Source organism: Veillonella sp. R32 (assembly GCF_010093125.1).
GTDB lineage: Bacteria > Bacillota > Negativicutes > Veillonellales > Veillonellaceae > Veillonella_A.
In genome coordinates this window covers 1-56547 of record NZ_NMZQ01000041.1, presented here as the reverse complement: position 1 = coordinate 56547, position 56547 = coordinate 1, and the positions used below count along the sequence as shown (strand labels likewise).

Below are 56547 nucleotides of genomic sequence, written 5' to 3'. Positions count from 1 at the left end.
ATAGTTAATTTTTGGCTTAATGCACGATGTACTTCTGTACCATCATCACCAGCAAAATCTAATCCTGCTTGAGCTAAGGCTTGAAGATCTTTAATTGTTGCAATGTTATTTAAAGTAGGTCCCGTTTTATCTAATAAACCATCCTTGCCACGGGTTCCATCTTCACCTTTTGTACCACCAATTAAATCTTTTGCTTTATCAGGTGTAATTGCTTCATTATTATCATTATTATCTTGACCCAACCCGCTCTTACCTGTATCAGATGCTAATGTTGTATCTTCAGGGTTTACTGGAGTTGCACCATCTATTGGTTTACCATTTTCATCTATATCAGACTCTTTATATAAATTTCCTTTATCGTCTTTAACTAATGGATTGCCATCTTTATCGACTAATGTTAAATCACCAGCAGCACCTACTTGTTTTTCAAGAGCTTTTAGTTGCGATACATTTACAGCATCGGTATCATCTTCGCCAGCCGCAACATGGCTAATCTGTAAATCACCGGCAGAAATACCTGCAGTAGTGAATTTTAACTGATCAGAAATAGTCAAACCAGTGGCATCTACTTTTGGTGCTGTAGCAGCCGTACCAAAGGCCACACTACCATCAGCAGTCAAGTTAATATCCTTAGCTAATTTAAGTTCTAAACCATCAGTAGTATCATTAGCCACCACACCAATATTGCCAGTAGTTAACTTAGCTTTTGCTTCTGCAGTGGATACATCCGCCCCACCAGTAATAGTTAACTCATCACCTAAATCACGGTGAATAGCTGTCGTATCATCGCCAGAGTAATTGGTGCCGGTTGCGCGTAAACGTTTTAATTGAGCTACGTTAACTGCATCAGTATCTTCTAAACCAGCTGCTACATTAGTAATTTGACGAGTATAGCCTTCTTTACCAACAGAAACTGCACCTGCTCGAGCTACATATGGAGTAACAAGTTTTTCAATTTCAGCTTTTGCCTCACTATAAGCTGCTGTATTTTCTGGACTATTATTCAAGATCTGTACAAGTTCTTTATATCGATCAGCAAATCCATATTCTGCAGCAATTTTATCATTATAATATTCGCCTTTTATATTTAATAAAGGATCATATCCTTGAGCAGCAACACGTTTAGCAACCGAATCTGAGCCTAAAGCTACACCTGCGTTAGCGCCTACATTCGCATTTTGTCCTAATGCCACAGCACTATTAGCATTAACTGTAGCGCCATTACCGATACCTACGGAATATTTAGAGTTTGTTACGGCTGTACTTGTCCCAATAGCTATAGAATCTGGTGACTTATAAATTTGTGACGTATTGCCAATAATAACGGCATTATTAGACTCATCAACAGTAACACCACTACCTAAGGCAATCCCTTTTTCAGAAGAATAAATTTTAGCTGCATTGCCTAGTGCAACACCTTCTATAGATTTATCAATCGTAGCCTCTTGACCTAGTGCCGTTCCTTTTGCTGAATTAGTAATAACCGCATTAGGACCTACAACAGTTCCATACTCAGATTTTTCATCCACATAGGATGCATCACCAATAGCAATACCAAAATTACTTGCGACTTTTGGTAAATATTCTTCTGTAGTACTACCTTTTGCCTTACTATTGCCAATACCTATAGCACCTTGACCAGTTACATTGGTATTATAACCAAGAGCAACCGAATTAGAACCTGAAGCATCTGCCTTAGAACCAGCTGCTAATGCATATTGTCCAGCATGAGTACTAAAGCCTACAGCTGTCCCCTGATGACCATCTACTACACTATTTTGCCCAACTGCTAAAGAGGCATGACCACTTGCTTTTGCATCTACTATCTGATCAGGCGCAATATCAGTTGACGGATCCATATCAATATACTTTAATCCAATATCAATATTACTGCCAACTTGATTTAATTTAACACCACGATCTGCACGAAGAATTACTTCATTACCATTTTTAATACTAGTCGCTGTTCCTGTAGCCGTAGCATCGCCAGAATTAGGAGCTGTACTAGCAACTCCAACTCCCAATTTCCATGCAGAATCACCAATAGCAGATGTTACATCATCTTTTGTAGCAATATTGGTAACAGTAAATGGAGTATCTGTATCATTACGAGTAATGCTCAATGTACCATCTTGTAGAGTCACACCAGTAATATATTTATCTTGAAGACCAGTTACAGAAACTGTCCCTTTAGTGCCATTTTGATCTGTATTTAGCGTAATGCTTCCTGTTCCATCGTTATTATATAATGCTGTGCCATTTACTAACTTCGTATCTGTATCAACGGAGTTTACAGTATATTTAGTATAACCAGCTGTAGTATCTGTATCTACAGTTACATTAGTCCCGGCAGCTACTTCTACTTTAGCTGCTTTTAATTGAGCTACATTAACTGCATCATAATCATCAGCACCGCCCGCTACATTAGTAATACGACGACGATTTTCAGCTACTTTTGCATCACCAACTGTGTATTCTGCATTACCAACAGAAATAACACCATTTTCAGCAGCAAATTCTTCTTCAGACAAATATGCTTTGGTTTTTAAATCTGTAGGAACAAATGCTAATGAATTTTGACCTAAAGCAATTGAGTTATTTGAAGCAACTCGAGCTTGCTGGCCAATAGCAATGCCATTCTTAACCTCACCAGTTCCATCAAGAGTACTAGTAATAGAATTAGAACCAATAGCAATAGCATTGTCACCATAAGCACGTGCCCAATGACCAATAGCTGTGGCTTCTAACCCATTAGCATTGGCTTGTTTACCCATGGCCGATGCATAATTCCCTCTTGCTTTAGCAGCAACCCCTACTGCTACTGTGTTTGTATCATGTGCTTCCGCTCCAGCACCAAGAGCCGTATTTTGGTATCCAAACGCTTTGGCTGTATTACCAATAGCAATAGAATTCATATATTCTTGATTTGGTTTGCCAGAACTAGTATCATCATCTGCTACAGATAGCGAATGGTCAGGAATACCTTCTGATGGAGTTCCACCTTGTTCAGTTTTTTGACCAATATATGCTTTTTGACCAATGGCAATACTATTAACACCTTGGGAAGCAACAGAAGAGTTGCGACCAATTGCCACCGAGTCATCAGCATCAGCCTTCGTTCCTACACCAAGAGCAACGGCTACTAAACCTGATGCATTTGCTTCTCGCCCAATAGCAGTTGCTTGCTCACCAGCGGCATTTGCCATAAAGCCCACTGCAATAGTTTGTTCATTTGTGGAGTGAGCACCATAACCAATAGCCGTAGCAACATTACCAGAAGCAATAGTAGAAGCACCTAAGGCAACTGTCGCACTTCCACCAGTTGCTTTAGCATTATATCCAATGCCAACCGATTGACTTGTTGTTTCACTTTGAGAACCAATAGCAACACCCCAACCACCAGAAGTCTTTACTGTATTACCAATTGCAATATCACTAGTTCCAGTAGCTTGAGCTGCAGGGCCAATTGCAATTGCATTGCTTCCTGTAGCTCCTTTATTATCTTTATTAGCAGTTTGAGTGGATTTCACAGATAAATATTGAACCGCTCCTAATTTATCTGTTACCGTTTTAGATAATGCTAAATTGACTGTTTGACCATCTTTAGCAACAGTAGTTGTAATATTGCTATCACCATTAATAGCCAATTGTTGTGTTGCAAGATTTACATTACCAATAGCGGTACTATCTGTTTTTAAATTATCACCAGTCACATTCAATGTAACATTTTTTAATTGAGCTACATTGACTGCATCAGTATCTAATGTACCAGCTGCTACATTATTAATCTGGCGGGTTAAGCCAGTTTCGCTATCGCCTACGGAAACACCAGCAGCAGTTGCCTGCCATGTAGATATCATTTGATTAGATTCTTTAACTTTAGCGGCTAAAGCTGATTTCTTTTCATCTAATGTTGTTTCAGCAGTTGCCAAGTTTTTATCTATTTCAGCAATTTCTTCAGTAGTTTTACCATTTTTAGAATTTTGTAAGTCAATAACAGCTTGTCTTGCTGTATCCACTTCAGTCTGAGCGGCTGCTATATCAGTTTGAAGCGTATCATAAGCAGCTTTATTCGCTCCCAAGAAAGTTGTTAAGTCAGGATTTTTACCAGATGGGTCAAAGCCAAATACCCCTTTATCAACATTGGTTATAGAGTCTGCACCAAGGGCTACGCCAGATGCTTTATTAGCTTCGGCACGACTCCCCAGCGCCAATGTAGATTCACCAGTTGCATCTGCGCTAAAACCAACCGCGGTTGCATAAGTACCATCGGTATTTGTATTTCTACCAATAGCAGCAGAGAAATCACCTTTAGCTACAGCAATAAAGCCTAATGCTAAGGAATTCGTATTATGAGCTTCAGCACCTGCACCAAAAGCAGTATTTTGATAACCAAACGCCTTAGCATCTGTACCTACAGCGGTGGAGAAATAATATTTACTCTTGTCTAGAGGATTCGTCATTATCTCTTCGCTAGTACCTTTATTGCGATAGCCAGGATTAGCTGTATCACTTGGTTTTGTACCTGGATCTACAGCCTTTATTTCGCCAATATAAGCAGAGTTACCAATTGCTAAAGCAGAAGCGGCCTTATCAGTAATAATCGTGCCTTTACCAATCGCCACTGTTTCTACTGAATTAGAAGTTGCACTAGTGCCAATAACCACAGAGTTTCCTGAATTTATTGCTTTTGCTTGTGAGCCCAATAAAACAACTTGTTGTGAATTATCAGCCTGCGCTTTAACACCTGCAACAACTGCTTGCTTAGTCTTAGTTACTGCAACACCATCGCCTATCCCTATAGCATATGAACTTGCATTATCTATATTGGCAGCATCACCTAGAGCAATCGCTGATTGTGACAAGGCTTTGGCCTGCCCAATAGCAATACCATAACTAGTTGCTTGAGAACTCATACCTAGAGCAACACCATTAGTGCCTGTAGCCTTTGCCTCATAACCCATAGCAATACCAGTGACACCAGTTACATTAGCACTGGAGCCAATAGCTACAGCACCAGTGTTATTTGCTTTAGCATCAGAACCTAAGGCCGTAGCAAAGCCTTGACCTCCAGCAGCACTATTTTCACCAATTGCTACATTAGACACGGCTGTAGCTGTAGCATTTGGACCAATAGCAATAGAATTGCCACCAGTAGCACCTTTATTATCTTTATTACCTTCTTCATCAGAGTTAATAGATACATATTTGTATGCACTAGCATCTAATTTTGTCGCCAACTGCGTCCCCACAGCGATGTTTAAATCTTTCAATTGACGTAAGTTAACAGCATCAGTATCTTGACCACCAGCAGCTACATTTGTAATTTGACGAGTTACAGCAGCAGTAGTAATATTACCAGCTGCATCTTTTACGGCATCTTTACCTACACTGATGGCACCAGCCGTAGCCTTATATATAGAAGTATCTAACTTTTGATCACGTTGTGCATTAAATACAGCCTCTCTATTAGGTGTAATACCACCTAGGCGCCCAATAAATCCTGACTTATCACCACTTTGCGGAATATAACCATAGCCACCTGCTGCACGTTTAGCTTCTGAGCCACTACCTAAAGCCACCCCATCTGCTACAGTAGTTTTTGCCCCATTACCTAAGGAAAGACCATTTGCACCAGATACATTGGCACTATTACCTATAGCAATACTATTATCGCTTGTCACTTCTGCACTAGTACCTAATGCTAGACCATATTCACCATTAGCTTTAGCAAGTCTACCAACTGCAATGCCTTCCTTTTTTGTAACTGCAGCGGAACTTCCTAAAGCAACACTATCACTTCCGCTGTTTTCCGTATTCTGACCAATAGCAATAGAAGCAGACTCACTACTAATAGCACCTTCCCCAATAGCTATACCACCATCTTTAGCAGTATTTGTACCGTGTCCTAAAGCAACACTATTGGCTCCATTAGCTGTAGCGGAATAGCCTACCGCTGTAGCTTGACTACCAGCAGTAGTCATTGCACCAATAGCTGTGCCAGCTAGGTCGACAGTTTTAACCCCCAAACCAACAACAGTGGCATTATTAAATTTAACCTCTTTATTGCCAATAACAATAGTTTGAGTTCCTTCAGACTTTGCATCTTGACCAATAGCTATACCGCCTTGCGTTGCTTTACTATCTCTACCAATAGCAATACTACCATTGTAATTATTCACACTCTCAGCCTTAGCCTTATAACCAATAGCAATCCCACCTCCTAAAGCATTTGCGGATGTACCTATGGCATTACTATAAGAATCAGCATTTGCGGATGTACCTAAGGCATTACTAAAATTATCAGCTTTAGCAGCTGCACCAATTGCATTGCTACTTCCAGTTGCCTGAGCATTTTCGCCTGCATAATACTCTGTAGCTGCATCGGCAGAATACACAGACAAGCCTACCGTACCAACGAGTGCGGCAGCCACTAATTTAGATAATGCTTTTTTATCTTGGTTTGATTTCATTACCTTTACCTCGCTTTAATAACTTTAATAAAACAACATGTTTCACCAAAATCGCATCTATAAACTTTTAATAACTACGATTTCATTAACACACACTAAAAGATAAACTACTACTCTTTACCTTCCGACGACTTATATTATCCCCTCCAACTAAAATTAATTCATCATAATTTTCTTTAAGGTTCAAAATATTCTAAATTATTAGCATATGATTATATTAACTAAAAATTCATATACCTTTACTCCTCTATCATAGACTAATTATTTCAATGTAGTCAATTACCAATAGACGTTTACCCCCCTGATGTTTTTCTACAGTGTACACTTAATGTTCTAATTCATCAAATTACTAGGCACTAATCTAGATTACTCTTGTATTCATTAGACTTTTCCACTCATTTATATTTCATGTACACCTTCACATTTTTAAACGAATCGTGTAATTATATTATTCAAAAAAGCAGTCCTAAGGCCATTGCTTAAGACTGCTTTTATCAATAATATATGTATGCTATTTTGCTGTATTATTCACTTTATTCCATCCACACCTTAACAAATTCTAGGTACTTGGTCTTCACCCAGTTGATCAAGCAAGCGCACGCCACCAAGGGCAGTTTTCAAGCCCACTTTACCTGCATTAGCACTCAATGTTTCACCAATACAAGCCGCTTCATGGCCATATTTAGTCTGATGCAAAATGTCCAATACCTCATCAGCTACATCCGCTTCAACTACGAATACAGCTTTGCCTTCGTTGGCTAAGTACAAAGGATCATAGCCTAAAATGCTACATACAGATAACACTTCTTCGTGAATTGGCAAGGTGTCTTCATCTACCCGAATTCCCACTTGTGCCTGGCTAGCAATTTCATACAAAGTCGTAGCTAAACCACCACGCGTAGGGTCACGCATAACGGCCACTTTATCACCTACCGCTTCGAGTACAGCCATTACCATATGATTGAGCGGAGCACAATCCGTTTTAATCGTTTCAGGCAAAGCCAATTCATAGCGACTCCCCATAACGGCAATGGCATGGTCACCTAAAGAGCCCGATACAATAATTTTCATACCAGGCTTAACGCGCGCTGGGTCAATATGAATGGCCTCAGGAATTAAACCAACGCCAGCCGTATTAATATATAGGCCATCAACAGCCCCTTTTTCCACAACCTTTGTGTCGCCCGTTACAATCGATACGCCCGCTTCCTTTGCCATTTGAGCCATCGTAGCCAGTACAGTATCCAACGTTTTCATTGGCAAACCTTCTTCTAAAATAAGGCCACAACTTAGGTATAAAGGCTTAGCCCCATTCATAGCTAAATCGTTGACCGTACCGCACACAGCGAGTTTACCAATATTGCCACCAGGAAAAAATTGTGGTGTCACCACATAGGAGTCTGTTGTAAAGGCCATACGACCAGCGGGTACAGCAAATTGAGCCCCATCGTGCAATTTAGCTAAGGTATCGTTTTTAAAATGAGGCATAATATAGCGCTCCATCAATTCATGACTAAAACGACCACCATTGCCATGAACTAAGCGTATTGTTTCTTCCATAGTTAGCTCCTTTATTCTTCCCAAGTCATGCCACCACTAGCTCGACCATATTTATACCAAGCGGCACAACTGCCTTCTACAGATACCATGCAAGCCCCTACGGGATGATCCGCTGTACAAAGTTTACCAAATAGGCCACATTCATCAGGTCGAATTAGACCTTGTAAAACACGGCCACATTGACAACCTTTCGGGGCCCCACCACTTTCAATGGGACCTAAAGGAATCGCTCGTTCCGCATCAAAAGCGGCATATTCCCCTTTCAAGCGAAGGCCAGATTGGGGAATCGTACCAATCCCACGCCAAGTGTCATTAATCACTTCATATAATTCAGCCATTAATTGAATAGCTACTGGATTCCCTTTTTTCGCCACTACAGATTTATACTGATTGCCTACATAGTACTGCCCACTTTGACGTTGCTGTAATAAATCACGGACAGCCGCCAAAATTTCAAGGCCATCAAATCCAGCAATACACGATGGCATATGACATTCAGTCGGAATAAATCCATACGGTTCTTCACCAATAATAACGCTGACGTGCCCCGGTAAAATAAAGCCATCCAAATGGCCTTCTTTTTGATTCGCTAAAGCACGCAAAGCAGGGGGTACTAATTTATGAGACACCAAGAAAAATACATTTTTTACCCCTGACATAGCCACGGCTTTAACAGCGGCTGCAATCACGGCAATCGTCGTTTCAAAACCAATGGCTAAAAAGACGATTTTCTTATGAGGATTTGCTTTGCCAAGCTCAATAATTTCAAGGGGGCTATAAATAATATGAATGTGTGCGCCCTTACTCTTTGCTTCCCACAAATTGCTATGAGTCCCTGGCACTTTAAGCATATCGCCAAAGGTAGCCACTATGACATCATCCATAGCCGCATAGGCTAAGGCCTTATCCATATATACTTGATCGGTTACGCACACAGGGCAACCAGGACCACTGACTAATTCAATACCTTTTGGCAATAATTGTCGAATCCCTTCGCGAAAAATAGCCACTGTATGAGTACCACACACTTCCATGAAACGAACTGTTTCACCTGGTGTATGAAGGGCTTCTATATCTTTAAGCAGTTCCTTAGCGACCTGCGTTTTTTCCTGCAAAGTAATTTTCTTCAAGTTCTTCCAACTCCCTAAATGCATCCATCGTAGCTCTTGCTTCTTCTTCATCAACTACTTGTACAGCGCAGCCAGCGTGTACTAATACGTAGTCACCTACTTTGGCTTCCGGCACTAACATAAGGTTCACATCGCGCGTAACGCCAGTGAGTTCAATGGTGCCAATAAATTCATTTACTTTTATGAGTTGAGCTGGTACTGCTAAACACATACGCTTACCTCCTAACTATCTGGTGGTGATTATAATCGCTGTTGACCAAGCCACAATTGACCTAAGGCCAAACCACCATCATTAGGTGGCACTTGCCGTGGCAATAGCATAACTTGATCATGATTAATGCTCATCATTTCTTCTATGAGGCGACGATTCTGAAACACGCCACCACATAAAACAACTTGTTTTATTTTATATAAGGAACATAAATATTCCATAGTTTCCGTAATGCCATAGGCTAAAGTTCGGTGAAACGAGGCGGCTAGCACTCGCTTAGAAATACCATCTCCTAAATGGCCTATAATATCTTGCACTAAAGGTTTAAAATCAAGGACTTCCCCATCAAAGGTAAATTCCTTAATTTTGCCACGCTCACCATAGGCTAACTGTTCTAAGCTCATGGCAATTTGCCCATCAAAGGTATGCACATTACCAAGGCCCAATAAGGATCCTACGGCATCAAATAAGCGACCAGCGCTACTAGCTTGCACCATGGGCATGCCATGCGTCATCATTTGATCCAGTAATTGCCAATTTTCTGGTAACCCATTTAGCCAAGATTCTAACCAACTGGGAAGCGTATCACCATAAGTATCTCGAATATACCATAACGCTTGGCGCCACGGTTCTTTGACGGCTGCTTCACCACCGGGCAAAGGAGCTCCATGAATATGAGCCAAACGTTGCATGGTCGCACCTTGGCAGAGTAAAAATTCACCGCCCCAAATTGTGCCATCTAAACCATAACCCGTACCGTCAAAGCAAATCCCTAGCACGGGCTCTTCCTGCAAACCATATTCTGCCATAACGGCTGCCACATGGGCATGATGATGTTGTACAGACAAGAAGGGGATTCCATGAGTTTCACTATACGTTTTGCCATATTGACTAGCAAAGTATTGTGGATGGTAATCACCTACCACCGCTTCAGGCCGTAAACCAAATAAATCCTTATAGCGCTCTATAGTATGAATTAAACTTTCATTCATCGCTTCATTGGCTAAATCACCAATATGTGGCCCCATGAGGACTGCTTCACCACGATTCATAGCAAAGGCGTTTTTTAAGTCCCCTCCCATAGCTAGGACTGTAGTGGCTCCCTGCTTAGGCAAGCGCACATTAAAGGACGTAGGCACATAGCCACGACTACGCCGTATAGGTAATGTTTCACCCTTCACCACTTCAACTACAGAATCATCGACGGAAGCCACAATCCGTCGATTATGAACTAAAAAATAATCGGCTACGCTTTTTAGCTTCGCCTTCGCCTCAACATCTTCATAAATGACAGGTTCGCCACTACGATTACCACTAGTCATGACCCATACCGCACCGGGTGGTAGCCACACTTCATGAACTGGCGCATAGGGCAACATAATACCAATGTAATGATTATAAGGGGCTACAGCTGACCAAGCAACCTTCGCTTCCGATCGCTGTGGTAATAACACAATAGGCCGAGCCGGCGTTTGTAATAACGCTGCTTCTTCTGGTGTAATGTGGGCAATCTGACGAGCCGTTGCTAATGAATCTACCATGACGGCTAAAGGCTTATGAGGTCGTTGCTTACGATCTCGCAAACGCCACACCGCTGCTTCATTCGTGGCATCGCAGACTAAATGATAGCCACCTACCCCTTTAAACGCTACAATATGCCCAGACATAACATAGTCACGCCCTAACGTAAGTGGGTCTATTGGTATGTCTGAACCAGTCAAGGCCTGAAGCTCACCATTTACTACTTCATACAAAGAATATTGAGGGCCACATACAGGACAAGCATTAGGCTCCGCATGATAACGGCGATTAGTCTCTGTTTTATATTCCGTTTCACAAGCTTTGCAAAAAGGAAATTCCTTCATAGAAGTAAACTGACGATCATATGGCACCGTTTCAACAATTGTATAACGAGGCCCACAATGCGTGCAATTAATAAAACTATAATGGTAACGGCGATTCATAGGATCATGTAGTTCCTGACGACAGGCTTCACAAGGGGCCGTATCAGCACCAATAAAGGTAGCTGGCTGTTTTCCCGCAGGCGATGGTGCAATCACAAATAAAGCCTCTTCACCGAGGGATAAATCGGTAACAGTCACACTATCTATGCGAGCCAATGGGCCCTTGCGAATCTGCACTTGCTCTACAAAAAAGTCCACTGCTTCCTCTTTGCCCTGCACTTCAGTATACACCCCAGCATCGTCATTATATACAAAGCCTACTAAGTGTAATTCACGCGCTATAACGGCAATAAGGGGGCGAAAGCCAACCCCCTGTACTATGCCTGTAAATCGTATACCTTGTCGTTTCATAAATAGTTCCTTTACTATACTATGTATAACATCTGTGTATACTTTTCCCTTACATCCAATTATGCTGTTTTCGTTCTTGGAAGGCTGGATCCTCTTTTGGTACAATGCCTTGTTCTCGTAATTCATCAAGCTCTGCTTGAATCATAATTGCACATTCAATGCGTTTTTTCTGTAGCTCACAACCTAATGCATACGGCTCGTGAATGGTCCCTGTAAAGGTTTCATTATTAGCATGGCACCCACCAGAGCAGAAGAATTTAGCCCAACATTTTGCACATGTTGGTTTCGTAAATACGTGAGTATTGCGGAATTCACGAGGAATATCAAAGTTCTTAAGGCCTTCAAACACATTGCCTAACACATAGCCATCACGGCCTACAAATTGATGACAAGGATAAATATCCCCATTTGGCACAATCGCCATATATTCATGGCCAGCACCACAGCCACGCAACCGTTTCGCCATGCATGGACCACGATATAAGTCCATACGGAAGTGGAAGAAGTTAAACTTCTCACCCCAGCCTGCTTTTTGACGTTCTAAATATAAATCAGCTAGTTTTTCATATTCTTTCATCAATGCTGGTAAATCTTCGTCACGAAGTACGTATTCCCCTTCTTGACCTACCACTGGCTCCATGGATAAATGCTCAAACCCTAAATCGGACATGGCAATAACATCTTTGGTAAAGTCAAGATTATTATGAGTGTAAGTACCACGAGCATAATACTCTAGGCCATGACGTTGTTTAACGGCATTAATTAAATTTTTCGCTACCGTCTTATACGTATCCGTACCGCCCACGCTTGGACGCATGTGGTTATGTACTTCTTCACGGCCATCAATGGATAAGACCATGCTTAATTTATGTTCATTTAAATAGTCGATTTTCTCCTGCGTTAAGAGCACACCATTGGTGGTCATAGTCATTTTGAAAATCTTATTATGTTCAGCCCCTACTTTTTCCGCATATTCAATAGTTTGTTTCACTACATCCCAGTTCATAAGCGGTTCGCCACCAAAGAAGTCAATTTCCAAATGTTGACGAGGGCCACTCATAGAAATTAAAAAGTCAACGGCACGCTTAGCTACATCAAAACTCATGAGTTCACGTTTCACACCGCCATAATCCCCTTGGCTAGCGAAGCAATATTTACAAGCCAAATTACAATCATGGGCAATGTTCAAGCAAAGAGCCTTAACAATGGGCTTTTCAGCGGCTACTAATTTAAAATCTTCAGACATTGGTGCATAGAGCATTTCGTCTTTGATTAATCCATCGATTTCATCTAGCAATTCATCTAGCTCAGCTGGCGTTTCTACCCCATCTAGCGCTTTATGAACCTCCGCCCGATTTGTGCCGTCGTAAATATCTAGCACACGATCAGTTAATTCATCGATGACATGAATAATGCCACTATTTACATCAAGACAGAAATACTTATCCTTCATCTTGAATTTGTGAATCATTGGTTTTAATTCTAACATGGTACCTCCATATATTTTAATAGTTATTACTACGTTTATATTATACTACATCTCTCTGCTTTTTAGTCTTAAAAAAAGGTTCTACCATATATGAAAGAATTACATAGGCACGAAAATCGCTCGCCCCACTCTCTCCCATATGGTAAAACCTCGTTTTATAGTGCATCAGCTATTAGTTTATTATTAAAAACTTCTACTAACCCCAAAATTGTTAGCTACGCCTTTGAAACTTGTATGCTATTGGTGTTATATGAGAATAAGACCTAATCATTACCTCGTAACAATTAGGTCAATTCTCATCACTATTGTGCTTTAAATCTTATTTTTGTTTGCAAACTTGGTTGCCTACGGTACAGCTTGTTTTGCAAGCGGATTGGCAAGAAGTTTGGCATTCGCCACAACCACCAGTTTTAGCAGTTTTCTGTAAAGATTCAGTGTTGATAGTACGAATACGTTTAGCCATTTGCTTCAACCTCCTAAAATTACTATTACCTGTTACTCATATTTTATCATAGTCAATTAGTAATGAGCAATAGGTTTGTAATGATAAATATCAATACCCGTCATGACATTGAGAAATGGCTACCTTTATTTTACGCCTAAGGCTTCACGAAGAACAGTTAGATTCTGTGTCATAATGGATAGATAAGTTTCCCCATTTTGCATTTGTGCTTCTGTCAAACCTTCCACAGGATTTAGCTTGTAAACCTTAGCGCCTGTTTCCGTCGCAATCGCATTCGCTAATTTAGGATTCACCAATTCTTCGCTAAAAATAGCTTTCACTTGATGGGCTTTTACGAAACTAATAATGGCTGCCATCCGTTCTGGCGTTGGCTCGGCATCAGGGGCAATGCCCATAATGCCGATTTGCGTAAATCCATATTGGTTAGCTAAATAGCCAAAGGCTTCATGAGTGACTACTAATTCTTTATTGCTTACTTGATCAGCAAAGGCTTTATACGCTGTATCTAACGCAGCTAACTTTTCTTTATACGCTTTACCATTAGCTTCATAATAGGCTTGGTTTGCTGGATCAGCTTCGCTAAACGCTTTAACTACTACATCCACTTCCTTAGCTACATTCATAGGATTTAACCAAATATGTGGATCTACACTGCCATGATGATGATCATGCTCCGCCTCTTCCTGTGCTTCGGTAGCAGGCTGAGGACTGTCCTTATGTTGATGATTATGGTGCGCTTCCCCTTCATGGTCATGATGAGCGGCTTCCCCTTCACTTGTTAATTCAGTGGTTGTAATGGGTAATACATCAACAGCACTGGCCAACTCAACCGTTTTAGCGTCTTTAATAATATCTGGTGTCAATAACTTCTCAGTAGGTTCCAAACCGGCGCCATTATAAATAAAAACCTTCGCTTTACCCACCGCTTTTAAATCTTTCACCGTAGGTTCCCAGTCATGTGGCTCTGTGCCTGGTGGTACTAGCATAGTGACCTGCACTTTGTCGCCCCCCACTTGCTTAGCTATATCATAGGCGGGGTACACAGTCGTAACTACCGCAAGCCCTTCACCAGTTGCCTCATTGGTATTAGAACCACAACCACCTAATAACAAAGTACTTACCAAAGCTCCTACCGCTAGTACACCGGTAAGACCTATTGAACGCCATTTTTTCATAGTATCATCCTTTCACAATCATCACAACTCAACTCACAGTAATAACATAACAACTTAACTCACTGTAATCACAATTCACAGTAATTACATTACAACACTTATACAAAACAACAATTGTTCATGTATCAATATATCCATTTAAAAAGCCCTGACAAATACGTCAGGGCTAGTCTTAGTATAGATTCTATTAAGATTTCTTAAGTTTAGCCCGCAACGCCATTACTACGGGAGTGCCTACTACAACAGCCGCCAATGCTTCTAGCGGTCCGTGGAAAATAGCTACACCAATAACAATGTTCGCTACATTTTGCACAGGAATTCCTTGTGCCATTGCATAAGGCTCAGCATAAATAATATAAATTAAACCCATTACTAAAATCGTATGTACCATGGTCCCTACAAAAAAGGCTGCCATAACACGCCAAAGAGCCTTTTTAAAAGGTAAATAGCGATACACTAAATAGCTAATAGGCCCTATTAACATGCGTGGTAACACAGATACAAGGGGATTTAAAAACGCAAAGGACATAATATTAGGCTGAATCATATTTTGTACCAAACTATAACAGCCAAATATAAAACCAATTACCATACCAATCTTCGGTCCTTCTAAGAGGGCACCAATTAAAGTGGGTATGTGCAGAATTGTAGCATTAATAGGTGGGATTGGGATGAACCCTAGCCCAGTCACGCCCAATACTACGGTCAAGGCTGATAACAAACCGATAATTGTTAATTGACGCAAACTAAAACGCTGTTTAGCATACGGATTCTTTATTGGCTTACTCCCTTTAGTTGCCTTGGCCGAAGCCTCTTTAGGCATTTCACCAGCAGTTACCTCTTTAGGCATTTCACTAGCAGCTACCTCTTTAGATGTTTCATCAGCAGTTACCTTTGACTCAGCTGTTTTATCTATATAATTTTCTTTATCTGTAATTGCCATGTACTTCCTCCGTTCTTATTTAGTAGCTCTTTTACTTTGCCACTTAACAATGCTATCTTCTAACCGCAAGCCTAATCCCACTGATAAAGCTAACACGATAAATTCAAGCACCCCTGGTGTAATATACACCAAAATATTGCCTTGGAATACAGGCATCAAGAAATATAGCAATTCCATAGCAAAATCAGGTTTCCAGCCATACATCAAATGGCCATTAATGGCCAACCAAGCAAGTGCCGTCAACATAATACGCCCTAAGCGCAATCCTTGCTTTTGCCCAAATTTTGGATGCAAATAAATAGCAATAACGGCCATAGTCCATATGACAAAACCATACAGCCAAAGCTGTAAAAAGGCAAACACTTGTGGACTAATTTGCGCTGCTAAAGCTGGATCTGGCACGTTTAAAAAGAGTACGTCCCCTAATAATAACATCGGCACCGGCAAGGAATAAATCGCCATATCTAAGGAATCATCTAACCAGCGATTAAACCGTGGGCGACTGAAAAACATGGTTAAAATAACATTAACAATCATCATAGCAAAGAGAGCCACTACAAATAAGACCACCCAAGTTAAAATAACTAAACTTGTATTATCCGCCGATACAGCAAAGGGCACAACGCTATCCCCTAAAAAGAAGAATGTTAAGCACCAAAGCCAACTATACGCATACAAACCACTGCGCCAAGGATAGGTTACTAAGCCTTCCAAACGATTGTGGCGACGCAGTACGGACGGTACTAACAAGGCTAACACTAAAAAGGCTACCATACCTAACGTGGCCCCTTGTGTAGCCAAGATAATCATAGAAATAGGCACTACGATGACGGCACACAAGATAAACATACGCAATAAATTTTTTATCATTTTGTTGAACTCCTACGAACTAAGTTATTGATAATATACCCTACCGTCAAAGACAAGGCCACTTGTATATACATGACAATAACAAAGGCCACATCACGTCCTACACTGGGCAACGCCCACAAGAAGGAAAAATCACCAACAAAGAAACTTTGATACGTCCCTAATTGTACTAACACCCAACCAAGGATATAACACAGCCGACCAATTCGTTTCTCACTAGGTCCAAAACCGCTTCGACTCGATGACAAATAAGCCAATGGTATTAATAAGGACAATACTAAATAACTAATTAAAGCTACCATAGCACTCGACCCATTATGAATTGTATAAGCACCTAACGGAACTAATATAATAAAAAAGCTCATATAAAAGGTACGCCCCAAAATATCAACGAGGACTTTCATGCCAAAACCTCCCAAATCATTAATTCAATAGTTTTATTCTACTATAGGCGCCCTGAAAACTCAACAAAAATAGCGGGCTTTCCTAAGAAAACCCGCCAATTTATTAACCCTTACGCTACTACTTGAGCATCTGCCTCAATAATAGCCTCATCGCTAGCCTCTTTGTTAGCTGGCAATAACGGCGTCATACTGCGCAAACCAATCCCCAACGTAAACATATTATGCATCCAAGCTGTTGTACTAGGTGTTAATACTTGGAATAAGCCTAAACCAACTAATGCACCATTAACGCCAACAATGGAATTGTAATTAAATTGAATGCGATCCATCAAACGCATCGCAATGCGACGTAAATCTACAATACTACTTAAATTGTCAGAAGAAACTGTCACATTAGCAATTTTTTGAGCAATCGGAGCCCCTTCATTCATAGCAATCCCTACATGAGCCTCTGATAAAGCTGGCGAATCATTAATGCCATCACCAATCATCATGACTGTATAGCCTTCTTCTTTCGCCTGTTTCACATAGGCTGCTTTATCGCCTGGCAATACTTCCGCATGCACTTCATCAATGCCAATTTCACGAGCTACTCGTTCTGCATTGCGTTGACTATCCCCTGTCATCATAACAACTTTTTTAATACCCAAGTCGTGTAAGTCTTGAATCACTTGTTTTGCTTCTTCACGAATTGGATCTTTGATTAAAAGTACAGCTGCTAAGCGACCACTAATAGCTAAATACAAATGAGAGAAACCGCTTGGTAAATTATCAAATTTATCCTGTTCACCGTCTGGAATGACTGTTTTTTCATCGTCAAAGATGAAATGAGCACTGCCAATACGGCATTTGCGATTTCCTACTTTAGAAGCAATCCCATGAGCTACAATATATTCTACTTTGGAAGAATGTTTTTCCTTATGTGGTAAATTATGTTGTTCCGCTGCATTAACGACTGCTTTCGCCATAGAATGTGGGAAATGTTCTTCCAAACAAGCAGCCAACATTAGCATATCATCGGGATCATTGCCATCAAAAGTAATAATGTCTTCAAATACAGGTTCTGCTTTAGTCAAAGTGCCAGTTTTATCAAATACGATAACATCAGCAGCTGCAATTTGTTCTAAATATTTACCACCTTTTACCGTAATACCACGTTTGGAGGCTTCTTCCATAGCAGACAAGACAGCTAATGGAATACTTAATTTTAAAGCACAGGAGAAATCTACCATTAAGAACGATAAGGCTTTCATCGTATTGCGCGTTAATAAGTATGTCAAAATAGTGCCAGCAAAGCTAATAGGTACTAACTTATCAGCCATGTGGAACGCTTTTTGTTCCATACCAGATTTCATCTGTTCCGACTCTTCAATAAGCGCTACGATTTGTTCATAACGCGAGGATTTAGAATTGCCTCGTACTTCAATGATGCAAGACCCTTCTTCGACAACGGTACCTGCATATACAGAGCATCCTTCATCACGACGTACTGGTTCTGGTTCGCCAGTCATAGAACTTTCGTTAACAAGTACAACCCCTTCAAGTACTACGCCATCCAATGGCACTACCTCACCTTGGCGAAGCACTACTTGGTCGCCTTCTACTACGTCTGCTACAGGACGACTTACTTCCACGCCATCAACTTTTACCCATACCTTATCTACGTTTAAGGACATGCTTTCAGCCAAATTGAGCACCGATTTACGCAACGTCCATTCTTCTAACGTTTCACCAATGCCGAGTAGATATATAATCGCCCCAGCTGTTGAAACGTCACCACGTAATAAAGATACAGTAATCGCTACACCATCTAATACTTCTACGGTCAATTTACGATGCCATAGCATAGTCACTGCTGTTTTAGCAAACTTCAAAGCATTAAACCAAGACCAAACCATATTGATTGGTGCTGGTAAGAGCAATTTCTTACCTAAGTAAACGAGTGTCTGACTAATCATAGACTCTTTATACTTTTTATTAACCAATCGCGGGGAGTATTCAGTCAATGCGGGTGCCTTCGTAAAATCTAATTCATTAAGAGCTACCAAGGCATCACGCACTGCGATTTCATCGCCCGTATGTTGAATGATTAAGTCCCGTGAACGAGTAAAGAATTGCGCTTTTTTAATAGCAGGATTCTGCATTAAGGTACTTTCTACATAAGCAGCTTCTGCCTCATCAAACAAGCGTCCGGTGCATCTAACATGAAGACGTTTCGATAATCGTTGAATAACCGAAAACTTCAACATATTAATTATTCACCCTTTTCTTCTTCAAATAAAGCTTCTTCTTTGCGACGATTTTCGTTAATTTCTTGAGCGTCTGCTAAGATGCTACCGCTAGAAGCTTGAACTTTTTCAGCTGTTTGCATAACGCTTTCTTTAGCGCGAAGACCAGCCGCTACTACATTAGCATATACTTTTTTAGCATCTTTGCTAGTTAACATTTTAAGGCCTACTGTACCAAGAGCTAAACCAGCTGCGAATAAATTAGCATTTTTTACTTTGTTTTTGTCTACGTTAAACATATCAATCTCACCTTTCATCTACATTACAATACGAGTGACCCATTAAACCATGAAATCATGAATAAAAAATGTATTAACACCTACTACTTTATAAAAATAGCCAAGGCCCACCTCACTGAACCTTGGCTACTTTTGCCGTAAATCTATCGAATACCCTGTATTCGCCAGTACTTACTGTTATATCCTATTTATTTGCTGCCCCCACAGCCACAACCGCAACCGGTAGAAGATACATGATTCTTTTTACCTTTGCCGCTGCCACCGCAACCACAACTACATCCGCCTTTACCAGACATAGTTTTATAGGCTTTACGAACAACAAATAATACAGCGATTAATCCGATAAGATAAACTATTAGGTTCTCCATTATCATACACCATCTTTCTCATTTTATCAATACCTTTTTGAAAATATTTCAAGAAAACACTGATTAGCGCTATATTCTCAATGAGTATCAGTAGTCAATTCTCATTTAGCAACGAATGGAAACAAGCTAATAACTTAACGAAAAAACGCTATGCACTTTCAAATTCATTAAATTTATAAGTGCTTTTTAAATCAATGGAATCCTAGTAAATGGCCACCATTATATACAATGAAAGCCGCTACCCATGCAAGTGCTGTGGAGTAAACCATGAAGAAGCCTAACCAGCCCCAGCCACCTGCTTCACGTTTAAATACAGCCATAGCTGCAAAACATGGTGGATAAATAAGAACAAACATCATTAAACCAACTGCTACCAGTGGTGTGAAGGAAGGATCCGTACGCAAGTATTCTTGCAATGGTTTTTCATTATCTTCATCAGCACCTACAGCATAAATAGTACCCAAGGTACTTACCATAACTTCCTTAGCTGCTAAGGCTGTTACTAAGGATACGCTCATCTTCCAGTCGAAGCCTAATGGACGCATTACTGGTTCAATAAATTTACCAATGGTAGCTACATAAGAGCCTTCTAATTTTTCAGACGCTTCTTTTTGATCAAGTTCACCAAGTGCTTCCTCTTTATCTTGGTTATTTAAGTAAATAGCCCAAGCTACTGGGAATTCCTTAGCATTAGCTACTTGAAGGTCATTGAAGTAATCAGGTACTTCTGGAGCTGCTTCTTCTGCTGGCGCTGTTGTTTCAGCGGCTTGACCATTAAGCCCTTCATCGCCAATTTCCTCTTCTTCTTCACCAGCTTCTTCAGCAGCTGCATCTTGTTCTTCTTGAATGGTTGCCATTTGATCAACTAACGCCATAATAGGTTCTTTCTGATCGTCAGTGGTGATACCAAATTGTAATAAAGTCGCATCATCTTTAGCTTGATACTCTTGTGTTACTTGTTCACGCGCTGCATCGAAATCTTCGGAATATTGTACCTCTTGTGGATAAGAAGCTAAGAACCAAATCAATACAGATGCTGCTAAAATGAAGGTACCAGCCTTTTTAACATACAACCAAGCACGTTCCCACATATGCATTAATACACTTTTTACAGTTGGCATATGATATGGTGGTAATTCCATTACAAATGGTTCAGACTCACCAGGGAATAAGAATTTGCGGAATACTTTAGCCATAATAACCGCTAAAATAATACCGGCAAAATAAATAGCAAATAAAGCCGTACCACGCTGCGCTACTGGGAAGAACGCACCGATAAACAAGGTATATACCGGTAAACGGGCACTACAAGTCATAAACTGAGAAACTAGAATCGTAATCATGCGGTCACGATTATTATCTAGAATACGAGCCCCCATAATAGCTGGAATACTACAACCATAACCAATCAATAAAGGAATAAAGGATTTACCATGTAAACCACACGCTCTCATGATACGGTCCATTACGAAAGCTGCACGAGCCATATAACCAGTATCTTCTAAGAACGCAATACCTAAGAATAATAACACGATAAGTGGTACGAAGCTTAATACCGCACCAACACCGGCAATAATACCATCTACAACTAAGGATTGTAATTGGCCATCAGGAATCACTGTTGTGGCCCAATCACCAAGCGCCGTAAAGGCATCTTCAATCCAGCCTTGTGGATATGCGCCTACTTCATTTACGAAGTTAAATAATACCCACATAACAATCATAAAGATTGGCAAACCTAACACACGATGTGTCAAAATCTTGTCTAAACGATACGATTTTGTTTCGATTTCTTTAGGTGCCCCTTGTAAGCAATTATTGTAAGTAGCTACAGCAAAGCTATGACGGAATTCTTGGAAAATAATTTCAAGGTCAACTTTATCTTTTAATGTTTCACGCCATTGTTCTGCTTTAGCTAACGCCGCTTCCGTGTGATCAAAGGCTTTTACTTTTTTCACCACATCCGCATCAGCTTCTAACAATTTGATGGCCACCCAACGCAATGGATACGAAATAGTACCTGCTTTTTCTAGTTCAGCCATTACTTCATCAATAGCTGGTTCTAAGGTAGGACCGTAATCGATCGTTGCACTTGGCTTTTTAGCTTCTTTAGCTACATCAATAACTGCCTGCAATAATTCTTTAGTCCCCACATTATCGCGACCTACAGTCTCAACAATAGTGGCCCCTGTTAATTCGCTAAGTTTTTTAATATCAATATTAACGCCCATATCTTTAGCCACATCAGACATATTAAGAGCCATAACTAATGGTCGTTCTAACTCTAATAATTGAGCTGCTAAATATAAGTTACGTTCCAAGTTAGAAGCATCGATAACGTTTACCAATACATCTGGTTCATCGTTGATAATAACATTACGTGCTACTAATTCATCTAAGGAGCGCGCTGTTAAACTATATGTACCAGGCAAGTCAATAAAGAGCAAATCTTTACCACTATAAGTACATTCCCCTTCTTTCTTTTCCACGGTTACACCGGGATAGTTACCTACGTGCTGCTTAGCACCGGTAATATTGTTAAAAATTGTCGTTTTACCACAATTCGGATTCCCCGCTAATGCAATGCGGATGGACGTGGTATTTTGGTCACTCATCCTAGGCCTCCTGACTTACTTCAATGTCAATAGTTTCTGCTTCGCTAACACGTAAGGCTAAATCAAAGTTTTTCACTTTAATTTCAATTGGGTCACCTAAAGGTGCGAATTTCATAACTCGCACAAAAGTCCCTGGTACTAACCCCATGTCAACAAGACGATGTTTGATGTTACCAGAACCTCGCAATTGTTTAATTGTACCGGACTCACCTGGTTTCATCGACGCCAACGATTTGATCACAGTCCTACACCTCCTTGTGGCAGAACAAAACAATCTTATTCTATAAATAATGTTTGTTTAAAAAATCCGCCAATACTGATAAAAAATTACAATTAAATTATAACACAGTGGAGGATAATTTCAATAATGATTTGCAATATCGAAACATGTCAAAGCGTATAGATTTTTTTCAATTTTCATTATCACAAGCTATTTAACTCTATACATTGTAGTTACTAGCATTCCCCTCTTATCATTCTCATTTGATATATCTTCTCTTTTAATACCAAATATATTAAATTTACTACTCTTATCAAAGGATTATCAATTAAATAATAATTCTCAATGTATTATTAGTATATATTTTTAGCAAACAGACTATGTATATGAGTAAAAATTCATAAATTACTTCGTAGTAAAAATTGATAAATTACTTCGTAGTAAAAGGCACTCATATAACAAGCGATAGAACTTATGTTATAATAAATATATAATTTCGCTAGCTAATACTTTAAAAGATTCTCTATTACATATAAAAGGAGTTAATTCATGAAATCATTTCAGACCTTAGGTGTCGTACCTGAGCTAATAGATGCCTTAGCCAAACAAGGTATTAAAGAACCTACCCCGATTCAAGAGCAAGCCATTCCCCCTGCCTTCAAAGGCCATGATTTAATCGCCATGGCACAAACCGGTACAGGCAAAACCTTAGCCTTTCTATTACCGGTACTACAACGAATTCACGTTGATGTATTTCAAGAACAGGCTCTTATTATTGCTCCGACTCGGGAATTAGTAAAACAAATCGCCGAAGAAGCTAAACACATTGGCGATGTTCTCGGTGTAGATGTATTGCCTCTTATTGGAGGCCGTACCATTGAAGGCCAGTTGCAACAATTAGGCCGTCGTCCTCATGTTATTATTGGAACGCCTGGTCGTCTACTTGATCATGCTACACGGGGTTCGCTTGTGTTAGACACCGTACGACGTATCGTATTAGATGAAGCCGATCAAATGCTTCATATGGGCTTTTTACCAGATGTGGAGTCACTCATTGAACGCACCAATGCGAATCGTCAGTTATTGCTCTTCTCCGCCACAGTGCCTGATCGTATCCGCAGTCTTGCCAAAGCGTACATGAAAAAACCTATGTCCGTAACCGTAAAAGGCAATAATGTCACCTTAGATACTATCGAACAACGAGTTATTATGGTGAAACCAGAAGAAAAATTAGAACGACTTATGGATCAAATTAAAGAGGACAATCCCTATTTAGCCATTGTATTCTGTAACAAAAAAGAAGGAGCCATTCGTCTTTCTTATGAATTAACTGCTGCTGGCTTTAATATCGGCGAACTGCATGGTGATTTGACTCAAGGACGTCGTACTCAAATTTTACGTGACTTTGCTCGTGCCCGTACACAAATCTTAGTGGCTACTGATATTGCCGCTCGCGGTATTGATATTGAAGGCATCAGTCACGTGTATAATTTTGATGTACCTCATGATGTAGATTATTATATTCACCGCATTGGCCGTACTGGCCGTGCTGGCACTAGTGGCATTGCTATTACCTATGCTACCCAAGCTGATGAACCTTGGCTTCGTCGTATTGAACGAGCTATTGAAGCAACCTTAACTAAATATACAACGGATGGTCAGGTTAAAACTAAAGGCCGTGCGCAAGCCCCTAAAAAAGAAACAAACAGTAAGAAACCTGCTATAAAATCGAATTACCAAGCAACTAAAGCGAAACGCCATAAAGCAACGGGACACAAAGGGGCGAATACAAGACGTCGCCGCTCACGTTAACTGACGATTCGACTATTGTAAAAGGTAAATTCTCGTATTACCTTAATATCTAATATTAATAATCACTTTTATATTTATAGTTATTTAAACCAACAAAGGGTATTCCATCTCTTACAAACCCCTAGAGTTCTAACGAACAATGGGGTTCTTAAAGAGATGGAATACCCTTTTATACATTTTCTAACTTATTCAATTATAAAAGTGATTATAATTAGCCAATGCTTAAACGAGAATTTACCTTTTACTATAATTAGCCAATAAATCCTTTTAGCGTGAGCGGACGACGTCTTTTCAAAAAGAGGGAAAAAGCTAGTAAATCTTTCTACTGAATCGGATAAAAAGCCTATGTAGCCCTGTAAGAAGCCATTGTTCAAATTCCCCTCTGGAAAAATCTATTAAATTTATCTGCGATATAGGAAAACAGCCAATCATATCTGCAAGAAAACCATTGTTCGTAAGAACTCGGGTTTTCGGTAGATATGATTGGCTGTTTATACATCACGTAGAAAATTTAATAGGTTTTCCCTCTACGTCCGCCACGATTGTTCTACACTGTGGCTGGTTTGAGCAGGTCCAATTAATCCGTCCATTACGTGTAATTGGCACTAAATAACCTGCGCCACATCGAGGACATTTATATTGCAAAGTCCCCTTGGCCTCGCCTTCTTTTAAGGCTGCTGCCACTTGCGGGTCAATTGCATTATCCCCTCCATAGGCACCGGTAGCTTCCCCCATTTGAGGTCCCCGACTGGCTCCGCTTACAGGTTGTGTATGTCGACATTTTGGAAAGGCCGTGCAACCATAAAATTCGCCAAATTTACCATTTCTAAGTTGTAATTTCCCTTGGCCACAAGCTGGGCAATCTGCCAATTGACTAAGCTCTGCTTCACTCAAAGGTTGACGATTGCTACTATTGAGGCTACTATGTGAAGCCCCTTCACCGTTTAATGGGGCTTGTCGTTTCACCGTACGTACCGTACTGGCAATATTAAAACCATCTGTATCTAAACCATCCATGGTCAAGCCACTATTAGCTTTTTCAATCAATCGCTTCAAGAAAGCCACTTGATCGATTAAAAACGAATCTAACGAATCTTCCCCTTCGCTCATAGCTGCCAACCGTTCTTCCCATAAGGCTGTTTCATCAGGATAGAGCATTTCTTCTGGCAACGCATCCACCAGTAAATAACCTAAATCCGTAGGTTGAATGACTTTCTTTTTCCCTTTAACAGACATAAACTTACGGTTAATCAGTTCGTCAATTATTGTAGCCCGTGTAGCTTCCGTGCCAATGCCCGATACGGCTTTTAACTGCTTCTTCAAATCCTCATTTTTCACATATTTATGAATCTCTTTCATAGCCTGCAATAAAGTGGCGGCGGTGAAACGACTTGGTGGTTTTGTCTGCTTAGGATCAATGGCGTAATTATCCATCACTACGGAATCACCTTTTTTTACATTAGGAAGCTCGCCACTTTCTTCAATGGCCGGTCGCTTCTTGCCATCTTTTGACGTTTCATTACTATCATCGCTAGTTTCATCATCACTGTCGTCAGTTTCATTAGTAACGCCCGTTTTTTTAGGTTTCTGAAATAAAGCTTTCCAACCTAATACCGTAATAACTCGGCCATGAGCTACAAATTGCTCCCCTTCTTGTGCTACTGTAAGTCGAGTTTGCTCGTATTCATGTTCAGGGTAAAACTGTGCCATATAAGCCTGCGCAATGAGGAAATAAATATTCCGCTCCATTTCTGGCAATGTCGCCATATTACAAGCTACGGTAGTCGGAATAATGGCATGGTGGGCCGTAATCTTCTTATCATTCCAGGCCCGCGATTTTATAGATGAATCAGCCCCCTTAGCCCATTCACCAATAATGCCACTATTTTTACTTAAATTCGCCAAAATAGTGGTTCGATCACCATACTGATTATTTGGCAAATAGTCACAATCCGAACGGGGATATGTCGTTAACTTCTTCTCATAAAGTTTTTGCGCCGTATCCAATACTTGCTGTGGATCATAACCGTATGCTTTACCAGCCGCTACTTGCAAAGCGGATAAGGATACAGGTAGTTTCTGCGGTTCCTTCTTTTTACTCTTTTCACGCTTCTCAATACGGCCTGTTTTGCTATCCACTAAACGTTTAGCTAATTCCTCCGCAATGGCTTTATTCAATAAACGGCCTTCTGGGTCTAACCCTTCTTGTTCATCCTTTGGTTGCCAAGTAGCCCAAAAACTACCATTGGCATGCTCATAAAGTACCTTTAACGTGAAATAATCCACCGGCACAAAGTTTTCTAATTCTCGTTCACGACGAACTACTAAGGCCAAGGTTGGCGTTTTAACACGGCCAATAGGAAAGGTCACTTTATTGCCTTGACGGCGTTGTTGCAATGTATAGGCACGTGACAAATTCATCCCCACTAACCAATCGGCACGCGCTCTAGCTAACGCTGATTGTTGTAAATTATAAAAATCTTTATTATCTCGTAAATCCGCTAACGCTGAACGAATTGATTTCTCATCAAGAGCGTTAAGCAAAATGCGTTTTACAGGTTTTTGATTATTAACGAACAATAAAATTTCATCAATTAGTAATTGCCCTTCTCGGTCCGGGTCACCAGCATTAACAATTTCATCGGCTTCTTCAATTAACTTCTTAATAGTATAAAACTGTTTTTCACTACTCTTCGTAATTAATAAACGCCATTCCTCAGGTACAATTGGTAAATCAGCTGCATTCCAGCGCTTATAGCGTTCATTATAATCGCCTGGTTCAGCTTGCTCCAATACATGACCGAAGGCCCACGTCACCACATCATCGCCTTGTACAATAAAGCCATCACGTTTCTGTACGCGACTTTGTTCTGGCAAATATTTACTTATTTCTCGCCCCATGCTAGGCTTTTCAGCAATAAATAATCTCATAGGCCCTCCTTTATCTGTTCTATTATACACTATCTTGTCATTTCATAAAAGGAAGTGACTCACCCTACTAGAACTAATCCCTACCAATGGTGTGAATGCACCTTACTGGTATGACTTACTGATATGCTTTACTGGTATGAATCTATTCATTATATTTTAACAGGATTTACCACTTCCTTAATGACAACCAAGCGCATTGTAGTATATAATTTTAAGGATAGATAATTTGTATGAGGTGACAACATGACATTCTTAGAAGAAGTTAAACGTCGGCGTACGTTTGCGATTATTTCGCATCCTGATGCTGGTAAAACTACATTAACTGAAAAATTACTCCTTTACGGTGGTGCTATTCACTTAGCAGGCTCCGTAAAGTCTCGTAAAACACAAAAATATGCTGTATCTGACTGGATGGAAATTGAAAAACAACGTGGTATCTCCGTTACGAGCTCCGTGCTTCAATTTGACTACGACGGTTGCCGTGTAAATATTCTAGATACCCCTGGTCACCAAGATTTCTCCGAAGATACCTATCGTACCCTAATGGCCGCTGACAGTGCTGTCATGCTGATTGACGTAGCTAAAGGTGTGGAAGCGCAGACTAAAAAACTCTTTGCTGTATGTAAAGAACGCGGTATTCCTATTTTCACCTTCGTCAACAAAATTGACCATTTTGGTCGCAATCCCTTTGACTTAATGGAAGAAATTGAAAACTCCCTAGGCATTCGTGCAGTGCCTATGAATTGGCCTGTAGGGATTAATGGTGAATATCAAGGGATTTACGACCGTGAAACGCACACAGTTGACTTATTCGCCAAAGATGAAACCCACGGCCAACAAAAATTAGCATCCACAAAAGAGTCTGTAGACGATCCAGCTTTCCGTGAACTCTTAGGCGAAGAAGTCCATCAATCTCTTATTGATGATATTGAACTACTCGATGTAGCTGGTGATGAATTTGACTTTGACCGTGTACGTGCTGGTGAATTAACGCCTATGTTCTTTGGTTCTGCTATGACTAACTTCGGGGTAAAACCATTCTTAGAAAAATTCCTCGATTTAGCACCATCCCCTGCACCACGACAAGCTTTAGAAGAAACTGTAGAAGCCTCTTCGGAAGACTTCTCTGCTTTCGTTTTCAAAATTCAAGCAAACATGAACCCTAATCATCATGACCGCATTGTATTTATGCGTATTTGCTCTGGTAAGTTTGAAAAGGGCATGTCTGTACTTCATCGTCAATCAGGTAAAACGATCCGTTTAGCTCAGCCACAGCAATTCTTAGCTACTGAGCGTACTATTATTGACGAAGCCTATCCAGGCGATATTATTGGCGTTTTTGATGCAGGTACTATGGGCGTTGGCGACACGCTCTGCGCCGCTAATCACAAAGTAACCTTTGGTGACTTCCCTGTATTCCCGCCAGAGTTTTTTGCTCGTGTGAGTCCAAAAGACACTATGAAACGCAAACAATTCCAAAAAGGTATGACCCAACTAGCCCAAGAAGGGGCTGTCCAAATTTTTGAACAACCTCATTCCCTAGATTCTTTCATCGTTGGCGCTGTTGGTATGCTTCAATTTGAAGTACTGCAATACCGTTTACGTAATGAATACGGCGTAGAACCTATTACTGACTCCTTGCCTTATAGCGTAGCACGCTGGGTAAAAGGTAATGTTGATATTAAACAGCTCAAAGGGCTAGATAATGCTATGGCCGTTAAAGATAACCGTGGTCGCACCGTTATTTTAATTAGTAACGAATGGCAAATGGGGTGGGTAGTAGAACGCAATCCTGAAGTAACATTCCTTGAAACGCCACCGCTCAATGAGCATCTATAATTCGTATTATTATACTAAATCACAATATAAAATATGGATATTTTGATTTAATAAAAAACTATAATAAAGAACCTATCTGATTCGCCAACCTGCTGCATGTAGCCAAAGGTATTGTTCCAACAGATAGGTTCTTTTATTATTTTCTTCCCCTATTTTAAAATTCTCCTAGTAAAGCATAATGTATATACAAAGAGGCTCTCCCCATGACAGCAGGCATCGCTCGTAAGAGCACCGTTTTTGGTCATGAGTAGAGCCTTTTTGTATACTTCATAATTATTAAGTCTTAAAATAACGGAACAAGCGTCGCCAACGTAGGTTGATTGTGGTCACGCAAAAAATCTCGGAGCGCCCAAAGCCCCCCTATTATTTCCACATAATGCAATCTTAATTTCATACTCATCAGCGGATTATCCCCTTCAAACACAGGAACTCGATCTAAATTAAAATCATTTTCCCCTTTATTAACATTGCCTGTATCTACAGTAAACGCTAAGCGATAGCCAGTCTCTTTCGCTAAATTATCCACTTCAGCATTAGTAAATCCACAAGGATAGGCAATATATTCAACAGGATGTCCTAATACAGCTTCTAAAATCTGTTTAGACTTGTTAAACTCCGTTGCTACTGCGGGAGCACCTAATGTACGCAAATCTTTATGCGTATAGGTATGTGATTCCACATTAAACGTATGACTCGCTTCCATAGCACGCAATTGCTGTGCATTTAAAAAGCCAGGCGCACCAATAGAATCACCAATCATAAATAAAGTAGCATTCATCCCATATTTCTGCAAAATAGGCATAGCCTCTTCATAATTATCTACATAACCATCATCAAAGGTAATAACTACCGGCTTATCCGGTAAAGGTCCATTATACTGTAAATAATTATAAAGTTGATTTAAGGTAATTGTATGATACCCTTGCTCATGCAAATACGACATTTGTGCTTCAAAATCAGCCGTTTTCATCGTTAGCGGTGAAAATTTTACATCATTCACTTGATGATAATTTAAAACGGGAACACCTCGCAAAGAGTACACTGGTGCCGTAACATAAAAAACACCTATAATAAAAGCGATGCTAACAACAAATATAGCGATTCCCTTTAGAACTTTCTGTAGCATTTTACCCTTCCTTATGCTTCAAATAGTGCATGCCAAGCATTAGCTAAACGGGCAAAATCTTCAAGTGTAAATGTTTCACCACGCAAATTCCCATCAATCTGAGCTTTTTCTAAAATAGCACTAATCTGTTCTTTCGTAAGGCCTGTCGTTTTCATAGTATTGCTAAAAGTCTTACGACGCTGTGCAAAGGCAGCTTTAATAACACGGAATAATAATCGTTCATCAGCCACTTGGACAGGTGGTTCTTTACGCAAACGACAACGAATCACCGCACTCGTCACTTCTGGTGGCGGTAAAAATGACTTAGGTGATACCTCAAACACTATGTCGGGCTCCGTATAATATTGCACGGCTACCGACAAAGCACCATACGCTTTAGAGCCAGGCGTTGCCACCATCCGTTCGGCCACTTCTTTTTGTACCATTACCACAAGACGTTCAATAGGCAATTTCATTTCCAATAAGGACATAATAATGGGTGTAGTAATATAATATGGCAAATTAGCTACTACTTTAAATGGTTTATGATTCATTAGTTCAGGAATATTAACTTTTAAAATATCCCCATGAATAATACGCACATTATCATAACCAGCCAACGTTGTATCCAACACTTCTAACAAACGACGATCTAGCTCAACGGCCGTAACATCTGCCTTACTCTGCGCTAGTCCTTGTGTTAAGGTACCAATTCCAGGACCGATTTCAAGTACGGGCTCTCCAGGAATTAATTGTGCTGCCTTTACAATATCATCGACAACATGACGGGAGATCAAAAAGTTTTGTCCTAACTTTTTACTCATATGAATGCCAAAGCGCTTACATATATAATGTACAACCTCAGGACTTGCAATAATCGATTCTAACATATAGTTCCTTTCAAAACATAAGTAGGCCCTTAGCCAATCATAATATCACGCATAGCTTCATTAAAATCCTCACGAGTTACCCCATAGTGATTGAGCCGATATAGAAATTGTTTACTATTTCCATAACCAATGCCTAATTTAGCCCCAGCAATAGCTCGGTTATCAGCACTTCTTGGGAACCCCGTCAAATTATGAGCGACCATATCTTGCATGGTGAATTCATCAGAAGATTCTAATGAATGAGTATGTAAATGACCCAGTGCTTCACGAATTGCCTCCGGTGAAGCTTGTTCAATACCAATATCATCATTAGCTGTTGCTAAATCACGGGAAACAAAAGCATGTTGTGCCTGTGGGAACTTCTTACCTAAAAATCGGCGAATCCGTTCCCCTGCTGTATCAGGATCTGTAAAAATAATAATACCTCGTTTGTCGTAGGCTACTTGAATCTGGTCTAATACGCCTTTACGTAAGGTAAACCCTTCCGTCGCAATACAATCAGCTTCGATAGCTTTGGCAATTTGTTGAATGTCTGACTTACCTTCTACTACAATGACTTCTTTTAACATAAGTATGTCCTTTCCACAATAGCCTAATACTACACTTTAATTTTAATAGCGTTTCATACTACCTGAACCTACTATTTTAGCTACTTAATTTTACCAAATTCTGAGAAAATAATAAAGAAGCGGTCACAAAACTGTGAACCGCTTCTTACGATGCGTTTACGACTATACGTTTCTTTTACTTAGTTACTTATTGTAACACATAGACTTCTACAGATTGACGGCCAAATTCCATGGCTTCACCATACGAATCCATCAGTAAATCAATACGATGACCTCGAATAGCGCCCCCTGTATCTGCGGCTATGGCCATGCCATAACCAGGAATGTATAAGCGTGTTCCCAATGGAATTACATTAGAATCTACCGCTACTACGCCTCGTCTTGCTACCATACCGGTAGCTGTGATGCCTCGACCATCACCATCACCAGGTAAATACGCACTCGCTTCCATTGTAAGCACCTCGCGATAACGTAATACACCACGTGATGTTTCAACTACATCACGGGACCCTTCTTTGATGATTGTCGGTACCATCTGTTTAATATCATTCTGACTAATAATTTGCTTTTTAATTTCCTTACCATCCTGGTACAAGATTTCTTCTTGAACGGAGACTAGACCAGCAGTCCCTTCTTGGACTACTTCCTGCTCGCCTACGTGCATAGTGTCATCTCGCTGACGAATCACCTGTACTTCTACAGGTTGTTCATACGTTTTAACAGAACGACTGGTTACGCGGGCAATAGCAACTTCACTACCAGCTTGTAAATGAGCTTTGCTATCTCCCAATGGTACGTAATTAGGTGCCTTATATCCCAACTCATCAGCTAAGCCTTGGGCTGTTGTTTGCACAGTCATCACTTCAGATGCTACGCCATCAACTGTTACTTTTACAGGAAACGCTCGTAATACTGTAAGTTCCGTACCGTTTTGTACAGTAGCTGTACTTAATAATACGGCATCTTTACTTCCTAGCGTAATCCCGGCATCATGTAAAATCCCATCCGCTGAGTTGAGGTGTGTCTTAACAATGCGCGTCTCTCCGTCAGCTGTAATAGTGACAGATTTCTCATTCCAAGCAAAGCCTGAAATAGTAATAAACACCATTGCTAAGAGTAACAGAACAAGACCTGTATGACGCTTCGCAAGAATCGTCATATTCTTCTTCTGCATTACTAGATATTTTGTCATCTAATCCCTCCTGCTCGCCTATTCTACCACAAAGAGATATTCAACGTCAATCATTTTGGAAGGGATAAGCAACAACCCTTGTATTCACGAGGTTCTCACATTTTATCAAATCTGCGACATGTTTTAGTTATGTCTTTTTACAGTGTACATAAAGAGTTATCACCACATATATTTATTTTTTTGCTAAATCAATCATTCATTTTTTATTCAGTTTAGTAATAATAAATGATTCATACTAAAAAAATGGGCTTAAAATCCCTATACCATAAGGGGTATGAAGAACCTCTTAGTTTGAAATAAAAAAGGCACAGTTTTGATAAATTACACACTTTATCAAAATCATGCCTTTCTTGGGGTTAGAAAAATTATTTGTTTTTACTAAAATTTTACAAATTTATAAACAAATATACATTAAAGCAATTTAATGTATTTCGCTCTCATTCGTTAAACGATTCGTGTAAATATTTTCTTCTAATTACTCTTTATACATAGGTTGCATCCGCTCAATAACTGTTAATTTGGGACGTTCGCAAGCCTTTTTTGCTTCTTTCATCAACACTTCTTGTACTGAAATGCGGTCATCTTTACTTACTAACTTGCGATAAGAACCATCAGCACGCATAACATGGGCTTTTTGATTATCTCGTAGATATAAATCTAGAATACTACGAATCCGTTCTTTATGATCTTTATCTTCAATAGGAATCATCAACTCTACTCGTTCGTTCAAGTTACGAGGCATCCAATCTGCACTGGATAAGAAAACACGATCACTACCACCATGACGGAAATAGAATAGACGATGATGTTCTAAGAAACGACCAATAATAGAACGCACTTGAATGTTTTCACTTACCTTAGGGATTCCTGGGCGCAACGTACAAATACCACGCACAATTAAGTCGATTTTTACGCCTTTAGAGGAGGCTTCATAGAGCTTAGCTACCACTTCTTTATCTAGCAAGGAGTTCATCTTAGCAATCATATATGCCTCTTCCCCTTGCTCAGCATATTTAATTTCCTCATCAATTTGCTCCATAATCTTTTCTCGCAAATTAAGTGGTGCTACGATAAATTTATTCCAAATAGGTGGATCAGAATAACCAGAAATTAAATTAAAGAAGGACGATGCATCTTCACTATACTCATCATTGCAGGTGAAAATCCCACAGTCCGTATATAATCGCGCGGTCTTACCATTATAGTTACCCGTAGCCAGATGAACATAGCGACGAATAGCATCATCTTCCCGACGCACAACCATGGTAATCTTTGAATGTGTTTTCAACCCTTTTAAGCCATAAATAACATGACAGCCCGATTTTTCAAGACGCCGAGCCATTAAAATATTATTCGCTTCATCAAAGCGCGCTTTTACTTCCATAAGTACCGTTACTTGCTTGCCATTATCGGCTGCTTTAATTAAGGACGATATAATCGGCGAATTGCTACTTACACGATATAACGTTTGCTTAATGGCCAATACATTGGCATCATTAGCGGCTTGTGCCACAAAGTCTTCTACTGTTTGGAACGTTTCAAAAGGGTGATGTACAAAAATATCATGACGACGAATTAAATCGAAGATATTTTCTTCTTCATGCCCCACTAAATCGGCTGGTTCACACGATTCAAACGGTGCATAACGCAAATATTCATAACCTGGTAAATCACAAAAACTAAAGTACATACACAAATCTAAAGGCCCATGCACCATAAAGGCATCTTTAGGTTTTAATTGCAAACTCGATAGAATAAAATGCAATAACTCATCATCAGGCTCCCCGGCTACTTCCAAGCGAACCGTAGCACCACGACGACGGCGGCGCAAGGATTCTTCCATTTCAAGTAATAAGTCCTGCGCTTCTTCTTCATCAATTTCTAAATCCGCATCACGCGTAACACGGAAGGTCATAGCTTTCAAAATATCATAGCCTACAAAAAACGCATTTGCATAATACGTAATAATATCTTCTAAGTAGATAAAATAACGCTGACCTTCACTACTTGGCACTTCTATAATGCGATCTAATACCGAAGGAATTGGTAAAATGGCAATTTTAGCTTCCGCATCTTCTTCCGTTTCCACAATGGAACGCTTAATTTGTACTACCGTGTTAATTGTTTTATTCGCTAAGAATGGAAATGGATGCCCTGAATCTACTGCAAGGGGGGTAACTACGGGATATACAACCCGTTCAAAATGCATACGTAACCATTCTAATTGTTCACTGTTCAACTGCTCTGGTTTAACAAAGTGTAACCCTTCTTTACTGAGCATTTCGATGACATGATTCAAATAGGTATACTGAACGCGCACCAACCGCTTTGCCGATTCATCAATAGCTTTCAATTGCGCTTTCGCATCCATATGAGCCGCATCATATTTTACAATCCCATTTTCCTCTTGATGACGTAAACCAGCCACACGAATCATAAAGAATTCGTCCAAATTAGAGCTAGTAATAGCAATAAAGCGTAATTTTTCCATTAAAGGATTCGAATTATCAATCGCCTCTTGCAATACGCGCTGATTAAACTTTAGCCAAGATAATTCACGGTTAAAGTAATATTTATAGTTATCAAACATACCTTATTTGCCTCCTATACGCAAGACCATTTCTAAACCAAAGACTTCACTGAAATATTCAGCTTCTCGCTCAAAGGTCCACTTTTCTAATGATATATCTTGGTCTGTATGTACTTTCACAAGGATTTTTTTATCGTCCCGCTTAATAGCTAACTTTGAAATCTTCCGTTTATGACTCACATCTAGAGCCCGCATGCAACGCAAAATAGCGACAAACTTCATAACCCACACCTTTTGCGATTCTTTTAAATAGCGGAAGTTTTCATCATCATCGTCAGGCTTACCTTTATAATGGTAATACACTACATTAGCCACTACTTCTTTTTCGCTATCTGACAAGCCAAATAAGTCTGTGCCCATAATAATATGATAGGCATGTTCACTATGATTGCGAAGGCTTACAAATTTCCCCACTTCTTCTAAAATGGCTGCTAACTGCAGTACAAAAATCATGCGATCTGTAATTCCATAATCAGCTAACACTCTACATAACTGTAAGGAAAAACGCTCCACTTCACGAGCATGATGCCGATCTACCTGATAGCTATCAGCAATAGCCCTAGCAAGTTGTAAATTTTGTTCGCGCATCATATATAAAAATTTATTATTTTCAATTTCAGCGCCATAATACAGTACTACCCCATCTACAAAGCCATACGAACTAATGAGTAAACTTTGAGGATGTACCATTTTTAACAATTCGGAATACAACACAATGGTAGGCATCAAAATATTGGCTCGATATTCTGGTAAGCCATAGCGATTGACTAATTTAGTCGCCGTCACACCATGAAAGGAGTCGACAAATTCTTCAAACTGCTTAGGCAATAACGCCATTGTTTCTTTACCATGCGTTTCAAAGCCCATTAAATTAGCAATTTCACGGGCTTCATCACCAGATAAGACAAAATATTTAACGTTGAAACGCCGTACTTCTTCTTCTACAGGCTTTAGCATACTGTGCAAGTATTCTCCTACCGCATCAGGAAAGGACAAAGACGAACGTTGATTACGATTAAAGGACTCCATAACGCGCAAGGTTCCCAAATGGACATTTTCTTGGAATAACAGGGCGCCCCCTTTCCAAACGGTAATCCCTACACCACCAGAGGTAATATCCAAAAACAAAGCTGCATCATCCGTATTCGTCAGCCCTTGTTGCATCATATGATAATAAAGGCCAAAATATTTATAATAAATTTCCTTCGGCATATCGACTACTTCTACTTTGAAGCCTGTTTGCATGAAAATCTGGTCCATAATACTCCGCCGGTTGTCTGCTTCACGAACAATAGCCGTTGCGTATACGGTATACTCCGTGACGCCATTTTCTTTCATGAGCCGTTTATAGCCTTTTAAAAGGCGACAAATTTCTTCAATCGTTTGGAAGGACAGGCGTTTATTATGAAACAATTCTTCCCCAAAGGTTACATCACGGGAGGCATACTCAATTATCTTTACATCGTCAATCGCTTTATACTCTACGATGGTCATGCTCATGCTACTAGCCCCTAAATGGATAATTCCATACAAGAGCGGCTTATCTAAGGCCATAATACCTCCTTACAAGGCTTCACGCCATTCTACAATTAGGTTCTTCTTGAAATCCTTTTTACATTGTTTGATTAATTTACTAATCACCACCTCAACCATAGAGGTATTGCCTCCAGGCTTTTTCCAAACTGTAACGGTAATATCTTTATCTGTAAAATCAGTATCCACTAATACAGCGGATTGCTCATGACTTTCATCAATGGCTTCTGCTAAGGCTAGAATGAGTGAAACGTGGGCAATCATTGTTTTATCCTCAGTACTTAATAAATGCCCATAAGGAGAACTCTTAATAAACTTATTATTAGCGCCATGGGAATTGGCCGCCACAAAAGCACAAATAGCCTGTTCTCGATGAGATAAGCCGTATAAATTACTATTTACAATCAAATAAGCACTATGACGAGCATGGCCATAATAGTTAATACTCTTACCTAAATCATGTAATAAAGACGCCACTTGAATGAGTTCGCGCATGCGCTCACCCCAGTTATATACTTTATTCCATTGATCATAAAGCATAGTCGCCAAATTTGTAATATACTTCGCATGAATTAAATCACATTGCACCATACCAAGTAGTACATTCTGTGCGGAATGCATTAAGATGTTGTCAATAATTCCATTGGGATTTAAATAATGTTCACCATAATATCGATAGAACATACCATCACGCAAGCCACAACCACTAACGCGAATCGTATTGGCATCTACAAATTGCATAAGCTCTCGAATTAAAGCGGTCCCTGCTATAATAATGTCCGCCCGTTCCACCGAAAGGCCGGCAATCTTGCGACGTTGTTCTAAAGTCTTAGTGCAAACCATGTCATAAATTTCATCCAAACGTTCATAAGTAAGCTCATAGTTATGTAATTTAGCGATTGGATAATTATGGCCTCGTTGATCGATTTTAGCCAAGTTACGAACAGTACCGCCAATGCCAACTAATGGCAATTGTTTATTTTTAAGCCATTTTTCCTTTCCCAGCATATCTTGAATATAAGTAATTAGGTTTTTTCGCTCCTTATCACTCATTTCATCCCCTTTTTGGAACTTCCCAGTTAGGGTTAAGGCGCCCATAGGTAGGCTTACACTTTCTTTTACCTTGCGGTTCTTAACTAAGGTAATTTCAATGCTAGCGCCCCCTAAATCAAAGAGGATAAAGTCTTCCAAGCCAATTGTATTCACTACCCCAAGGAACCCTAAAAAAGCTTCTTCAGAGCCATCAATACATACTAAATCAATGCCTGTACGTTCTTTTACAATGCTAATAAAGTCTTCACCATTTTTAGCTAAGCGTACCGCCGCAGTAGCGACAGCATAAATCTCATGGCTATCCATAGCCGATGCCATATGAGCAAAGCCTTTTAAGGTCAAAATAGCCCGTTCAATCGCTTCTTCAGTGAGACGATTCTTCTCCCACATGTTTTCACTTAAACGAATGCTTTCCTTTTGTTGATATATAAGCTGATAGCTCCCATTTGTATTAATCTCGATAATAACAAAACGAACGGAGTTAGATCCTAAATCAATAAACGAAACACGTTTCATATTTTTACCTCTCACTCTAAAACAATATGTTACCTTAATCTTACCTAAACTGAAAGGGTATTTCAAGAATATTACATAATCTTTACGCGTTTTATACAAAAAAAGACATGCCACCCACCGGTAGCATGTCTTTTTTACACCCTTAACATATATCCTATTTAATATTAAATATACGTTTCCCATTCGCTAAAGCAATGTCCGCTAATTCTTCAGGATCCATCCCCTTTAAGCTAGCAATTTCTTGCGCCACAAATTGTGTCTTACTAGGGTCATTACGACGACCTCTAAATGGTGGTGGTGTTAAATATGGCGAATCGGTTTCAATTAATAAACGATCTAACGGCACTTCTTTCGCCACTTCTTTTAGTTTAGTCGATTTAGGAAATACTACAGGCCCTGCAAAGGAAATATAGTATCCCATTTTAATGCATTCCTTCGCCATTTCCCAACTGCCAGAATAACAATGGAAAATACCATAATTGCCCTTGCCATAGGTGCGTAACGTATCCATAATATCCCCATGGGCATCACGGTCATGAATTATAATTGGCAAATCCACTTCACGAGCCAAGTCTAGTTGACGCTTAAACTCGCGCATCTGCGTTTCACGGTCTGAGAAATCATAATAATAATCTAAACCAATTTCACCAATGGCTTTCACCTTGTCATTATGCAAGGCTTGGTCTTTAAAATATTCATAGTCCTCTTCCGTCACATCTTTTGATTCATGAGGATGCACCCCTACGGCAGCGTATACATAATCGTATTTAGCTGCTAAGGCAATAGCAGATTCCGCTGTTTCACGGTCCACTGCAGGGCACATAATATATTCCACGCCTTGTGCTAAACAATCATCAAGCATAGCCTCTCTATCATTGTCAAAACGATTGTCATTAATATGCGCATGCGTATCAAATAACCGCATCTTATTTCACCAAGCTTCCTGGAATTAAGGATTCAATATTTGTTACTTCTAAATGGTCTGCAAAATCAGAGGCTGATAAAATCATGCCACTAGACTCAATGCCCATTAACTTCTTAGGAGCCAAGTTAGCTAAGTAAATAACCTTTTTACCAATCATGCTTTCTGGTTCATAATATTGAGAAATACCGCTAACTACAGTGCGTTCTGCCACCCCAACATCAAGTACGAATTTTAATAATTTTTTAGATTTTTTTACTTTTTCACAAGAAATAACTTTCGCTACCCGCAAATCTAATTTAGCAAAATCATCGTATTCAATATTTTCTTTAATTGGTGGGATTTCCTGTGCTGTTTCTTCAGTGGCAGCGCTAGTTGCTGTAGCTTCACTAAGTGCACTATCAGCTGCTGGTGCATCAATCATTTCAGGCACTTCAAAGCGAGGATAAATAGGATCACCTTTCACTACTTTAGTACCACTTGGTAAGCCACCCCATTGACGTACATCATCTAATTTAGCGTCTGCAAAGCCAGCTAAGCCCAATTGTTCCCAAATCTTAGGTGCTCCTGTTGGAATGACAGGATCCACTAATACAGCAATAATGCGAAGAGCTTCTGCTAGATGATACATTACGGTCTGTAATTTCTCAGCATCCCCCTCATTAGCGCCTTTAGCTAATACCCAAGGCATAGTTTCATCAATGTATTTGTTCGTGCGACTAATAAAGGCCCATACCGTTTTTAACGCACGGTTCAAATCAAAAGCTTCCATATAGGTTTCATACTCTTTAACAGTCTGCATCGCTAAGGAAGCCAAATCTTTATCAAATTCGCTAACAGATGGCATAGCTGTAATCACACCACCATGATATTTCTCCACCATAGCTACGGTACGATTTAACAAGTTACCTAAATCATTAGCTAAATCAGAGTTAACGCGCTGTACAAAGTTAGGCAAAGTAAAGTTACCATCATTACCTAAATGAATTTCACTGAGTAAATAATAGCGCAACGCATCAGAGCCATACATATCAATCAATGGAATAGGATCCACTACATTACCAAGGGATTTACTCATTTTAGTGCCGTCAACTACGAGCCAGCCATGACCAAAAACTTTCTTAGGAATTGGCAAGTCTAAGCTCATAAGCATAATTGGCCAAATAATAGAGTGGAAACGAACGATTTCTTTCCCTACCAAATGAATATCAGCAGGCCAGAATTTTTCAAATAAACTCTTATCTTCTTCCAAAGGATTCAAAGCACTAATATAGTTAACTAAAGCATCAAACCACACATACACTACATGTTTAGGATCAAAAGGAACTTTAATCCCCCAGTCAAAACTTGTACGGGATACGCATAGATCTTCAAGGCCTTGTTTTACGAATTGAATCATTTCATTACGGCGAGCTTCTGGCTGAATAAAGTCAGGATTTTCATCAATAAATTTCAACCATTGGTCAGCGTATTTATTCATTTTGAAGAAATAGCTTTCTTCTTCTACTTCTTCTACAGGACGACCACAATCAGGGCAAGTATGGTTAGGCCCTAATTTTTGTTCCGTCCAAAAGGTTTCATCAGGTGTACAATACCAACCTTTGTATTTAGATTTGTAAATGTCTCCTTTATCATAGGCTTTTTGGAATAAATATTGAACTACTTTTTCATGACGTTTTTCCGTAGTGCGAATAAAATCATCATTAGAAATATTTAAGGCTTTCCATAAATCTTTAAAGCCATTTACAATTTTTGTCGTATATTCTAACGGTGTAATCCCCATCGCTTCGGCAGCGCGTTGAATCTTCTGACCATGTTCATCAGACCCGGTCAAAAAGCGTACTTCATAACCAGCACGACGTTTGAAACGAGCCACTGTATCCGCAATAGTCGTACAATAGGTATGGCCAATGTGCAATTTAGCACTTGGATAATAAATTGGGGTAGTAATATAAAAACGTTTATTAGCTGTATCAGTCATACAATAACCTCCTCTTAATCGCGCAGTGCCATTTCCACTGCATTATAGACATCTCGTCGGGAAACGCCTGTTCGTTTGGCTATTTCACGAATAGCCTCTTTCTTAGATATGCCTTCTTCCATAAGCATCGTTACAGCACTTACATAATCAGTAGCCGATAAAGTTGTCGCTGTGTCCGGCCTAGTTTCATCAGGCACGGCACCGCCCACAACTAAGACAAATTCTCCTTTAATGGTTAACCAATCCTCCGCCTGTTGTAAGCTAGCTAAATCAGTACGCACAAAGGTTTCAAACTTCTTAGTTAATTCGCGACCTACTACAATGGAACGATTACCTAAATATTTATATAACTCCTGTAACGAAGCTTGTAAACGATGGGGTGCTTCATAAAATAACAAGGTACCCGTATAAGAGGCTACCCGTTCTAATAAGGCTTGTCGGTGACTACTTTTCTTTGGCAAAAAGCCTAGAAATGTAAATTCACGCGTATCAAGACCTGACGCAATGAGGGCTGTCAAAGCCGCATTAGGTCCCGGCAACGGCACTACAATAAGGCCCGCTTCAATAGCCGCCTGCACGAGCTCGGCTCCAGGATCTGAAATAGCAGGCATACCAGCATCACTGATTAATGCCACATCATGTCCGGCTAACAGCAACGCTAGTAGCGGTTCTTCCTTGGCTTCCTTATTATGTTCATGATAAGAAATTAAAGGCTTTTTAATATCAAAGTGTTTCAATAACAACCCACTATGGCGCGTATCTTCAGCCGCAATGGTGTGAACTTCTTGCAATACACGGACCGCCCGATAGGTCATATCTTCTAAATTACCAATAGGCGTAGGCACCAAATATAAGGTTCCTTTAGTTTCGCTCATACCAACTACGCACCTCCTCACTGTATACATTAGGTTGCTCATAAATATATAACGGGGCTTCTGTAAGCATGCCCACTTGGCCCCCTTTAGTACTTTCAACTAACACTAATTTGGCCTTAGTATTGGGAAAACTATGGACAAAGCGGATTCGTTTGGGTTCCAATTTAACGGCTCTTAAAGCAACTAGTAAATCAACCAAACGCTCAGCCCCATAAATCCACCAAACCTGCCCACGATATTTAACTAAGCGAGCTGCACTTTGCGCTATATCGCCCAAAGTATAATTTGTTTCATGCCGAGCTAAACTCACATCAACGGTATCAGGTGGCTTTCCTTGAAGCGCATTGAAATACGGTGGATTAATGACTAAACCATCAAACCGGCCTACCCAGGGAGAACCAACTAACTGACAATAATCCGCTTCTACCACTTCAATGTACGCTTCCTTTTTATTTAGAATCACATTGCGAGCCGCTAATTCAGCCATCAAGGGGTTTACCTCAATGGCTGTAATCTGCTTAGCGCCGCGCGTAGTCATCAATAAAGGAATAACGCCGGTCCCCGTGCCTAAATCTGCATAGGATCGCTTCTCATGAAATTTTGGAAAATGAGCTAATATAACCGCATCAATAGCAAAACAAAACTGATCTGTTCGCTGCCACAGTTTCATATTATCAATCAATAAGTCGTCTAACCGCTCCTGTGGCTTGTCCTTACTCTTCATCAGGTAACACAATCTCCGTCCAAGGTAAGTCAATAGTGCGACCTTCCTCTAATTGAACTTTAACAGTTTTCTTATTGCGATTAATCTTTAGTACCTTGCCCATTCCTTCATCGGTTACCACATCTTTACCAATGCCTGGTGGCTCCACAATAACAGGTACAACTTTGGCTTTTTGTGTATACAAATCGCCACCTTTGGCATAGAGATCATTTTCATAGTTTAAACAACACATAAGTCGGCCACAAACACCGGAAATCTTAGTCGGATTTAAACTTAAATTCTGATCTTTAGCCATGCGAATAGATACGGGCGTAAAATCTCCTAAGAAGGTAGCACAGCAAAGTGGTCGCCCACAAGCACCAATACTGTTCAATATTTTAGCTTCATCACGAACCCCTACTTGCCGTAATTCAATACGCGTACGGAATACAGTGGCTAAATCTTTTACTAAATCACGGAAGTCAATACGACCATCAGCGGTAAAGAAAAAGATAATTTTATTCATATCAAAAGTATATTCTACATTGATTAACTTCATAGGTAGTTTGCGATTAGCAATCTTCTCTAAGCAAATTTCAAAGGCTTTCTCTTCCCGCTGCTTATTTTTTTCTACCTGTTTGTAATCCTTCGGGGTAGCCTTACGAATTACACTTTTTAACGGTTGTACTACTGACTCAGCCTCTACTTGGCGTGGCGCAATTACCACATCACCAAATTCTAGACCGCGAGCCGTCTCCACAATAACGCCATCTCCTAAACTCAGATTAGCACCACCAGGAGCAAAGTAATATATTTTACCCGCCTTTTTAAATCTAACTCCAACAATGGTAGTCACTGGGTGTCCTCCTTTATGGCTTGTCGTAGCGCAATTAGCACGCCATCCATGACTAAACCGGCTTTCACATATAATCGAAGTGCCTCTTCAGCGCCTAAAGTCTCGCGCTCCACCGCTAATAACGATTTTACTCGCCATTCCTCTAAAATCGCCAACATCCGCGGCTTCTGCAAAGGGCACTGTAATACTTCATCTGGCGCACCAGCTCGCAATGCCAACATATCTCGTGCTAATAGACGTAACCAGCCCATTAGCTCGCGCATGTCATCACGACTTAATGCCTCCGTTTGCAAACTTAATTGCGTAAAAAATAATCGCTTAGGTAAACCTTCCATAATTTTCATAGCCTGCTCTAATAAGGGCAAAGACCCTTTTAAAGCCAGTTCCCGCACTAAAGCTGGATTTCCTTGACCAGCCCCTAAGGCCTGTCGTAAATCACCTTGAAGCCCTTCCTTCGCCAACGCTGCTACAATAACATCATCAGCTACAGGACCAAAAGGAACTAGCATACAACGGGATTTAATGGTAGGCAATACCGTCGCTATCTGATTGGTAATAATAAGAAAAAATACATTCGCTGGTGGCTCTTCAATGGTCTTTAACATGGCATTCGCCATAACTGCATTAGCTGTATGAAAATCTTCTACAATGACCACCCGTCGCCCTTCACTAGCTCGTCCCAAATAAGAAGCTAACAACTCATACCATTGTTCTACTTTCAAGACAGCTTTCATAGGCCGTAACCAAAAGGCATCGCCTCGATCAATGTAAATAGGTAAGCCTTCCGCTTCTGCTTTTTTCTCCGACTCACCATCAGCAACCCGTGCTGACGCCACAGCTTCTAAAAAACTAGCGCCTCCATCGGGCGAAAAAACAGGACGACCTATTAATAAGGACGCCAAGCCAATTGCCGTATTTAGTTTGCCTAGGCCACGTTCGCCATATAGCAATACACTATGTGGTAATGTGCCACGTTCAACTAAGGTCGTTAAATGAGCAATAATTGATTGTTGTCCAATGACTTGATCAAAATACGACATAGCACCTCCTACGGACTGTTTTCTTCTGAAAAGCTCTTCGAAAAAGACCTTTACAATATATTATTATATACCGTAAAGGCCCTAAAAAACAACTTATTACTTGTAGGCTAATAAAGGTCGTATTGCTTCATATACATCTTCGTGAATCGCTTCTATGGCACGCAAGCTATGACTTTCATCAGTACAAGCAATACGCTGCCAATGATAGCGTGCCACCAACTCATCATACGCATCATGTACTCGTTTTAAATACGCATGATTGCGTTCATGAATATCACCTGTAGCCCCACCTGTTTTATGTTTTCGTTCCCGCATTAACGCTTCACTCGTAGCTAGTGGCATATCTAATAAGCAAACTACATCAGGACGCGGTAAACCGAATTTAACAAACTCAAAATCCTCTAACCAATCTAAAAATTGGCGTCGTGCTACCGCATCTTCATATTTCACCATTTGATGCACCATATTCGACGTAGTGTAACGATCAGCTAAGATAATCCCCCCTTCTTCGTAGCAAGCTTGCCAGTCCATGCGAAAGGAAGCAAAGCGATCCACTGCATATAAACTACTAGCTACAAAAGGATTGACATCACTCGGATTTTTACCAAAATCACCAGCTAAATACATCTTAACAGGCATAGCTGCCGGACTATCGTAGTTAGGAAAACTAACGGCCTTTACAGCATGCCCTTCTTTTTCAAGACGTGCTTTTAATAATGCTGTTTGCGTAGCTTTACCACTACCGTCGCCACCTTCAATAATTATGAGTCGACCCATGTTACACCTCACCGTATATCGTCAATTACTTGAATATTCGTCAATGATTTATCAGCACACCCATTGGGCACATAACCTAAGGCTTGCCGCTCTCTTATATATTCTACCACAGCTGGTGTAATTCGTTCACCTACAGCAAGAAATGGAATCCCTGGCGGATAATAACTGATTGTTTCACCTGCTACGTGGCCAATAGCCTCCGTTAAGGGTATCGTTGTCATAGGTTGGTAAAATCCTTCTCGTGGCGTCAACACCACCTCTGGCACCGGTAATTTAGTACTGTTAAGGGCCACATCTTCCACTGCATTTGTTACTGGCTCCCCCTTAACGGCTACCGTCATATGGGCAATCTGCTGCACCGCCCCTATTAAACGATTAATAGAAGCCTCTGTATCGCCAATAGTAATTAATACAAGCACATGATACCCTTGCACTAATTCAACTTCAATGCCCTCTTTACGAAGCAATAATTCCGCTTCGCTACCAGTTAAGCCTAGTTCTTTAAAGTCAATTAACACCTTGGTGTAATCATACTCATAAATATGATTAAAATCAGCTTTATCTGGTACAGCAATACCAGGAATTACTTGCAAGGATTGGCGCAACTTATGGGCTAGCCTTTCAGCATGACTCACTAAAGTAGCCCCTTCCGTAGCCATTTGTTGTCTTGCCATATCTAAAGATGCTAACAATATATAATTAGGACTCGTACTCTGCAAGACTTGATGCACTTGCGTAAGGCGTCGCCGATTAACCAGTGAACCTTGACAATGAAGCATGGACGTCTGCGTCAATGACCCAATTAACTTGTGAGTACTTTGCGCTACCACATCAGCCCCACAAGCCAAGCCACTCGCTGGTAAGGCTTTGCCAAAAGGTAAATGGGCCCCATGGGCTTCGTCAACTAAGACGATAACGCCCTGCTCATGGGCCACCTCTACAATAGCCTGTAAGTCAATGGCAATGCCATAATAATTAGGATTAACGAGGACTAAAGCCTTTGCTTCTGGATGCGCCGCTAAGGTCGCCTTAACTTCGGCTACGGTGGTCCCTAAGGGCACACCCCAGCGTTCATCAAAACGCCCTTCTAAATACACAGGTCTAGCCCCACTTAAGAGTAAACCGCCCATGACTGAGCGGTGTGCTTCCCGAGGAATAATGATGGTATCACCAGGACCTACCGTGCCCATAATCATGGTTTCAATTAAAGCCGTCGTGCCATTAATGGAAAACCAAGTCTGTTCCGCCCCATATAATTGTGCTGCTAAATCTTGTGCATCTTTTAAAGCCCCTTCTGGTTCATGTAAATCATCAAGGGCATACATGACCCCTAAATCATAAGGTAGCGCAGGCCCCATCCACTTTTTTAAGGTCGTAGGAGCTGCTATGCCTAATTTATGCCCCGGCGTGTGAAACGCTGCCAATCCTTCTTTTTTATAATTCTCCAAAGCTTCTACAAAAGGCATGTCTCTTTGTGATAAAAATGTTTGCTTATCGTCTATCTTCTTCATCCTATTAGCAAGCCTTCTACTTAAATGTATCTACAAAATACTGACGCAATTCCTGTCCTCGTTCATTACTGGTTTGAATCCGTTCTAACGCTTGACGTAAAGAATCTTGCAAGCGATATGTATGAAATTCAGAAGGTTTTACCCAAGCAAAATCGGTATGTTCGTCAGATAAAGCAACTTCACGGCTCGTTGCTTTAGCAATGAAAATAACCCCGGTCAAAAATTGTAGTTTAGTGCGCTTATAGGACCATAAACCAGCCACATCCAACAATTCTACAGTCAGACCTGTTTCTTCACGCACTTCCCGTAACGCGGCATCATGTAAATCTTCACCAAATTCTAAACCACCACCGGGAAATTCCCAAGGTCTAAGGCCTTCTCTATCTTTCTTTTGTAAAAGCAAAACATCCCCATCACAAAAAACCATACACTTAACCGACATTCCCATACGTGGGGTTTGACGTGTTCTCGGTGGCAAAGGCCGTGATTTACGGGATTTACTGTTTTGACGTACGAACATGCAATCCTCCCTTAATTAGCTCACTAATATCTTCTTTAATATATCTTCTTTAGTATCTATATACATCATTATAATACGAAAAAAGGAGACTATAACTCCGTATAGTCTCCTGTGTCTTACGCTATCTTATTTACTATAAGCGGCTGCATACTGCGTGCCAAGCGTTACATATTTTTCCATTTGCTGAATAACATGTCGTAGCTGTCCGCCACTCAATGTTGTTAATTCTTTGCCTTTTGAGGCGTTATTAATAATGTGAGAAATCTCGAAACCACTATATCCCAGCACCGATAAGCGGTTCGATAAACTTTTAATCTTGTTCATAATCGAACCTCCTTGTAATAATGTCTTACAGCGGTTTGGGTTAAAACCAACTGCTTAAAAGTGGTTGGGTTATTACCACATACCCTTTTCGACTGTTCAGGAATGTTCAAGATTATGACGTTGTTGGGTTTAAAGTTCATCCTCCTCAAAGCATTAACACTGACAATCTATTCCGGATAATAGAGTTATTATATCGAAATTCTTAGAAGTTGTCAAGCCTTTTATACTTTAAGCCGAAAATTATAACACATTTATGATTTTAATGCAAATTTATTCAACTATTACTGACGACGACCTTTTTTAGGATTATATAAATTCATACCTTTATCAATCCCCACTTCCAATGTCCCCAAAATAGCTTCAGCCATAGCCTTAATCCCTTTAGTTACTTTTTCTTGTTGGTCTTCAGGGAAAGGTGCTAACACATGGTCTACCACCGTCCATTGCGGCAAAGGACGACCAATGCCAAAACGAAAATGAGGAAACTCTGATGTTCCCATATGGGCAATCAGTGATTTAATCCCATTATGACCACCAGCACTACCATTAGGACGAATTCGTAATTTACCAACTGGCAAATCCATATCATCATAGACACAATATACATCAGCTGGATCAATTTTATAGTACCGCATCAAAGGCCCTACCGATTCTCCGCTAGCATTCATAAATGTCTGAGGTTTCACTAATAATACTTTTTCACCATCTATGGTAATCGACGTAATCAATGCTTTAAAGTCTTCACGCCAAGGTGTATGTGCCTCTTTGGCAGCCATAGCATCGATGACCATAAAGCCTATATTGTGTTTTGTCTTTTCATACTCTTTGCCTGGATTGCCCAGACCTACTACCATTTTCACTGTTTAAATTCCTTATCCATTCATAGTCAACGCACTATAGGCTGAACTAAACAGTCAATAGGCGTATTATTTATCAAACAAATTACTTACTGATACTTCATGGAAGATACGCATAATCGCTTCGCCCAATAAAGGAGCCACCGATAAAGACGTAATGTTAGGTAATTTATGTTCTTCTGGTAAATCAATCGTATTAGTAACGATTAATTCTTTAATATTAGAGTTGGCAATACGTTCACAAGCAGGGTCAGTTAACACAGCATGCGTTACACAAGCCATAACGGATTTAGCACCAAATTCCTTAAGTGCTTTAGCCCCTTCTACTAAAGAACCAGCTGTATCTACAATATCATCAATGATAATACAATTTTTACCTTCTACATTACCAATTAAGTTCATAACTTTAGCCACACCAGGCTGTGGACGTTTCTTTTCAATAATCGCAATAGGCGCACCAATACGGTCAGCTAAATCACGAGCACGCGTAACCCCACCAAGGTCTGGCGATACTACGATTAAATCTTCCATATTTTTTTCATTAATGTATTTTGCCAAAATAGAAGCCCCAAAGAGGTGGTCTACTGGCACATTAAAGAAGCCTTGAATCTGACCAGCATGAAGGTCGATAGTTACCAATCGAGTAATCCCTGCTGTTTGCATTAAATCAGCCACTAATTTAGCTGTAATTGGTTCACGACCGCGTGTTTTACGATCCTGACGAGCATACCCATAGTAAGGTACAACCGCTGTAATATGGCGTGCGGATGCCCGTTTTAAAGCATCTGCCATTACCAACAATTCCACTAAATTGTCATTTACTGGATAGCTTGTAGGTTGCACGATAAATACGTCTTTACCGCGTACACTTTCGTCAATCATAATTTGAACTTCGCCATTGTTAAAACGACCTACAAATGCTTCGCCTAAAGGTAAGCCTAAGTAATCACAGATTTCTTTCGCCAACTCTGGATTTGCATTGCCTGTGAAAATTTTAAGTTTCTTACCGTCTTCAAATGCCATGATTCAATACCCCTTTTGCTTATTAATAACTTCGTTGCTCCTAGCAAACCTCATTCTTTATTATTGTATACTATTTGCTACCTACATTGCAAAAAAGTAATCAACTTTTTTTACTTTTTCTTAAACGTATCATCAGTAACCCAATTCTCTTTTACAATTTGACGAGCACGCCCTACTGCTAGGGCTTTACTTGGCACATCTTTTGTAATCGTAGAACCAGCCCCAATATAACTATAATCACCGACCGATACAGGGGCTACTAAATTAGAGTTGCAACCTACAAAGGCGCCATCACCAATATGCGTGCGATGTTTAATTTTACCATCATAATTAACGGTAATCGTACCACAACCAATATTAACACCACTGCCTACATCGCTATCACCAATATAGGACAGATGTGGGAATTTAGTGCCGGCCCCAACAATACTATTTTTTACTTCCACAAAGTTGCCAATATGAACGTTTTCACCAATCACAGTATTAGGACGCAAATGAACATATGGCCCAATATCAGCGCCAGCCTTTACTTCACAATCGTGAGCATAAGTAAAATGAATCACTGCCCCATCGCCAACTACTACATTGGTAAAACGACTATGTGGCCCAATTTCACAACCTTCACCAATTACGGTGTTACCTTCTAAAATGGTGCCAGGATGGATAAATGTATCAGCGCCGATCGTAACTTCCGGTGCAATATAAGTATTATTAGGGTCAATAATGGTTACCCCTTGATCCATGAAATGGCGATTTGTGCGATTTCGCAAAATACGCTCCGCTTCGGCTAACTGCGCTCTTGAATTAACCCCTAAAGACTCTTCTTCATTGGTCATCATATACGCACTTACGCGGTCGCCTTGATTAACCAAAATTCCCACTACATCGGTAATATACAATTCACCTTGTGCATTGTCATCCGATAGCTGCTCCAAACAAGGCCATAATTTTTGGCTATCAAACGCATACATGCCGGTATTAATTTCTTGCACTGCTAATTCTTCTGGTTTACCATCTTTTTGCTCTACAATGCGCAAGACTTTACCGGTTGCCTCATCACGAATGATACGACCATAGCCCGTTGGGTCCACCATATGAGCCGTTAAAACAGTGGCTGCCGCACCTGTTTTTTCATGTTCAGCCAATAAAGCGTCTAACGATTCTTTAGTAACCAATGGCGTATCACCACAAAGGAGTAAAATCGTACCTTCATAAGTACCTAGTAAAGGCTTCGCTTGTTTTACAGCATGCCCCGTTCCTTTCTGCTCCTGTTGCACCACAAATTCTGCTTGTTCACCTAAATAAGCCTGTACTGCTTCACCGCCAAAACCTACGATTACAATATTACGTTCCGTCCCCACTGTTTTTACTGTATCAAGCACCCGTTCCACCATAGCTTTACCTGCTACAGGGTGTAATACTTTTGGTAATTTAGACTTCATCCGTGTGCCTTTACCAGCTGCTAAAATTAAAGATGTTATATGTTTCATTCGTAAGCCTCCTCATTAGGCGCATAATATACAGGTTCAATATCTACAGTACGCGAAGTTTCATCAACTCCATTTAGCACGAGTAGCGCTTCATAATCGCCCACCACTTTAGGGCCTGGCGTAGCCGTTGCTACTAACACGCCTGTACCAACAACGGTGCCACCCATTTCAGTTACTAATTCTTTCATACCATTAGCCGTGCCCCCAGCTTTCATAAAATCATCGATGAGCAACACTTTTGATTTAGGGGGGATAGCTCGTTTTGTTAACGACATAGTTTGAATTCGCCTTGACGAGCCAGTTACATAATTAATGCTAATGGAAGACCCTTCTGTCACTTTACTATCTCGTCGCGCAATGACTAATGGTTTATTAAAAGCACGCGCCACCATAACGGCTAAAGGAATGCCCTTCGTCTCTACCGTCATAATATAATCGGGTTGACGCTCAGCAAAACGAGTCATAAAAATTTCCCCTAAACGACTCGTAATATGCCAATCATACAAAATATCCGACATATACAAAAAACCACCGGGAATCACTCGATCTGGCTCTTGTAAGCGCTGTTGTACTTCTTTAAGCACAGCAAAGGCCCGCTCCCCTTGACGATATGGAATAAAGCGAACGCCCCCTGCCACACCGGCAACCGTTTCAAGTGTCCCTAAGGAGAAATGTTGTAATGATGCTTTTACACAACTTAAATCCTCACTTAAGGTAGATTTAGCAATATCAAAGAATTCGCAAAAATAGCGTAAAGATATCAATTCTTGCGGAGAATCTACTAACAGTTTAGTAAGCGCTACCATGCGCTCTACGCGTCGCACTTTTTCCACTGTATACCTCCTTATACAAAAAAATAACGTTGCCGCCTCAGCCAACAACCCGTTTCTCTCTTTAAGAATACCACAAAATAGATTATAAATATATAGTTTTCCCTTAAAAATCCATACATTCCTCTACAAAAAATAGCGAACGTTCGTATAACACAAAAAGCCCTCGATAGCTATCGAAGGCTTTATGCTGCATTTTAGATGTTAATAATTGAATTGCTACAAAGTACTAACGATTCTCTAAAATCTGTATCCCCATTATTCTAATACGTATACCGTAACCGTTTGACGGCCAAACTGAATGGCCTCACCATGAGAATCCATGGCTAAGTCGATACGATTACCTACAATACTGCCACCTGTATCATCAGCTACTGCGTAACCATAGCCTTCAACATACAAAGCCGTACCTAATGGAATTACATCAGGGTCGACTGACACATAACCGCGTTTTAATAAATTACCACGCGCTGTGTATGCTGTATTGCCAGGATCATCAGCTGAATAGGCGGTAGCGTTCATCGTAAGAGTCTTCTTATACTCTGTAGGAACGCCTCGTTGCTTAGAAAGCAACGCCATTGTCTTACTGTCTACTTCACCAGTTACAGCTAATCCATTTGCCTTTTGAAAACGCTTTAATGCATTGGCTGTACCATCACCAAAGATGCCATCAATGGAGCCTGGTGAAAAACCACTGCTGGCCAAACGAGCTTGCAAATCAGACACAGAACGGCCTCGGTCACCAAAACGTGAAACTTCCACATTATTGCGTACATTGCGAGACTGCTGCGTTGCTGCAAACAGCTTATTGTTCTCTTTCATCGCTGCTAAGGTATCACCATCAACTCGGCCAGTGGCAGATAAGCCCATTTGCTTCTGAAATGCGCGCACTGCATATTCTGTATTATTACCGAAAATACCATCAGCTTGGTCTACGAGATACCCCTGCGTTATCATTAAACGCTGAACGAGTTGCACCTCACTACCGCGATCACCGCGTCCTACATCGGCTAGTACAACAGATGTACAAGCCATTAGAAACGTCAAGAGAACTGTCACTATTCTAAGTTTTCTCAATATTTCCACCTCGTATCTAAATGCAACACTATTTTACCGTATTTTGGGCTTTTTGTCAAAATTTGAGCCTTTTTTCCAGTACTTATCACCACTTTGAGGCTATAATTCAAGCACTTTTCCCACTACGTTATACTTTTTTCAAATAAAAAGAAAGTTGTCTAAAGAAACCACATAGGTTTTACTTCAAACAACTTTCTTTAACATGCTTTAACTTTTTTAGCCTTCGCTTATTCGTAGAATTCGTCTGTTTCGATTACCTTAGGTACAGGCGCTACATAGCGAAGTACTACATAACCGAGTAAACCAGATACAATCGATCCTAAGAAAATACCCACTTTAGCCAATTCTTGCGTATGACCAGGCTCTAAGGCTAATAAATTAACAAATAAACTCATCGTAAACCCTACACCACAACAAAGAGCTACGCCATACATATGCGTCCAAGTCAACTGATTAGGCAATTTTACCAGTTTTGTTTTTACTAATACCAGCATGATACCAAAAATCCCAATTTGTTTACCTAAGAATAGGCCAAGCGCAATGCCTAATACAACCGGATGAAATAAATCACTGCTTTGGAAATCCCCAAAGGATACCCCTGCATTAACAAAACCAAATAAAGGTACAATCAGGAACGTAATCCACATAGCTAAGGCATGATGCCATTGATTCAATGGTAAAATTTCTTTTTCCCCCTGCCATACGCGCGATGGGATTGTCATTGCTAAAATAACACCCGCTAAGGTAGCATGTAAGCCTGATTTGAAAATACATAACCAAAGAGCAACACCTAGAATTATATAAGGCCAAGGTGTTACAATATTCTTTTTATTTAAAATCAACAAAAGAATAAATATCGCTAACGCCCCACCCATAAAGGCAAAATTAAAAGTTGTAGTGTAAACAGCTGCGATAATAATAACAGCAATTAAATCATCTACCACCGCTAAAGTAGTTAGAAAAACTTTAGCTGCTAACGGTGCTCGCAGGCCTACTAGGGAAATTATCCCTATAGAAAAAGCTATGTCCGTAGCTGTAGGAATGGCCCACCCACGTAATAAAACAGGGTTTGTATAATTAAACGCCGCATAAACTAAAGCCGGTGCAATAACCCCCATCAAAGCTGCTATAGTTGGTAAAAACCGTTTGGCATGGGTATTTAATTCCCCTTCCAACATTTCATGCTTTACTTCTAAGCCAACACCTAAAAAGAAAATCGCCATTAATACATCATTAACCCACAGTTCCACAGACAATGGCCCAATCATCGTATGTAAAAACGAAGCATACCCTTCAGCCCAGCCTGAATTAGCAATCCCTACCGCAATGACTGACATTAATAATAATAAAATACCACCTGTAGCAGGTGCGTGTAATAATTCTTTCAAACGCTCCATGTACTCCCTCACTCCAAATTATAAATAATATATACTATACAATGACTTATTATTAATAAAATCTGTATATATTATACCGCAAATAAAAACTTAATGGCAATAAAATAAGAGGCCCATCACGGCAAAATGATGGGCCTTTTCAGCAAACTTCTATTACCAAATTGAATAGTAGCGATTATTTTAAATTCTTATGAGTCTTTCTTTTCTAACTCAGAAACATCAGGTGTAAAATATCGTAATATTACATAACCAATACAACCGGATAAAATAGAACCAATAAAAATCCCTACTTTAGCCATTTCTTGAGCGTGACTTGGTGGGAAAACTAATAAGTCAACAAATAAGCTCATGGTAAAACCAATCCCGCAACAAACGGCAATGCCATATACATGCGACCAAGTAGCATGGACTGGCATATCCACTAACTTAGTCTTAACTAAGATATATACTGTACTAAATACACCAATTTGTTTACCTAAAAATAGGGCTAAAGAAACACCTAATACTACTGGATGGAATAAATCGCTCACAGAGAAATCATGGAAGGATACACCCGCATTAATAAAGCCAAAGAGTGGCAAAATTAAAAAAGTAATCCATTTAATAAGCGCTGAATTCCATTGTATAACTGGAGAAATCCATTTACCAGTTTTATATTGTGCCCGATATGGAATAGTCATAGCTAAAAATACGCCAGATAAGGTAGCATGTAAACCTGATCTAAAAATACAATACCATAAAACAACACCCAGTGCTATATAAGGCAATGGATTAAAAATATTGCGTTTATTCAAAATCATGAGAAGAATAAATATAACTACACCAAACCCCATGTACATAAACTGCAACGTATCTGTGTAAAAGGCTGCTATAATAACTACAGCAATTAAATCATCTACCACCGCTAATGTAGTAAGCAACACTTTCATCGCTATAGGAACTCGCGAACCTAACAAAGATACTACGCCTATTGAGAAAGCTATATCTGTAGCTGTTGGAATAGCCCAACCACGATGATATAAAGGATTATCGTGATTAAATATAAAATAGATAATAGCTGGTACCATAACACCACAAAAAGCAGCGACAGTTGGTAAAATACGTTTAGCATTCGTATTTAATTCCCCATTGATCATTTCATGCTTAATTTCTAACCCAACACTTAAAAAGAAGATGGCCATTAAAACATCATTAACCCACAATTCAACCGGAAATGGCCCTAAGTTGAATTTTAAGAACTGAAAATACTGTTCTGAAAATGGTGAGTTAGCTGCTGCAATGGCTAAAGCTGCAGAAATTAACAGTAAAATACCGCCAGCAGAGGGAGACTGTAAAAAAGCTTTAATTTGACTCATACGCATCCTCTTCTTTCTAAAGAAATACTTTTCAGAATCTTCTGAAAAGTATTTCTTGCATAATTATTTCGTTTTGTTATTTTATATATAATATTATATCATCTTTTATCAACAAACAAAAATTCATTTTGTGCATGTTATAGGCACATCTGTCTAATTAAGGAATAACGAAGAAAAAAAGAAGGAATTATGAAATAAAGGTTCTATAATTTATTT

Annotated in this window: 43 protein-coding genes; 2 read left to right on the top strand and 41 right to left on the bottom strand. The window is 40.0% G+C overall.

Translation table 11 applies throughout. The annotated features are described in order from the left end of the window. The 16 genes from VER_RS08460 to VER_RS08385 all read right to left on the bottom strand — a co-directional run. Positions 1-6473 (bottom strand): hypothetical protein (locus VER_RS08460; RefSeq protein WP_162100397.1); only part of this gene is annotated, 6473 nt, incomplete at its 3' end. A gap of 549 nt (positions 6474-7022) precedes the next feature. Further along, entirely contained in the window at positions 7023-8033 is a 1011-nt protein-coding gene (hypE, locus tag VER_RS08455) for a hydrogenase expression/formation protein HypE (RefSeq protein WP_162100396.1), read from the bottom strand. Between the two features lie 11 nt (positions 8034-8044). Then, positions 8045-9163, bottom strand: coding sequence for a hydrogenase formation protein HypD (hypD, locus tag VER_RS08450; RefSeq protein WP_162100395.1), 1119 nt, complete (start codon positions 9161-9163; stop codon positions 8045-8047). Continuing rightward, a complete protein-coding gene (locus VER_RS08445) occupies positions 9123-9374 on the bottom strand; it encodes a HypC/HybG/HupF family hydrogenase formation chaperone (protein ID WP_162100394.1) in 252 nt (83 codons plus the stop codon). The genes hypD and VER_RS08445 overlap by 41 nt, the downstream gene beginning before the upstream one ends. A 29-nt stretch (positions 9375-9403) precedes the next feature. Then, positions 9404-11689: a carbamoyltransferase HypF gene (hypF, locus tag VER_RS08440; protein ID WP_162100393.1), complete on the bottom strand. Its 2286-nt coding sequence runs from the start codon at positions 11687-11689 to the stop codon at positions 9404-9406. Between the two features lie 49 nt (positions 11690-11738). After that, complete coding sequence (gene scfB / locus VER_RS08435; RefSeq protein WP_162100392.1) at positions 11739-13178, bottom strand: thioether cross-link-forming SCIFF peptide maturase; 1440 nt, start codon at positions 13176-13178, stop codon at positions 11739-11741. 319 nt (positions 13179-13497) lie between these two features. Then, positions 13498-13641: a six-cysteine ranthipeptide SCIFF gene (gene scfA / locus VER_RS08430; protein ID WP_004693318.1), complete on the bottom strand. Its 144-nt coding sequence runs from the start codon at positions 13639-13641 to the stop codon at positions 13498-13500. A 125-nt stretch (positions 13642-13766) separates the two neighbouring features. Beyond that, positions 13767-14816 (bottom strand): metal ABC transporter solute-binding protein, Zn/Mn family, encoded by a 1050-nt coding sequence (locus VER_RS08425; RefSeq protein WP_162100391.1) that lies wholly within the window; start codon positions 14814-14816, stop codon positions 13767-13769. Positions 14817-15003: 187 nt separating this feature from the next. Then, a complete protein-coding gene (locus VER_RS08420) occupies positions 15004-15759 on the bottom strand; it encodes an ECF transporter S component (RefSeq protein ID WP_238390193.1) in 756 nt (251 codons plus the stop codon). A 15-nt stretch (positions 15760-15774) separates the two neighbouring features. Then, positions 15775-16629, bottom strand: a complete 855-nt coding sequence (locus tag VER_RS08415; protein WP_162100390.1) for a hypothetical protein — start codon at positions 16627-16629, stop codon at positions 15775-15777. Further along, entirely contained in the window at positions 16626-17033 is a 408-nt protein-coding gene (locus tag VER_RS08410; protein WP_162100389.1) for a hypothetical protein, read from the bottom strand. Before VER_RS08410 ends, VER_RS08415 begins: the two co-directional genes overlap by 4 nt. Positions 17034-17143: 110 nt before the next feature. Then, the gene (locus VER_RS08405; RefSeq protein WP_162100388.1) at positions 17144-19282 is read right to left on the bottom strand and encodes a heavy metal translocating P-type ATPase; all 2139 of its coding nucleotides are present in this window, start codon (positions 19280-19282) and stop codon (positions 17144-17146) included. A 5-nt stretch (positions 19283-19287) separates the two neighbouring features. Continuing rightward, on the bottom strand, positions 19288-19560 hold the full coding sequence (locus VER_RS08400) for a DUF6110 family protein (RefSeq protein ID WP_162100387.1): 273 nt from the start codon (positions 19558-19560) through the stop codon (positions 19288-19290). Between the two features lie 188 nt (positions 19561-19748). Beyond that, positions 19749-19928, bottom strand: coding sequence for a FeoB-associated Cys-rich membrane protein (locus VER_RS08395; protein ID WP_162100386.1), 180 nt, complete (start codon positions 19926-19928; stop codon positions 19749-19751). A gap of 191 nt (positions 19929-20119) precedes the next feature. Beyond that, positions 20120-22543: a ferrous iron transport protein B gene (gene feoB, locus VER_RS08390; RefSeq protein WP_162100385.1), complete on the bottom strand. Its 2424-nt coding sequence runs from the start codon at positions 22541-22543 to the stop codon at positions 20120-20122. A 1-nt stretch (position 22544) separates the two neighbouring features. Further along, entirely contained in the window at positions 22545-22763 is a 219-nt protein-coding gene (locus tag VER_RS08385) for a ferrous iron transport protein A (RefSeq protein ID WP_162100399.1), read from the bottom strand. 549 nt (positions 22764-23312) lie between these two features. Here VER_RS08385 and VER_RS08380 point away from each other — a divergent pair. Further along, the gene (locus VER_RS08380; protein WP_162100384.1) at positions 23313-24575 is read left to right on the top strand and encodes a DEAD/DEAH box helicase; all 1263 of its coding nucleotides are present in this window, start codon (positions 23313-23315) and stop codon (positions 24573-24575) included. A gap of 498 nt (positions 24576-25073) precedes the next feature. On the opposite strand, the gene VER_RS08375 is transcribed toward VER_RS08380, so the two are convergent. Continuing rightward, positions 25074-27506, bottom strand: a complete 2433-nt coding sequence (locus VER_RS08375; protein ID WP_162100383.1) for a DNA topoisomerase 3 — start codon at positions 27504-27506, stop codon at positions 25074-25076. 243 nt (positions 27507-27749) lie between these two features. Between VER_RS08375 and VER_RS08370 the strand changes: the two genes are divergently transcribed. Then, positions 27750-29345: a peptide chain release factor 3 gene (locus tag VER_RS08370; protein ID WP_162100382.1), complete on the top strand. Its 1596-nt coding sequence runs from the start codon at positions 27750-27752 to the stop codon at positions 29343-29345. Positions 29346-29628: 283 nt separating this feature from the next. Here the strand turns inward: VER_RS08370 and VER_RS08365 are convergent, their stop codons facing one another. The 24 genes from VER_RS08365 to nhaA (VER_RS08250) form a co-directional block, all read right to left on the bottom strand. Continuing rightward, positions 29629-30471 (bottom strand): polysaccharide deacetylase family protein, encoded by an 843-nt coding sequence (locus VER_RS08365; protein ID WP_162100381.1) that lies wholly within the window; start codon positions 30469-30471, stop codon positions 29629-29631. Between the two features lie 11 nt (positions 30472-30482). Then, complete coding sequence (gene rsmA, locus VER_RS08360) at positions 30483-31340, bottom strand: 16S rRNA (adenine(1518)-N(6)/adenine(1519)-N(6))-dimethyltransferase RsmA (RefSeq protein ID WP_162100380.1); 858 nt, start codon at positions 31338-31340, stop codon at positions 30483-30485. Positions 31341-31369: 29 nt separating this feature from the next. After that, positions 31370-31909, bottom strand: a complete 540-nt coding sequence (gene rnmV, locus VER_RS08355) for a ribonuclease M5 (protein ID WP_162100379.1) — start codon at positions 31907-31909, stop codon at positions 31370-31372. Positions 31910-32096: 187 nt separating this feature from the next. Next, entirely contained in the window at positions 32097-33101 is a 1005-nt protein-coding gene (locus tag VER_RS08350) for a 3D domain-containing protein (protein ID WP_162100378.1), read from the bottom strand. 475 nt (positions 33102-33576) lie between these two features. After that, on the bottom strand, positions 33577-35691 hold the full coding sequence (locus VER_RS08345; protein WP_162100377.1) for an RNA degradosome polyphosphate kinase: 2115 nt from the start codon (positions 35689-35691) through the stop codon (positions 33577-33579). A gap of 3 nt (positions 35692-35694) precedes the next feature. Further along, complete coding sequence (locus VER_RS08340; protein ID WP_162100376.1) at positions 35695-37245, bottom strand: phosphatase; 1551 nt, start codon at positions 37243-37245, stop codon at positions 35695-35697. A 9-nt stretch (positions 37246-37254) separates the two neighbouring features. Beyond that, a complete protein-coding gene (ppx, locus tag VER_RS08335; protein ID WP_162100375.1) occupies positions 37255-38793 on the bottom strand; it encodes an exopolyphosphatase in 1539 nt (512 codons plus the stop codon). Between the two features lie 154 nt (positions 38794-38947). Further along, positions 38948-39718, bottom strand: a complete 771-nt coding sequence (locus tag VER_RS08330; protein ID WP_162100374.1) for a TatD family hydrolase — start codon at positions 39716-39718, stop codon at positions 38948-38950. A gap of 1 nt (position 39719) precedes the next feature. Beyond that, positions 39720-41696, bottom strand: a complete 1977-nt coding sequence (gene metG, locus VER_RS08325; RefSeq protein WP_162100373.1) for a methionine--tRNA ligase — start codon at positions 41694-41696, stop codon at positions 39720-39722. A 14-nt stretch (positions 41697-41710) separates the two neighbouring features. After that, the gene (rsmI, locus tag VER_RS08320) at positions 41711-42571 is read right to left on the bottom strand and encodes a 16S rRNA (cytidine(1402)-2'-O)-methyltransferase (protein WP_162100372.1); all 861 of its coding nucleotides are present in this window, start codon (positions 42569-42571) and stop codon (positions 41711-41713) included. Then, positions 42558-43295: a tRNA1(Val) (adenine(37)-N6)-methyltransferase gene (locus VER_RS08315; protein ID WP_162100371.1), complete on the bottom strand. Its 738-nt coding sequence runs from the start codon at positions 43293-43295 to the stop codon at positions 42558-42560. Before VER_RS08315 ends, rsmI begins: the two co-directional genes overlap by 14 nt. Next, positions 43285-44130, bottom strand: coding sequence for a stage 0 sporulation family protein (locus VER_RS08310; RefSeq protein WP_162100370.1), 846 nt, complete (start codon positions 44128-44130; stop codon positions 43285-43287). The genes VER_RS08315 and VER_RS08310 overlap by 11 nt, the downstream gene beginning before the upstream one ends. After that, the gene (locus tag VER_RS08305) at positions 44127-45170 is read right to left on the bottom strand and encodes a hypothetical protein (RefSeq protein WP_162100369.1); all 1044 of its coding nucleotides are present in this window, start codon (positions 45168-45170) and stop codon (positions 44127-44129) included. Before VER_RS08305 ends, VER_RS08310 begins: the two co-directional genes overlap by 4 nt. Positions 45171-45266: 96 nt before the next feature. Beyond that, entirely contained in the window at positions 45267-45947 is a 681-nt protein-coding gene (locus VER_RS08300; RefSeq protein ID WP_162100368.1) for a thymidylate kinase, read from the bottom strand. A gap of 8 nt (positions 45948-45955) precedes the next feature. Beyond that, positions 45956-47458: an aminotransferase class I/II-fold pyridoxal phosphate-dependent enzyme gene (locus VER_RS08295; protein ID WP_162100367.1), complete on the bottom strand. Its 1503-nt coding sequence runs from the start codon at positions 47456-47458 to the stop codon at positions 45956-45958. 16 nt (positions 47459-47474) lie between these two features. Further along, entirely contained in the window at positions 47475-47978 is a 504-nt protein-coding gene (locus tag VER_RS08290) for an NUDIX domain-containing protein (RefSeq protein ID WP_238390192.1), read from the bottom strand. Between the two features lie 126 nt (positions 47979-48104). After that, positions 48105-48302, bottom strand: coding sequence for a hypothetical protein (locus VER_RS08285; protein WP_162100366.1), 198 nt, complete (start codon positions 48300-48302; stop codon positions 48105-48107). Positions 48303-48583: 281 nt separating this feature from the next. Further along, positions 48584-49162: an aminoacyl-tRNA hydrolase gene (pth, locus tag VER_RS08280; RefSeq protein WP_162100365.1), complete on the bottom strand. Its 579-nt coding sequence runs from the start codon at positions 49160-49162 to the stop codon at positions 48584-48586. A 66-nt stretch (positions 49163-49228) separates the two neighbouring features. Continuing rightward, positions 49229-50182, bottom strand: coding sequence for a ribose-phosphate pyrophosphokinase (locus tag VER_RS08275; protein ID WP_115309481.1), 954 nt, complete (start codon positions 50180-50182; stop codon positions 49229-49231). Positions 50183-50292: 110 nt separating this feature from the next. Beyond that, a complete protein-coding gene (gene glmU, locus VER_RS08270) occupies positions 50293-51672 on the bottom strand; it encodes a bifunctional UDP-N-acetylglucosamine diphosphorylase/glucosamine-1-phosphate N-acetyltransferase GlmU (RefSeq protein WP_162100364.1) in 1380 nt (459 codons plus the stop codon). Further along, positions 51669-52505, bottom strand: coding sequence for a pur operon repressor (gene purR / locus VER_RS08265; RefSeq protein ID WP_162100363.1), 837 nt, complete (start codon positions 52503-52505; stop codon positions 51669-51671). Before purR ends, glmU begins: the two co-directional genes overlap by 4 nt. Positions 52506-52760: 255 nt before the next feature. Then, positions 52761-53588, bottom strand: a complete 828-nt coding sequence (locus VER_RS08260) for a peptidoglycan-binding protein (protein WP_238390191.1) — start codon at positions 53586-53588, stop codon at positions 52761-52763. Positions 53589-53806: 218 nt separating this feature from the next. Next, complete coding sequence (nhaA, locus tag VER_RS08255) at positions 53807-54976, bottom strand: Na+/H+ antiporter NhaA (RefSeq protein ID WP_162100361.1); 1170 nt, start codon at positions 54974-54976, stop codon at positions 53807-53809. A gap of 188 nt (positions 54977-55164) precedes the next feature. Continuing rightward, a complete protein-coding gene (nhaA, locus tag VER_RS08250; RefSeq protein WP_162100360.1) occupies positions 55165-56331 on the bottom strand; it encodes a Na+/H+ antiporter NhaA in 1167 nt (388 codons plus the stop codon). Positions 56332-56547 lie beyond the last annotated feature (216 nt).

Bases quoted from the DNA above. Each gene is read 5' to 3' on its own strand.
- VER_RS08425 (WP_162100391.1), bottom strand. From the start codon at position 14,816: ATGAAAAAATGGCGTTCAATAGGTCTTACCGGTGTACTAGCGGTAGGA.
- VER_RS08395 (WP_162100386.1), bottom strand. From the start codon at position 19,928: ATGGAGAACCTAATAGTTTATCTTATCGGATTAATCGCTGTATTATTT.
- metG (WP_162100373.1), bottom strand. From the start codon at position 41,696: ATGACTGATACAGCTAATAAACGTTTTTATATTACTACCCCAATTTAT.
- VER_RS08375 (WP_162100383.1), bottom strand. From the start codon at position 27,506: ATGAGATTATTTATTGCTGAAAAGCCTAGCATGGGGCGAGAAATAAGT.
- VER_RS08305 (WP_162100369.1), bottom strand. From the start codon at position 45,170: ATGTCGTATTTTGATCAAGTCATTGGACAACAATCAATTATTGCTCAT.
- VER_RS08315 (WP_162100371.1), bottom strand. From the start codon at position 43,295: ATGAAGAGTAAGGACAAGCCACAGGAGCGGTTAGACGACTTATTGATT.
- rnmV (WP_162100379.1), bottom strand. From the start codon at position 31,909: ATGTTAAAAGAAGTCATTGTAGTAGAAGGTAAGTCAGACATTCAACAA.
- VER_RS08400 (WP_162100387.1), bottom strand. From the start codon at position 19,560: ATGTTTAACGTAGACAAAAACAAAGTAAAAAATGCTAATTTATTCGCA.
- nhaA (WP_162100361.1), bottom strand. From the start codon at position 54,976: ATGGAGCGTTTGAAAGAATTATTACACGCACCTGCTACAGGTGGTATT.
- VER_RS08445 (WP_162100394.1), bottom strand. From the start codon at position 9,374: ATGTGTTTAGCAGTACCAGCTCAACTCATAAAAGTAAATGAATTTATT.
- VER_RS08285 (WP_162100366.1), bottom strand. From the start codon at position 48,302: ATGAACAAGATTAAAAGTTTATCGAACCGCTTATCGGTGCTGGGATAT.
- rsmA (WP_162100380.1), bottom strand. From the start codon at position 31,340: ATGTTAGAATCGATTATTGCAAGTCCTGAGGTTGTACATTATATATGT.
- scfB (WP_162100392.1), bottom strand. From the start codon at position 13,178: ATGTTAGAATTAAAACCAATGATTCACAAATTCAAGATGAAGGATAAG.
- VER_RS08420 (WP_238390193.1), bottom strand. From the start codon at position 15,759: ATGGCAATTACAGATAAAGAAAATTATATAGATAAAACAGCTGAGTCA.
- VER_RS08275 (WP_115309481.1), bottom strand. From the start codon at position 50,182: ATGGCATTTGAAGACGGTAAGAAACTTAAAATTTTCACAGGCAATGCA.
- glmU (WP_162100364.1), bottom strand. From the start codon at position 51,672: ATGAAACATATAACATCTTTAATTTTAGCAGCTGGTAAAGGCACACGG.
- hypE (WP_162100396.1), bottom strand. From the start codon at position 8,033: ATGGAAGAAACAATACGCTTAGTTCATGGCAATGGTGGTCGTTTTAGT.
- VER_RS08380 (WP_162100384.1), top strand. From the start codon at position 23,313: ATGAAATCATTTCAGACCTTAGGTGTCGTACCTGAGCTAATAGATGCC.
- feoB (WP_162100385.1), bottom strand. From the start codon at position 22,543: ATGAGTGACCAAAATACCACGTCCATCCGCATTGCATTAGCGGGGAAT.
- hypF (WP_162100393.1), bottom strand. From the start codon at position 11,689: ATGAAACGACAAGGTATACGATTTACAGGCATAGTACAGGGGGTTGGC.
- VER_RS08350 (WP_162100378.1), bottom strand. From the start codon at position 33,101: ATGACAAAATATCTAGTAATGCAGAAGAAGAATATGACGATTCTTGCG.
- VER_RS08365 (WP_162100381.1), bottom strand. From the start codon at position 30,471: ATGCTACAGAAAGTTCTAAAGGGAATCGCTATATTTGTTGTTAGCATC.
- VER_RS08290 (WP_238390192.1), bottom strand. From the start codon at position 47,978: ATGTTCGTACGTCAAAACAGTAAATCCCGTAAATCACGGCCTTTGCCA.
- ppx (WP_162100375.1), bottom strand. From the start codon at position 38,793: ATGAAACGTGTTTCGTTTATTGATTTAGGATCTAACTCCGTTCGTTTT.
- VER_RS08340 (WP_162100376.1), bottom strand. From the start codon at position 37,245: ATGGCCTTAGATAAGCCGCTCTTGTATGGAATTATCCATTTAGGGGCT.
- VER_RS08410 (WP_162100389.1), bottom strand. From the start codon at position 17,033: ATGAAAGTCCTCGTTGATATTTTGGGGCGTACCTTTTATATGAGCTTT.
- VER_RS08385 (WP_162100399.1), bottom strand. From the start codon at position 22,763: ATGAAACCAGGTGAGTCCGGTACAATTAAACAATTGCGAGGTTCTGGT.
- VER_RS08300 (WP_162100368.1), bottom strand. From the start codon at position 45,947: ATGGGTCGACTCATAATTATTGAAGGTGGCGACGGTAGTGGTAAAGCT.
- VER_RS08415 (WP_162100390.1), bottom strand. From the start codon at position 16,629: ATGATAAAAAATTTATTGCGTATGTTTATCTTGTGTGCCGTCATCGTA.
- scfA (WP_004693318.1), bottom strand. From the start codon at position 13,641: ATGGCTAAACGTATTCGTACTATCAACACTGAATCTTTACAGAAAACT.
- VER_RS08370 (WP_162100382.1), top strand. From the start codon at position 27,750: ATGACATTCTTAGAAGAAGTTAAACGTCGGCGTACGTTTGCGATTATT.
- VER_RS08330 (WP_162100374.1), bottom strand. From the start codon at position 39,718: ATGCGGTTATTTGATACGCATGCGCATATTAATGACAATCGTTTTGAC.
- rsmI (WP_162100372.1), bottom strand. From the start codon at position 42,571: ATGAGCGAAACTAAAGGAACCTTATATTTGGTGCCTACGCCTATTGGT.
- VER_RS08405 (WP_162100388.1), bottom strand. From the start codon at position 19,282: ATGTTGAAGTTTTCGGTTATTCAACGATTATCGAAACGTCTTCATGTT.
- nhaA (WP_162100360.1), bottom strand. From the start codon at position 56,331: ATGAGTCAAATTAAAGCTTTTTTACAGTCTCCCTCTGCTGGCGGTATT.
- VER_RS08295 (WP_162100367.1), bottom strand. From the start codon at position 47,458: ATGAAGAAGATAGACGATAAGCAAACATTTTTATCACAAAGAGACATG.
- VER_RS08345 (WP_162100377.1), bottom strand. From the start codon at position 35,691: ATGTTTGATAACTATAAATATTACTTTAACCGTGAATTATCTTGGCTA.